We start from the raw sequence: 55863 nt of genomic DNA, 5'->3' as shown, positions 1-55863 counted from the left end.
GCATCGTCTCGACGACGATACGGATGCCGAGGTAGGTGGAGCCCCAGACGACGTACACGATGACGAGGGCCGCCCAGACGGCTCCGGAGAGCCGGCGGCGGCCGGGGGCGGACGGGCGCGCGGTGAGGTCGGGCGCGACGGACGCCGGCTCGGTGGCGGGGTTTGTCATGAGCAGGAGATTAGGGAGTCGGGAGCCCCGAATCCAACAATCCTGCCCGGAAGCGGGCAGGATCCGGCACGTTCGGCACTCCTTTTCGATCCCACCCGGGTTTCGGTGGGCTCATCGGGACGGCTGCGCACCGGGGACCGCTGATCGCCCGGGACCGCCGCCTAGCGGGACCCCTGGGGCTCGCCCGTCGCCTTGAGCGCCAGCCACAGCTCCATGCGCACGTCCGGGTCGTCGAGTGAGCGGCCGAGGATCTCCTCCACGCGGCGCATCCGGTAGCGCAGGGTGTGGCGGTGCACGCCGAGGTCGGCCGCGGCCGCGTCCCACTGGCCGTGGCGCGACAGCCAGGCCCGCAGCGATGCGACGAGGTCGCCCCGGCCGGTCGCGTCGTGCTCGTGGAGCGCGCGGAGCATGCCGTCCGCGAACGCGCGCACCGCGTCGTCGCCGAGCAGGGGCACGATGGATCCCGCCGCCAGCTCCTCGTGCTCGACAAGAGCGCGTCCGCGCCGCCGGGCGACCGAAAGCGCCTGCTCGGCCTGCTTGTACGCGCCGGCGGCCGCTGTCGGACCGGTGGGCGCGGAGAGCCCGACGTAGACCTCGGCCTCGTCGGCGTCCTTGTCCCCGTAGGCCGCCAGGCAGGCGGCGGCCACCGCACCGCCGTCCACGGCGAGCAGCACCGTGCGGCCCTCCGTCCCGTCGGGGACGGCGAGGAACGTCTCCCCCGCCCGGCCGGCTGCCGACTCGACCGACTCGGCGAACGCGCTCAGGGCCGCGGGCCGGTCGCCCGCGCCGGTGTCCTGCTCGCCGGCGGTCTCGGCGATGAGCAGCCGGAACGGGGCGTCGAGCAGTCCGCCGTACAGGTCACCGGCGACGGCTCTGGCATGGTCGGGCTGCCCGGACAGCAGCATCCGCAACACCGCCGCGCCGAGCCGCTGTTCGGCGGCCTGCAGCGACCGGGACTGCTCCGTCGCCAGGGTCAGCAGGGCGACAGCCGAGTGCACGGCGTAGCGCTCCGCGGTCCCCAGAGGTGCCCCGGTGCCGACGGCGAGGGCGCCGCGGACCCGGCGCCCGGTGCCGAGCGACTGGAGCTCGACGCGGTCGTCGTCCTCGGTGCCGCCGACCACGGCGCTCGCGGGCGCGGCCCGCTGGCGCAGCCGCTCGACGTCGGCCGTGAGGCGGGCCGCCCGCCGGGCCGCCCAGTCGGGCGCGGCGGCGACGACGGCGCCGGAGGTGTCGTACAGCGCCGCCCATCCGTCGATGTGCGCGGCGAGCCGCGCGACGACAGCGTCGGGCCCCTCGGTGAGCGCGGCCCGGGTCAGTTCGCGCTGTGCCTCGAACCCGGCGGTCACGGCCCTGTACTGGTCGGCGGCGATGGCCGCGGAGACGGCCTTGCTGATCGCGAGGAACGGGGTACGGCGCGGCACTTCGAGCAGCGGCAGCCCCTCTTCCCTGGCGGCCTCGACGAGCGCTTCGGGAATGTCCTCGTAGTAGACGCCGACCGCGAAACCCAGTCCGACGACTCCCGCGCCGACGAGCCTGCGCACATAGCGGCGCATGGCCTCGCGGTCCTCCGCGTCGAGGGTCATGGCGGTGACGAGCAGCAGCTCGCCGCCCTCCATGTACGGCACGGGGTCGGCGAGCTCGCTGACGTGTGCCCACCGCACCGGTGTCTCGAGCCGGTCCTCTCCGGCGCGCACGGTGAGTTTGAGCGCCGAGTGCTGGACGAGCGAGGCGAGGGTGGGCGGCATGGGACCTGGGGCCCTTCGAAAGGGGGACGGCGGTTCGGATTTCGCCGTCCCGTATGAACGGCGTACCCCGATTCTGCCAGGGCGTAGCAGTCACCGGCCGCCGGCCGTCCCCCGCTCAGGTCACCGGCTGCGCCCGCTCGGACCACCGCCGGTCCCCCGCTCAGGTCCGCAGGTCCACCAGCAGCGGCGGCGCGTGCTCCCCCCGTACGGACGTCAGCGACAGCACCGCGTGCCCGGCGGGCACCGAGTGGGCGAGGTCGGACGCCGACCAGCGGGCACGTTCGACCTCACGCACGGTGACCGCCTCCGCGGTGGCCGCCTTTCCGGTGACCAGGCGGCGCATCATGTGCAGCGCCTTGGTGAGGGGCTCGTCGGAGATGATCTGCCGGTTGGTGACGTCACGGGTCTGGACCCACTCGGTGCCCCAGGTCTCCGCGAACCGGCCGCCGTCCCAGGGGGCGAGGCCGGAGAAGGCCATCCGGCAGCCGACGGCGCCGAGCAGGGGGCCGCGCAGCGGCTCGGGCACGTCCTCGAGGGTCCGCAGCGCGAGGACGACGCCGGCGTTGGCGGAGCGCAGCCGTTGCAGCGCGCGCACCGAGTCGGTGGTGACGGTGCTGGTCGCGTCGTCCAGTACGAGACAGGCGAAGAGCGAGCGGTCGGAGCGGGTGAGCGCCGCCTCGGTGAACTGGGCGAGCACCAGCCGGGCGATGATCCGCGAGGCCTCGGCGTGGCCGCGCTCCGGCAGGTCGACGCGGACCCGCAGGGGGTGCTCGATGGCGCGCAGCGAGAACGTCCGTCCCTCGCCGTCGGTACGGAAGAACGAGGAGAACGCCGGCCGGTCGAGGAAGGCGATCCGTTCCGCGAGGAGCACCCCGATGTCGTCGCCACGGGCCGACTGGCGTTCGCGGGCGTCCAGTTCGCGCAGCTGCGACGCTTCCCCCGCCTGTTCGAGGGCCGTGCGCAGCGCGCCGAGGGCGGCCGGCGCACCGCCGAGCAGTTCCCGCAGTTCGGCGACGGCGGGGAAGTGTCCGTGCACGCACCGGTAGGGGCCGATGAGCTGGGCCAGCGCGGTCGCGGCGCGCCGGCTGTCGCCGCCGGGCAGTCCGGCGGCGAGGTCCCCGACGAGCGCCTCCGCGAGGATCCGGGCGGCCTCGTCCGGGTCCTCCGCGCCGCCGTAGAGGTCGAGGTCGTGGGTCGAGTCCGGGCGTCCGACGGAGACCACGAGGTCGAAGTCGCCGTCCGTGGCGACGGCGGCCCCGTGGGCGGTGACGGCCACGACGGCGGCGCGGTTGGCGAGCGCCAGCAGGCACAGGGACTCGACGACGGGCCGTACGAGCCGCACGCTCTTGCCGGACCCGGAGGGCCCGACGGCGAGCAAGGAGGTGCCGAGCAGGGCGGGCTCCAGGGCGACGCCGGTGGTGCGGCGGGCGTACGGGTTGCGTGCGTCGTCGACGACGGTGCCGATCTTGACCTGGCCGGTCGCCAGGTCGTGCGTCGCGGTGCGCACCGGCAGGTCCCGCAGGCCGGACGGGTGGGCGCAGGCTGCGGGGCCGTGCCTGCGCACGGTCTCGGCGAAGGCGGCGAGCCGCTCCGGGCGGGCGTGGACGCCTTGCCAGGCGCGCCGGATCCGCGCGTAGTCCACATCGCCGAGGGTGCCGGCCAGGGCCGCCTCGGTGAGGCGGTCGGCGGCCTCGGCCAGCCCGGCGCTGCGCAGCTCCGGCCACTCGGCGGGGTCCTGCGGCGGTGGCGGGGCGTCGGCCACGTGTCCCGCCGCCTTCGCGCGCCTGCGCTGCACGACCGGCCAGGTGCCGACCCGGCCGACGGCGGCGACGACCGCCGCGGCGAGGAGCACGTAATAGATGTTCGAGACCCAGGTGAGCCACGTGACGGTGCGTGGGATCTCCCGCCAGACGCCCGGCAGGAACACGAACAGCGGCCACAGCGGCACTCCGTACCGCTGCCAGATCTCCTGCCAGTTCCCGACCCGGCCGAAGCCGACGGCGAGCAGACCGAGGACGATGCCGTTGTAGAGATAGCTGGCCAGGACGTACATCTCGAAGTTGGGGTCGACGGGTGACCGCCAGGCGTCGGGCACGGCCCACAGCATGGGCAGCAGCCACCAGTCGTCGACGAAGAACCACCATCCCTCGAGGTAGCGGTTCCACAGCAGGGACCAGAGCAGCCAGCCGCACAGGTAGGCGACGAAGGCTCCGCCGAAGAGCTGCCGGGCGGGGACGAGGTCCGGTTCCTCTTCGGGGCGGTCACGGTGGCCCAGCCGCCAGATCCCTGGGGCCGCGGCGGGCCGGGGCACACGCAGCCACTCCGCGACCCGGGGCCGGGTGGCCGGGGCGTGGCCGGGCCGGGCGGGGGTGCCGGGCGGCACAGACGGTACCTCCGCCGGTGGACCGGCGGGGCGTGGCACGGGATTGGCGCGTGTGCCGCGTGCGTCGTATGTGCCTTCGGATTCCATGAACCGCTGCCCCCTGACCAGCCAGGCCCGCTCTCTGCACGGTCAATCTAGTGCGTGCGCCCCTGCGCGGACGGCACACCGGGCCATGATCCCGTGTCCCGCGGGGCCCCGTGGGCTCCGTGCCGCGCGGAACCGGCCGGATTTCGCCCTCTCCTGTCCGTCCCGCGCCTGCGGGACCGGGCACGCTCGCGCGCCTATGGCCGTGACGGACAACGACACACCCCCAACACTCCCGATCGGCGCATGCCCGCACCGGGGCGGCGCCCCTAGCCTGCGGAGAAAGACAACAAGCGTCCGGATACACCCCCAGGAGCCCCTCATGACCGCAATCCCGCAGGAGCGCCGCGTCGTCACCGCCATCCCCGGCCCGAAGTCGATCGAGCTGCAGGCCCGCCGTACCGCGACGGTCGCCGGCGGGGTGGGGTCCGTACTGCCCGTGTTCACGGCCCGTGCGGGTGGCGGGATCATCGAGGACGTCGACGGCAACCGCCTGATCGACTTCGGCTCCGGCATCGCCGTGACCTCGGTCGGCGCCTCCGCGGAGGCCGTCGTACGCCGGGCGAGCGCCCAGCTCCAGGACTTCACGCACACCTGCTTCATGGTGACGCCGTACGAGGGCTACGTGGAGGTCTGCGAGGCGCTCGCCGAGCTGACCCCGGGCGACCACGCCAAGAAGTCGGCGCTGTTCAACTCGGGCGCGGAGGCGGTCGAGAACGCCGTCAAGATCGCGCGTGCCCACACCAAGCGCCAGGCGGTCGTCGTCTTCGAGCACGGCTACCACGGCCGCACCAACCTCACGATGGCGCTGACCGCCAAGAACATGCCGTACAAGCACGGCTTCGGCCCGTTCGCGCCCGAGGTGTACCGCGTGCCGGTGGCGTACGGCTACCGCTGGCCGACCGGCCCGGAGAACTGCGGCCCCGAGGCCGCGGCGCAGGCCATCGACCAGATCACCAAGCAGATCGGCGCGGAGAACGTCGCCGCGATCATCATCGAGCCGGTGCTCGGTGAGGGCGGCTTCATCGAGCCGGCCAAGGGCTTCCTGCCCGCGATCGTGCAGTTCGCCAACGACAACGGCATCGTCTTCGTCGCCGACGAGATCCAGTCCGGCTTCTGCCGGACCGGCCAGTGGTTCGCCTGTGAGGACGAGGGCGTCGTCCCCGACCTGATCACCACGGCCAAGGGCATCGCCGGCGGTCTGCCGCTGGCCGCCGTCACCGGCCGCGCCGAGATCATGGACGCCGCGCACGCCGGCGGCCTCGGCGGCACCTACGGCGGCAACCCGGTGGCCTGCGCCGGTGCGCTGGGCTCGATCGAGACGATGAAGGAGCTGGACCTCAACGGCAAGGCGCAGCGGATCGAGGAGGTCATGAAGGGCCGCCTGACCGCGATGCAGGAGAAGTTCGACATCATCGGCGACATCCGCGGCCGCGGCGCGATGATCGCGATCGAGCTGGTGAAGGACCCCGCCACGAAGGAGCCGAACGCCGAGGCGGCCGGCGCGCTCGCCAAGGCGTGCCACGCGGAGGGCCTGCTCGTCCTCACCTGCGGCACCTACGGCAACGTGCTGCGCTTCCTGCCCCCGCTGGTGATCGGCGAGGACCTGCTGAACGAGGGTCTCGACATCCTCGAGCAGGCGTTCGCCCGCGTCTGACCGGCGGCGACGCAGGCACTCTGTGAAGAAGCTGTGGGGGGCCGATGGCGGGATGGAGATCCGGCTGTTGGTCCCCTTCCGCCTGACGTACGGTTTCTGCAGATGAGAGAAACACCCCGCTCGCAGGAGACTGCGGGCGACCCCAGGACGGAGCCTCCCCAGCCCCGACCTGGTCGTGCCCTCGCGCACACCACTGGAGCTGCAGGCTCCGGAACTCCTCACCGATCGGATGGCCGCCCGCCCCAAACCCCCCGGGGCGCGCGGCAAACCGGTCCGGCCGGCCACCTCGGAACCACCCCCCCTGTTCCGATGTGGCCGGCCTCTCGGCGTTCTCGGGCCGCCGTCCTCCTCTGCGTGACGCTCTTCGCGCTGATCACCTGGCAGGTGGCCGTCGAGGGGCCGCTGTTCTCCGCGGACGTGCGACTGGGCCGTGCCCTGTTCGGCGCCGGGCCCGCCGCCGTCACCGAACTCCTCGCCGATCTCGGCAGCATGGCCGTCGCGCTGCCCGTGCTCGCGGCGGCGGTCGGACATGCCCTGCTGCGTGAGAGGCGGCGGTGGGTGCCGGCGCTGGCCGCCGTGGCCGCGATGGCGGCGGTGCCCGCGCTGGTCGTCCCGCTGAAGCTCTGGATCGCCCGTCCCGCCCCGCTGGAGCCGGGCACCGGCTGGTATCCGTCGGGCCACACGGCGACCGCGATGGTCGCCTACTGCGGGGCCGCACTGCTCGTCACGCCGTATCTGCGCCGGAGGTGGGCGATGCCCGCCGCCGGGGTGCTCACCCTGGCGACGGGCATCGGTCTGGTGCTGCGCGGCTACCACTGGCCGCTGGACGTGCTCGGCAGCCTGTGCCTCTTCGGGGCGCTGCTGCCGTTCCTCAACTCCATCTGTAGGCGTCGAAGTTCCTCGAGAACTCGAACTGGTTGAAGCGGTCCCAGTTGATGGACCAGGTCATCAGGCCGCGCAGGGCCGGCCAGGTGCCGTGGGTCCGGTACGAGCCGCAGGCGGCGGCCACCTTCTTCGTCAGGCAGTCGAGCGCCTTGTTCACCTCGGCGGGCGAGGTGTGGCCGTTGCCCGCCTGGGTGGAGGCCGGGAGGCCGATCGCCACCTGCTCGGGCCGCAGGGCGGGGAAGAACTTCGCCTGGTCGCCGGCGACCGGGAAGCCGGTGAGGAGCATGTCGGTCATGGCGATGTGGAAGTCCGCGCCTCCCATGGAGTGGTACTGGTTGTCCAGGCCCATGATCGGGCCGGAGTTGTAGTCCTGGACGTGCAGCAGGGTCAGGTCGTCGCGCAGGGCGTGGATGACCGGGAGGTACGCCCCGGCGCGCGGGTCCTGGCCGCCCCAGGGGCCGGAGCCGTAGTACTGGTACCCGAGCTGGACGAAGAAGGTCTCCGGGGCCATGGTGAGCACGAAGTCCGGGCCGTACTTGGCCTTGAGGGTCTTGAGCGCCGAGATCAGGTTGACGATCACGGGCGAGGTGGGGCTGCGGAAGTCGGTGTCGCCGGTGTTCAGTGACAGGGAGTGGCCCTCGAAGTCGATGTCGAGGCCGTCGAGGCCGTAGTCGTCGATGATCTTCGAGACCGATGTGACGAAGGCGTCGCGAGCACCCGTCGTCGAGAGCTGCACCTGCCCGTTGGCGCCGCCGATCGAGATCAGCACCTTCTTGCCGGCGGCCTGCTTGGCCTTGACGGCGGCCTTGAACTCGGCCTCCGATTCCACGTTCGGGCATTCGGCGACCGGGCAGAGCCTGAAGCGGATGTCGCCGGAGGTGACTGAAGTCGGTTCACCGAAGGCGAGGTTGATGACGTCCCACGAGTCGGGGACATCGGCCATGCGGGTGTAGCCGGAGCCGTTGGCGAAGCTGGCGTGCAGATAGCCGACGAGGGCGTGGGCGGGCAGGCCGCCGCCGGTGTCACCGCCGCCGGAAGTGGTCGTGGCGCTGACGGCGGGGGACTTGGGCGACTCGCCCGCCTCGTTGGCGGCGGAGACCTGGAAGGTGTAGGTCGTGGCGGCGGTCAGCCCGGTGACGGTGGTGGACGTGCCGCCGACGGTGGCGACCCGCGCGCCGTCCCGGTAGACGTGGTAACTGGTCGCGCCGGACGAGGAGTTCCAGGTCAGCGGTACGGAGGTGGAGCCGGGGCTGCCTGCGCGCAGGCCTGCGGGCGCGGCCGGGACGGTGGCGGGGTCACCGCCGGGGCCGAAGAGGGAGATGTCGTCGGCGTGGTAGGCCGGGGTGCCGTACCAGCCGTGGGTGTAGAGCGTCACGGAGGTGGTCGACGGCCCGGTGCGGAACGAGGTCGTCAGCTTCTGCCAACCGGGGGCGGACGCCGTCCAGGTGGAGACGTCGGTGGTACCGGTGCCCGACGCGCCGAGGTAGACGTAGCTTCCCTGGACCCAGCCGCTGAGCGTGTAGGCGGAGTCGGGCTTCACGGTGACGGTCTGGGCGCACTTCGCGTTGTCGCTGCCGGCCGGGGTGGCCTTGAGGGCGGAGGTGCCGCCGTGGGTGGGCGAGGAGACGGCGACGCCGCTGCCCGCGGTGCAGGTCCAGCCTGTGAGCCCGGCTTCGAAGCCGCCGTTGCGGGCGAGTTCGGTGTCGGCCGCCGCCGCTGACCCCGTGGTGGCGACGAGTCCTGTGACGGCGAGGACGGCTGCCGCAACGGCAGCCGTAAGTCTTGTGCGGTCCACAACAGCCTCCGGGCATGGGGGATTCGAGTGCGGCGGCCACAACATGGTCCAGACCAATCAGGTTGTCAAGACCTCTGGCACTCCGGACGGCCACGCCGCGCTCAGTCCCTGCCGCCGCGCGCGATCCCCGCGGCGGCCTCGTGCATGGCGAGCTCCAGCAGTGAGGGATCGGTGAGCGTCCCGGAGCCGTCCGGAGGGATCAGCCAGCGCACCCGCCCCGCCGTCCTGCCCGGATACGGCACGACGATCCAAGTGCCCTGCCCCGCCGTCCGGATGCCCGAGCCCAGCCACCGTCCCGCGGTGCCGGGCGGTACGAAGAAGCCCATGCGGGACTCACCGAATCCGGAGAGGACCGGACCCGGCCGGTCGACCAGCCGGGTCAGCACATCCAGCGTGGGGTGTCCCAGCTCGGCCGGCAGGATCAGTACGTCCCAGCGCCGGCCGGCCGGCAGGAGGGCGATCCCGTGTTGGTTCCGCTCCCACTCCCACCGGCATGCCTCCGGATCCGGCGCCACCGCCGCCAGCCACTCCATCGCGATCCTGGCGCTCGTTCCGCTCATGGTCCGGTCTCCGTTCGTGTGCACGAGAGTGCTTGCACACACAGAGAGCGGAACGGGGCCCCTCTATTACGCGAGTTGGGAGATCAGCCGTCGGTCCCGCACCGCGCGTCCGGGACGTGGCGGGCAGCGGCGGCCGGGGCGGCGGGTCAGCTGTCGAAGCCGAGGCCGAACCGGTCCATCGTCCGCAGCCACAGATTGCGCCGGCCGCCGTTGGCGTCGGCCCTGGCCATGGCCCACTTGGTCAGGCCGATACCGGCCCACGCCACCGGCTCCGGCGGGAACGGGAGCGGCTTGCTGCGCACCATCTTCAGCTCGGTCCGTTCGGTCCGCTCCCCCGACAGCAGGTCGAGCATCACGTCGGCGCCGAACCGGGTCGCGCCGACGCCGAGGCCCGTGAAGCCGGCCGCGTAGGCGACCTTGCCGCCGTGCGCGGTGCCGAAGAAGGCGGAGAAGCGGGTGCAGGTGTCGATGGCGCCGCCCCAGGCGTGGCTGAAGCGGAGCCCTTCGAGCTGCGGGAAGCAGCGGAAGAAGTGCGACGCGAGCTTCAGATAGGTCTCCGGCCGGTGGTCCATCTCGGCGCGCACCTTGCCGCCGAAGGGATAGACGGCGTCGTAGCCGCCCCACAGGATGCGGTTGTCGGCGGTGATGCGGAAGTAGTGGAACTGGTTGGCGCTGTCGCCGAGCCCCTGCCGCCTCTTCCAGCCGACGGAGGCGAGCTGGGCGGCGCTGAGCGGCTCGGTCATCAGCGCGTAGTCGTACACCGGGACGGTGTAGGCGCGTACCCGCCGGATCAGCGAGGGGAAGACGTTCGTGCCGAGCGCCACCCGGTGCGCGAGGACGCGGCCGTAGGGGGTTCGGACGACGATCCCCGGGCCGGAGGGCGTGAGCCGCAGGCCGGGGGTGTTCTCGTAGATGCGCACCCCCAGCTCCAGACACGCCCGCCGAAGACCCCAGGCCAGCTTCGCCGGGTGCAGCATCGCCACCCCCCGGCGGTCCCACAGCCCGCCGAGGAAGGTCGGCGAGTCGACCTCCGCGCGCATCGCGTCCGCGTCGAGGAGTTCGAGACCGGTGAATCCGAGCCGGGCGGCCTCTTGGTGCATCTCGTGGAGCTCGGCGAGCTGGTAGGGCTCGGTGGCGACGTCGATCTCACCGGTGCGTTCGAAGTCGCAGTCGATGCGGTACCGGCCGACGGCCTCCTCGATGGCGTCGAGGTTGCGCCCGCCGAGCTCCTCCAGCTTGGCCAGCTCGTCCGGCCAGCGGGCCAGTCCGTTGCCGAGGCCGTGGGTGAGCGAGGCGGCGCAGAAGCCGCCGTTGCGGCCGGAGGCGGCCCAGCCCGCCTCCCGGCCCTCGATCAGGACGACGTCCCGTGCGGGGTCCCGCTCCTTGGCGAGCAGCGCCGTCCACAGTCCGCTGTACCCGCCGCCGACGACAAGGAGGTCGCACCTCTCGTCGCCGGCGAGGGCGGGCAGCGGCTCCGGCTTGCCGGGGTCTTCCAGCCAGAACGGCGCGGGCCGCGCGTCGGAGAGTGATCGTGCAGAGGTCATGGCGGCTGGGGCCATGGTTCCCACTCCTTCTGGGTGCTACCGGATCCGGTGCTGGTGCCGCCGGTCCGGGCTACCGGGTCAGGGCGCGCTTCTTCCGGCGGCTGCTGATGATCTGACCGCCGGCCACGATCAGTACGGCGACGGCGAACATGGCCGTACCGATGACGTTGATCTGGACGGGCGTACCGCGCTGGGCCGAACCCCACACGAACATGGGGAAGGTGACGGTGTTGCCGGAGTTGAAGTTGGTGATGATGAAGTCGTCGAAGGACAGGGCGAAGGCCAGCATCGCGCCGGCGGCGATGCCGGGTGCGGCGATCGGGAGCGTGACCCGCAGGAACGTCTGCACGGGCCCGGCGTAGAGGTCTCTCGCCGCTTCCTCCAGCTTCGGGTCCATCGACATGACCCGCGCCTTCACCGCCACCACGACGAAGCTCAGACAGAACATGGTGTGCGCGATGAGGATGGTCCAGAAGCCCAGCTCGGCGCCGAGGTTGAGGAAGAGCGTCAGCAGCGAGGCGGCCATGACCACTTCGGGCATCGCCATCGGCAGGAAGATCAGCGAGTTGATCGTGCCGCGGGCCCGGAACCGGTAGCGGACGAGCGCGAAGGCGATCATGGCGCCGAGCACGGTCGCACCGACCGTCGCCCACAACGCGATCTGCAGCGAGAGCGCGAGCGAGCCGCACAGGTCGGCGACGCCGCACGGGTCACGCCACGCGTCGGTGGAGAACTCCCGCCAGGCGTAGTTGAAGCGCCCGGCGGGCTTGTTGAACGAGAACACCATCACGACGATGTTCGGCAGGATCAGGTACGCGAGCGTGAGCAGTCCCGCGATGACGACGATGTTGCGCCTTGCCCAGCTCATCAGACCAGGTCCTCCGTTCCGGCCCGGCGGATGTAGACGGTGACCGTGATCAGCACGATCGCCATCAGGATGAACGACAGCGCGGCCGCCGTCGGGTAGTCCAGCACCCGCAGGAACTGCGACTGGATGACGTTTCCGATCATGCGGGTGTCGGTCGAGCCCAGCAGCTGGGCGTTGACGTAGTCACCGCTCGCCGGGATGAACGTCAGCAGCGTCCCGGAGACCACACCCGGCATGGACAGCGGGAGCGTCACCTTGCGGAAGGTCGTGGCGGGCCTGGCGTACAGGTCTCCGGCCGCCTCGTGGAGCCGCGGGTCGATCCGCTCCAGCGAGGTGTAGAGCGGAAGGATCATGAACGGCAGGAAGTTGTACGTCAGTCCGGTGACGACCGCCAGCGGTGTGGCGAGCACGCGGCTGCCTTCGGTGAGCCCGAGCCAGCTGGTGACGTCCAGGAAGCCGACGGCTCCCAGCGCCTCCACCACCGGTCCGCCGTCCGCGAGGATCGTCTTCCAGGCGAGGGTGCGGATCAGGAAGCTGGTGAAGAACGGTGCGATCACCAGCACGAGCAGCAGATTGCGCCAGCGGCCGGCCTTGAACGCGATGAGATACGCGAGCGGATAGCCGAGCAGCAGGCACAGGGCGGTGGCGGTGCCCGCGTACAGCAGCGAGCGCAGGAACTGCGGGTAGTACTCGCTCAGCGCGTCCCAGTAGGTCGCGAAGTGCCAGGTGACCTCGAAGCCCTCCTCCAGGGACCCCGTCTGCACGGAGGTCGACGCCTGGTAGACGAGGGGCAGCACGAAGAAGACGACCAGCCACAGGATGCCGGGGAGCAGCAGCCAGTAGGGGACCAGCCTGCGGCGCACCGGTGTCCTGTGGGCGGGCGGCCCGCCGGGGGCGGGCGACAGCGGCGGTGCCTGGGTGACGGTCATGGGCGCTCCCCCACCGTCTCCACGCCCGCGTCGATGGCCTGGGCGGCGTCGAGGCCGAAGGTGTGCTCCGGGTTCCAGTGCAGGACGACCTCGGCGCCCGGTTCCAGGCCGGCCCGGTGTTCGACGTTCTGTGCGTAGACCTCGAGGCCCTTGCCGGCCGGGCTCTCGACGACGTACTGCGTGGAGACGCCGATGAAGGAGGAGTCGAGGATCCGGCCCGTGACGGAGTTACGGCCTGCGGGCACGGTGTCCGCGTCGGCGACGGGAGTGAGGGAGATCTTCTCCGGCCGGACCCCGACGAGGAGCCGGCCGCCTGCGGCGGTGGCGTCCGGACAGCGCCCGGCGGGCAGCCGGAGCTTTCCGCCGCCCGCGGTGACGACGACCTCGTCGCCCGAGTGCTGAACCACCTCGGCCTCGATGAGGTTGGAGGTGCCGAGGAAGTTGGCGACGAAGGTGGTCCGCGGGTTCTCGTACAGCTCGGCGGGCGCTCCGAGCTGCTCGACCCTGCCCCCGTTCATCACCGCGACCGTGTCGGCCATGGTCATGGCCTCCTCCTGGTCGTGGGTGACGTGTACGAAGGTGATGCCGACCTCCGTCTGGATGCGCTTGAGCTCCAGCTGCATCTGGCGCCGCAGCTTGAGGTCGAGGGCGCCGAGCGGCTCGTCGAGCAGCAGGACCTGCGGGTGGTTGATGAGCGCGCGGGCGACGGCGACCCGCTGCTGCTGACCACCGGAGAGCTGGTGCGGCTTGCGCTGGGCGAAGTCGCCGAGCTGGACGAGCTCCAGCATGTCGTCGACCTGCTTCTTCACCGACTTGACGCCACGGCGGCGCAGGCCGAAGGCGACGTTCTCGTAGATGCTCAGGTGCGGGAAGAGCGCGTAGCTCTGGAAGACCGTGTTGACGGGGCGCTTGTGCGGCGGCAGGGCGGTGACGTCCTTGTCGCCGAGACGGACGGTGCCCGTCGTCGGGTCCTCGAGTCCGGCGATCATCCGCAGCGTGGTGGTCTTTCCGCAGCCGGAGGCGCCGAGCAGGGCGAAGAACGAGCCCTGGGGGACGGTCAGGTCCAGCGGGTGGACGGCCGTGAAGGAGCCGTAGGTCTTGCTGATCCCGGAGAGGCGGACATCGCCGCCCGCTTGCTTGTCAGTCATGGGTCGCGATCCCAGGTGTCGGGGGAAGGGGGGCGGGTCAGGCGCCGATGAGCTTGGCGAACTTCTCTTCGTACGCCGTCTCCTCCTCGGAGGAGAGCGAGCGGAACGAATGGGACTTGGCGGCCATGGCCTCGTCCGGGATGATCAGCGGGTTCTTCGCCAGCTCCGGGTCGATCTTCGCGAGTTCGGCGTCGACGCCGGCGACCGGGCACACGTAGTTGATGTACGCGGCGAGCTGCGCGGCGACGGGCAGCTCGTAGTAGTAGTCGATGAGCCGGGTGGCGTTCTTGCGGTGCCGTGCCTCGGCCGGGACGAGCAGGTTGTCGGTCGCCGTGACATAACCGGCGGCCGGGATCGCGTACTTGATGTCGGGGTTGTCGGCCTGGAGCTGGATCACGTCACCCGCCCAGGCGAGACAGGCGGCGATGTCGCCCTTGGCCAGGTCGGAGGTGTAGTCGTTGCCGGTGAAGCGGCGGATCTGCTTCTTGTCGACACCCTTCTGAAGGCGGCCGAGGGCGGCGTCGTAGTCGGCGTCGGTGAACTTGCCGGGGTCCTTGCCCATGTCGAGCAGGGTCATCCCGACGGTGTCGCGCATCTCGGTGAGGAAGCCGACGCGGCCCTTGAGCGCCGGGTCGTCGAGCAGCTGGGTGACGGAGTCGACCTTCCGGCCGCGGGTCGCCTTCGAGTTGTAGGCGATGACGCACGGGATGCCGGTCCACGGGTAGGAGTAGGCACGGCCCGGGTCCCAGTCCACGGTGCGGAACTGGGAGGAGAGGTTGGCGTAGGCGTGCGGCAGCAGCGACGGGTCGAGCTTCTGGGCCCAGCCGAGCCGGATGATCCGGGCCGCAAGCCAGTCGGTGACGTTGATCAGGTCGCGGCCGGTGTCCTGGCCGGCCGCGAGCTGCGGCTGGATCTTGCCGAAGAACTCGACGTTGTCGTTGATGTCCTCGGTGTACTTGACCTTGATCCCGGTCCGCTTCGTGAACGCATCGAGGGTCGGGCGGCTCTTCCCGTCCTCGCTGGTGTCCATGTACTCGGTCCAGTTGGAGAAGGTGAGCTGTTTCTCCTTGTCCGAGTGGTCGTCGGCGTCGGCTGCTCCGCTCTCCCGCTTGGCGGGCGGGATGCCGCAGCCGCTCAGGATGCCCGCGCCGCCGACGGCGAGCGCGCCGGCGCCCGACACCCGCAGCAGCGAACGGCGGGAGAGGGCCCCTCGCCCGTTCGTCAGGCTGCGCCGCATGGCCGCCAGCTGGGCCGCGGAGAGGCGCTCGGTCTCGTACTGCTCCATGACGCTCTGCCCTTTCGGGTGGATATGGCCGCGACGAGCGCGGCCCGGCGGCTATCGGCCTGTGAAGATCGTGCGGTGCCAGTCCTTGCGGACCACGGCGGTGTTGTCGTACATCACATGCTTGACCTGCGTGTACTCCTCGAAGGAGTACACCGACATGTCCTTCCCGAAGCCGCTGGCGCGGTATCCGCCGTGCGGCATCTCGCTGATGATCGGGATGTGGTCGTTGACCCACACACAGCCGGCCCTGATCTCCCGGGTGGCACGGCCGGCGCGGTACACGTCCCGGGTCCAGGCGGAGGCCGCCAGCCCGTAGGGCGTGTCGTTCGCGAGAGCGAGGCCCTCGTCGTCGGTGTCGAAGGGCAGCACGACCAGGACGGGTCCGAAGATCTCGTGTCGGACGATCTCGCTGTCCTGGGCGGCACCGATGACCAGGGTGGGCAGATAGTAGGCGCCGTCGCGCAGTTCCCCCTGCGGCGCTTCGCCGCCGGTCACCACGGTGGCGTAACCGCGGGCCCGGTCGACGACCGCGGCGACGCGGTCGCGCTGCACATGGGAGACGAGCGGACCGAGGTCCGTGGCCGGGTCGAACGGGTCACCGAGCCGGACCGTCGCCATCAGATCGGCGACCGCGGCGACGAAGGCGTCGTACAGGGGCCGCTGGACATAGGCGCGAGTGGCGGCGGTGCAGTCCTGGCCGGTGTTGATGAGCGACCCGGCGACCGCCCCGTGCGCGGCGGCCTCGAGGTCGGCGTCGTCGAAGACCACGAAGGGGGCCTTCCCGCCGAGTTCGAGGTGGAGGCGCTTGACGGTGTCGGTGGCGATGCGGGCGACGCGTTTGCCGACCGCCGTCGAGCCGGTGAAGGAGGTCATGTCGATGTCCGGATGGCCGACGAGGTACTCGCCGGCGTCCCTGCCCGCGCCGCTGACGATGTTGACGACGCCGTCGGGGACGCCTGCCTCGGTGGCCGCCTGGGCGAACATCAGCGAGGTGAGCGGGGTGATCTCGGCGGGCTTCAGGACGATGGTGTTGCCCGCGGCGATGGCCGGCAGAACCTTCCAGGCCGCCATCTGCAGCGGATAGTTCCAGGGGGCGATGGAACCGACCGTGCCGATCGGTTCACGCCGTACGTACGAGGTGTGGTCGCCGCTGTACTCGCCCGCGGACTGCCCCTCGAGGTGACGGGCGGCGCCGGCGAAGAACGCGGTGTTGTCGATGGTGCCGGGGACGTCGAACCCCGTACTCAGTCTGATGGGCTTGCCGCACTGGAGCGACTCGGCCCCCGCCAGGTCCTCCGCCTGGTCGGCGAGCACGGCCGCGAAGCGGTGCATCGCCTCGGAGCGCTCGCCGGGGGTGGCGCCGGCCCAGCCGGGCCGGGCGTCGCGGGCGGCGGCGACGGCCGCGTCCACGTCCGCTGGGCCGGCCAGTTCGTACGTGTGGATCGTCCGGCCCGTGGCCGGGTCGACGATGTCCTGCGTACGCCCCGAAGTTCCGGGGCGCAGCTTTCCGCCGATGAATTGCGCGCCGGCAGCGAAGCGGTCCTGCGTCTGGAAGCGGTTGCCCATAGCGCTCTCCGTAGTCCCAGCTCGATTTGAGTGCCGATCCTGACAGAGGGTGACCCACGCAACAAGGGATTCCGTTGTTGCCATTTGATTACGCGACGGAATCGGTCGACCATGTGTCGCGTCACCGGCGTCCGCGCGGGACGGGATGTCAGTGGCGGCTGCCAGACTCCTGTGCATGGGGACGATCGATGAGCTGATGAAGAGCACGGCGGCCGGTCAGCGGGTGAAGTTTCTGCACTTCTGGGGGCACACACCGCGCAAGGACGGCACCATCTCAAGCAGTTGCTTGAGTCAGTGGTGGCCGTCACCGTTCGAGGTCGACGGCGTGCGGTACGCGACGGCGGAGCACTGGATGATGGCGTCCAAGGCCCGGCTGTTCGGCGACGCGGAGGCGGAGCGGAAGGCGCTGGCCGCGAAGTCACCGGCGGAGGCCAAGAAGGTGGGGCGGCTGGTGCGCGGCTTCGACGACGCCCTATGGAAGCGCGAGCGGTTCAAGATCGTGCGCTCGGGCAGCGTGCACAAGTTCGGGCAGGACGCGGCGCTGCGCGACTTCCTGCTGGCCACGGGGGACCGGGTGCTCGTCGAGGCCAGCCCGATGGACCGCATCTGGGGCATCGGACTGGCCGCGGACGACGAGCGGGCGCAGGACCCCACGCGCTGGCGCGGGCTCAATCTGCTGGGGTTCGCGCTGATGGAGGCACGCGAGGAACTGCGGAGCGGCATCAGCTGACAGCGGCCGGACCAGGGCCTCTCGCCTGATCCAGGACGACAGATCTAGCGGGTGACGTCGACGACCAGGTGGTTCGAGTAGCTGTCGTAGTCGTAGTCGTCCTGCTTGTTCTCCTCGTTGATCGCCGTGGTGATGCCCCAGGCGATCAGCGCGATGACGACGGCCCCGATGACGATGCCGCACACGCCGAGGATGATGCCGGCCAGCGCCATACCGCCGTTGGTGGCCTCGCCCCGCTGGGCACGCTTGCGGCCCAGGATGCCGAAGATCAGCGCGAGGATGCCGAGGACGATGGCGACGACGCCGTACAGGCAGAAGAGGCAGACGGAGAGGATGCCGAGCACCATCGCGGTGATGCCCATGCCGTTGGCCGGCTGCTGCTGCCAGCCCGCGGCCTGGCCGTATCCGGGATAGCCCGGGTACCCGGCGCCGTACGGGTCGGGGGCGCCGAAGCCGGCGGCCGGGGGCTGCGGCAGGCTGGGGGCGGCCGGGTAGCCGTAGGCTCCCGCGGCGGGCTGGGCGGGTGCGGGCCCGCCGGGCGCGACGGGCGGCGGCGGGACGGACCCGGTGTCCTCGGGGCCGGCGCCGGGCATCGCGATGACGGTGGGCTGGTCGTGCACGCCGGGCGGAGCCGCTGCCGGCTTGTCCAGGGGCACCTTGCCGGCGGCACTGCTGCTCTCCGGCGGAGCCCACGGGTCGTGCGGCTGAGGCCCGCCGGGCGGCTGAGCCTGATTGTCGGACATCGTTCTCCCCCATCGGTGGTCCGGCCATGTTACGGCCTCGGTTCCCGGCGCCGGAGGCCGCCTACCATGATCCCGGAGCACAACCACCGCCCGGCGAACAGGACCTGTCCCCGGCCCCGCAGGAGCGGCCCGTCCCACCTGGAGGAATCCGATGACCGATCTGCGCCCCTTCATCGCAGGGCTGCCCAAGGCAGAGTTGCATGTGCACCATGTCGGTTCCGCCTCTCCGCGGATCGTCGCGGAACTGGCCGCGAACCACCCGGACTCGAAGGTGCCCACGGACCCCGAGGCACTCGCCGACTACTTCACCTTCACCGACTTCGCGCACTTCGTCGAGGTCTACCTCTCGGTGGTCGACCTGATCCGCACCCCGGAGGACGTGCGGCTGCTCACCTTCGAGGTCGCCCGTGACATGGCGCGGCAGAACATCCGCTACGCGGAGCTGACCATCACGCCGTTCAGCTCCACCCGCCGCGGCATCGACGAGAAGGCCTTCATGGCCGCCATCGAGGACGCCCGCGTCGCCGCGGAGCGGGAGCTCGGGGTGGTGCTGCGCTGGTGCTTCGACATCCCCGGTGAAGCAGGGCTCGAGGCCGCGGAGGAGACCGCCCGGCTCGCGGTCGACCTGCGGCCGGAGGGCCTGGTCTCCTTCGGTCTCGGCGGACCCGAGATCGGCGTCCCGCGCCCGCAGTTCAAGCCGTACTTCGACCGCGCGATCGCCGCCGGTCTGCGTTCCGTGCCGCACGCCGGCGAGACGACCGGGCCGCAGACGATCTGGGACGCGCTGAACGACCTGCGCGCCGAGCGCATCGGACACGGCACCAGTTCGGTGCGGGACCCGAAGCTGCTGGCGCACCTCGCCGAGCACCGGATCCCGCTGGAGGTGTGCCCCACGTCCAACATCGCCACCCGGGCGGTCACCGACCTCGAGCAGCACCCGGTCAAGGAGATGGTCGCCGCCGGTGTCCTGGTCACGGTCAACAGCGACGACCCGCCGATGTTCGGCACCGACCTCAACAACGAGTACACGGTCACCGCCCGGCTGCTGGACCTGGACGAACGCGGTATCGCCGGTCTCGCCAAGAACGCGGTGCAGGCGTCGTTCCTCGACCCGGCCGGCAAGGCCCGGATCGTCTCGGAGATCGACACGTACACCGCCGAGTGGCTCGCCCGCTGACATGCGCGCGGTGACGGTGGTCGCCCACCGCGGCGACCCCTACCGGTTCCGTGAGAACACCCTGCCCTCGCTGCGCTCGGCCCTGGAGCGCGGCGCGGACGCGGTCGAGATCGACGTACGGCTCACCAGGGACGGCGTCCCGGTGCTGCTGCACGACGCGACGCTGAAGCGGCTGTGGGGTCATGACCGGCCGCTGGCGAGGCTCACGAAGGCGGAGGTCGACGGCCTCACCCATGGCGGTGTGCCCACCCTCCACGAGGCGCTGACCGGACTCGGCCCGCACCGGCTGATGATCGATCTGCCCGGCGCGACACCGGAGTCGGTGCGGTGCGTGGTGGACACCGTCCGCGACTGCGGTGCGGCGGAGCACGTCTACTACTGCGCCGGCCCTGCGACGATGCTCGCGGTCCGCGCGGCCGACGCCGCCGCGGAGATCGCGATGACCTGGACGACACTGGCCCCGCCGCGGCCCGCGCTGCTGGACGCCGTGAAGCCGCGCTGGCTCAACTACCGTTTCGGCCTGGTCGGGCGGGAGTTGACGGACCGTGCGCACCGGGACGGTCTGCTCGTCTCCGCGTGGACGGCGGACACCCGCCGTACGATGCGGCGACTGATCGGCTGCGGCATCGACTCGATCACCACGAACCGGGTCGACGCCCTGCGGGCCGTCCTCGAAGACCCACGCTCTTTGAAGGGACCTCACAGGTGACAGACCCGATCCGCACCGACACGGCCCACAACTCCCGTGTCTGGAACTACTGGCTGGGAGGCAAGGACAACTACGCGGTGGACCAGGAGGTCGGCGAGCGGATCGCCGGCATGTTCCCGAGCATCGCCGAAGTGGCCCGCGCGGACCGGGCGTTCCTCGGCCGGTCCGTGTCGTATCTGGCGGGCGAGGCGGGGATCCGTCAGTTCCTCGACATCGGCACGGGACTGCCGACCGCCGACAACACGCACGAGGTGGCGCAGCGCATCGCCCCCGACGCCCGGATCGTCTACGTGGACAACGACCCGATCGTGCTGACCCACGCACGCGCCCTGCTGGCGGGCACCCCGGAGGGCGTCACCGCGTACGTGGACGCCGACGCCCACGATCCCGGCGCCGTCCTCCGGTCCGCCTCGGCGACGCTCGATCTGCGCCGCCCTGTCGCCGTGATGATGCTCGGCATCCTCAACTTCGTGCTCGACACCGACAAGGCGCGGTCGATCGTGCGGACCCTGATGGACGCACTGCCGTCCGGCAGCCACCTGGTCCTCACCCACCCCACCCTGGAGCTCGGCGGCGAGGGCAACGCACAGGCGATGGCGTTCTGGAACGAGAACGCCACCCCGCCCATCACCGCGCGCAGCCGGGCGGAGTTCGCCTCCTTCCTCGACGGCCTGGAGATCGTCGAACCGGGCATCGTCTCGTGCGCGCGCTGGGGAGCCCCGCGGGCGGCCGAGGTGCCGCAGTTCGGCGCGGTGGGCCGCAAGCCCTAGTGGACGCGCGGCGGACGGCCGCCAGGGCGCGGGCCCTGGCGCGGGCCAATCCCTGGTACGTCGACATCGGTGTCGCGCTGCTCGTGCAGGCGGCGATGACCATGCCGTTCGTGATGCCGCGCCCCGTCGGCACGCCGCCGGCGACCTGGGCGGCGTACGGGCTCACCACCTTGACGGTGCTGCCTCTCGTCTGGCGGCGGCGCGCGCCGGTGGCCGTGCTGCTGGCCGTGCTGGCGGCCGGCGGCCTGTACCAGGTGGCGCTGGACGGGCCGGGCCAGCCGCTGCCGTACACGGGGCTGGTCGTGGTGCACACCGTCGCCGCGCTGTCACCGCCGGCCAAGCGCCTGGGCGTCCTGCTCTCGCTGCCGCTGATCGTGGCGGCCTCCGTGTGGCTGAACAGCCGGTCGCTGCGGGAGCTGACGTTCTCCCTGTTCGTCCTCGGCGCTGCCTACGCCTTCGGGCGGCTCGCCGACACGAAGCAGGCGTACATCGCGGCGGTGGAGGACCGGGCGGCTCAGCTGGAGCGGGCGAACCGGATCGAGGCGGAGCAGTCGGCCGCGCGGGAACGGGCCCGGATCGCCAGGGAGATGCACGACATCCTCTCCCACGCGGTGAGCCTGATGATCGTGCAGGCGGAAGCGGGGCCGGTCACGGTCCGCACGGACCCGCGGAAGGCTGAAGCGGCGTTCGACGCGATCTCCGAGGCGGGGCGGGACGCCATGGCGCAGTTGCGCGGCATGCTGGGGGTGTTGCGGGAGAACGAGGCGCACGGGGCGCCCCGTGCGCCGCAGCCGGACATCGGCGACCTGCCCGCCCTGATCGACCGGGTCAGGGCCGGAGGTCTGGAGGTCTCCTGCCGTACGGAGGGAGCGGCCGGGGCACTGCCGCCGGCGACCGGCGCCACCGTGTTCCGGGTGGTGCAGGAGGCACTGACGAACGTGGTCAAGCACGCCGGAGCCGCCCGGGCGTCCGTCCGGCTCCGCCACGGCCCTGGCGCCCTGGAGATCACGGTCACCGACGACGGCCGGGGGGCGGCCCCGGCCGGCGGCCCGGGGAGGACGGGAGGCCACGGACTGACGGGCATACGGGAAAGGGTGGCGGCGCACGGCGGTACGGCGAGCACCGGTGCGGGGCCCGGCGGGAGGGGCTTCGAGGTCAGGGTCGTGCTGCCGCTCCCGGCCGGCACGTCCGGATCCGCGTGGGAGCCGTAAACTCCGGCCGGGAGGTGGGACGTTGCCGATCCGTGTGGTGGTCGCGGACGACCAGGAACTGGTCTGCAGCGGCTTCGCGATGATCCTTGACGCGCAGCCGGACATCGAGGTGGTCGCGGAGGCTGGCGACGGAGCGCAGGCCGTGGAGGCCGTGCGTCGCCACTGTCCCGATGTGGCGCTGCTCGACATCCGTATGCCGCGCATGGACGGTATCGAGGCCTGCCGGGGGATCAGCACCGTCTCGGCCTGCCGGACCGTCATGCTGACCACGTTCGACTCCGACGAGTACGTGTACGAGGCGCTGCACGCGGGAGCCAGTGGCTTTCTGCTGAAGGATGTCCGGCGGGACGACCTGGTCCACGCGGTACGGGTGGTGGCCCAGGGTGACTCGCTGCTGGCGCCGTCCGTCGCCCGCCGGCTGATCGAGCAGTACACACGCGCCGTTCCTCGCGTCCGGCGGCCCGACGGCAGGCTGGAGTCACTGACCTCGCGGGAGCGCGAGACTCTGCTGCTGCTGGGGCGTGGCCTTTCGAACGCCGAGATCGCCGCGGAGCTGGTGGTGAGCGAGCACACGGTCAAGACCCATGTGGGCAACGTGCTGGCCAAGCTGGGGCTGCGGGACCGGATCCAGGCGGTGATCTGCGCCTACGAGAGCGGACTCATCGCGGCCGGCTCTCCCCCGCGCGAGGGAGACGGCGTCTGCGACTCCCCCGCACCGGCGAGCGGCTGAGGGCTCGAAGACCGCCCGCTCCGGCGATCCGCGCGGCTGCTCCGGTCAGCAGGATGAGTCAGGTCCGTCACTCGACGTCACCACATCCTGGAGCACCCATCATGAAGGCCCGTACCCGAACCGTCCTCGCCGCCGCGCTCGTCCTGGGTCTCGCCGGGGGCCCCACCGTTCTCCCCGCCGCGGCCGGCACTCCTGTCGCCGACGCACCTGCCGCCGCTCGACCTTCGGGGCCGGACGCGGCCGCACTTCGCGCCGCGATCGACGCGGTGCGCGACCCGGCGACGGCCCGGGCGACGGCGGCCCTGGTCCGCGTCGGCGGCGACGGGCAGTGGCGGGGCAGTGCCGGCGTGCACGATCTGCGGACGGGACGTCCGGCCGACCCTGCCGGACGGTTCCGGGCCGGGTCCGTGACGAAGGTCTTCACCGCGGCGACGGTTCTGCACCTGGCCGCGGAGCAGCGGATCGACCTGGACCGGACGGCCCGTTCCTACCTTCCGGAGCTGATCCCCATGGCCTACGCGGACGTGACCGTGCGCCAGTTGCTGAACCACACCAGCGGGATACCGGCCCCGGACTTCGAGGGGAACGACGTCGAGGACTGGTACGAGAACCGCTTCGACCTGCACGATCCGCGTGACATGGTGCGCTCGGCGACGTCGAAGCCGCGGGAGTTCGCACCCGGCGAGCAGCAGCACTACCTCAACATCGGTTACACGATCGCGGGTCTCCTGATCGAGCGGGTCACCGGTGACACGTACGAGAACCAGGTCGCACGGCGGATCCTGCGGCCGCTCGGACTGCGGGACACCTACCACCCGGGCGCCGATCCGCGCATCCACGGCCGGCACAACCACGGGTACCAGGTCTTCGCGTCCGCGGACGGCGGTGAGGAACTGCGCGACGTCAGCGTCTGGGGCACCACGGACGGCTGGGCCGCGGGCGACATCATCTCCACCACGGCCGATCTGGAGCGTTTCACCCGGGCGCTGTTCGGCGGGCGGGTGGTGCGCGGGCCGCTGCTGGAGGAGATGTTCACCCTGCCGCGGCTGAGGAAGGGAACCGCGAACCACAGCGTGGGGATGAGCCGTTGGCGGCTGGGCGGCCACGAGGTCTGGGGCAAGACCGGGGGCCGCTGGGGCTACAACGCGGGTATCGGCGGTACCCGCGACCTGTCGCGCACCCTCGTGTACAGCATCAACTCCACGGACGCGAAGGGGCGGGACGCCAACCCGGTCGTGACGAACGTCGTCCTCACCACGTTCGGCACGCCGGACGACCAGTGACCTCAGGCCGCTGACGGCACCGGTCCGGCCACGGACGCCGGCGCCGTCAGCGCCTCGAGTCGCTTGATCCTGCGGCGGACGAGGTACAGCGGGATCACACCGAAGACGCCGAAGGACATGTCGACGACCGACCACCAGAAGGGGATGCCGCGGATCGGGCCGCAGATCAGGGCGAGCGGAATGATTCCGGCGCAGGCGATCATGCCGAACTCGACGACCCAGACGTTGCGCACGGGGTCACGGTAGGGCCCGTAGAAGGCGACGGCGATCACGAGGTGGGCGAAGGCGAGCCAGTCGGTGCCGTAGAGGACGAACGGGTACTTCGCCTCGGTCGCGTCGAGTCCTTCCCGTACCCGCCCGATCCATTCCATGAGGCCGGGCAGCTGTTCGGGGACGGGCGAGGCGGCGGAGCCCAGCAGATCCTCGAGCAGGCGCACTTCCGTCACCAGGGGAAACGCGGTCACCCCACTGAGCACGAGACACACGACGAAGAAGGCCAACCACACGCGTATCCCCCGCAAGAGGGCTGCTCGCTCGCTCATACGGGCACCCTACGGCAGAAGTGAACGCGTTCAAAACCCTTTCCCGGGGGCCGCGCGCACGACAGCGCGCCCGGTGCACGAGTGCACCGGGCGCGCTGTGTTCAGAAACAGGGACTCAGCCGTCGAGCGACGTCATCACGTGCTTGATGCGCGTGTAGTCGTCGAAGCCGTACGCCGACAGGTCCTTGCCGTAGCCGGACTTCTTGAAGCCGCCGTGGGGCATCTCGGCGACCAGCGGGATGTGGGTGTTGATCCACACACAACCGAAGTCCAGCGCCTTGGACATCCGCATCGCCCGCGCGTGGTCCTTGGTCCACACCGAGGAGGCCAGTGCGTACTCCACACCGTTCGCCCACTCGAGGGCCTGCGCCTCGTCCGAGAAGGACTGCACGGTGATGACCGGGCCGAAGACCTCGTTCTGGATGATCTCGTCGTCCTGCTTGAGGCCGGAGACGACGGTGGCGGCGTAGAAGTAGCCCTTGTCACCGACCCGTCGGCCACCCGACTCGACCTTGGCGTGCGCCGGGAGGCGGTCGATGAAGCCGGTGACCTGGTCCAGCTGGTTCGCGTTGTTCAGCGGACCGTAGAGCACGTCCTCGTCGTCCGGGGCGCCGGTCTTCGTCTCGGCCGCCGCCTTGGCGAGCGCGGAGACGAACTCGTCGTGGATGGACTCGTGCACGAGCACGCGGGTGGCCGCCGTGCAGTCCTGGCCGGCGTTGAAGAAGCCCGCCACCGAGATGTCCTCGACGGCCTTGTCGATGTCGGTGTCCTCGAAGACCACGACCGGCGCCTTGCCGCCGAGCTCGAGGTGGACCCGCTTGACGTCCTTGGCCGCGGAGGCCGCGACCTGGATGCCGGCCCGCACGGAGCCGGTGATGGACGCCATGGCGGGGACCGGGTGCTCGACCATCGCACGGCCGGTGTCGCGGTCACCGCACACCACGTTGAAGACGCCCTTGGGCGCGATCGCACCGATGATCTCGGCCATCAGCACGGTCGAGGCGGGCGTGGTGTCGGACGGCTTCAGCACGACGGTGTTGCCCGCCGCGAGAGCCGGCGCGAACTTCCAGACGGCCATCATCATCGGGTAGTTCCACGGGGCGACCTGCGCGCAGACGCCGACCGGCTCGCGCCGGATGATGGAGGTCATGCCCTCCATGTACTCACCGGCGGAGCGGCCCTCGAGCATGCGGGCGGCGCCGGCGAAGAAGCGGATCTGGTCCACCATCGGCGGGATCTCTTCGGTGCGGGTCAGCCCGAGGGGCTTGCCGGTGTTCTCCGACTCGGCCGCGATCAGGTCCTCGGCCCGCTCCTCGAACGCGTCGGCGATCTTCAGCAGCACCTTCTGGCGCTCCGCGGGCGTGGTGTCGCGCCAGGCGGGGAAGGCGGCCGCGGCTGCGTCCATGGCGGCGTCGACGTCGGCCTGGCCGGAGAGAGGCGACGTGGCGTACACCTCGCCGGTGGCGGGGTTGACGATGTCGATCGTCCGGCCGTCGGCGGCGTCCTTGAACTCCCCGTTGATGTAGTTGCGCAGTCGACGCAGCTCGGTGGTCACTGTTGCCACCCCTCCTGTCATGTCCGATGGGTGAGACACCCCACCCTAATCGCTTCGCGGACGTTTTCAACAGGCCCGCCACCCTCCAACTTCGGATTCAGTGAAGTTTGACCCTCACGACAACGAATTTCATCGCTCAGGGCTTGCCAGACAGACGAGTCGCGGTGCAGAGTGAGGTTGTGGCCAGTCGTAGCGCAGACTCCAGGAACGGGACCGCAGGTGGTTCGTCGACCCCGACGATCGACGCGGTCTCCCTCGCGATCATCGAACAGCTCCAGGAGGACGGTCGCCGTCCCTACGCCGCGATCGGCAAGGCCGTGGGCCTTTCCGAAGCGGCCGTGCGGCAGCGCGTCCAGAAGCTGCTCGACCAGGGCGTGATGCAGATCGTCGCCGTCACCGACCCGCTCACCGTGGGCCTGCGACGCCAGGCGATGGTCGGCATCAAGGTCGAGGGCGACCTCGACCCCGTCGCGGACGCGGTGACGGCCATGGCCGAGTGCGAGTACGTGGTGATGACCGCGGGCTCCTTCGACCTCATGGTGGAGATCGTCTGCGAGGACGACGACCACCTGCTCGAAGTGATCAACAAGCGGATCCGTGCGCTCCCCGGCGTGCGCTCCACCGAGAGCTTCGTCTACCTCAAGCTCAAGAAGCAGACCTATATGTGGGGAACCCGATAGCCGTGAGCAAGGACCTCTCCAAGACCGCCTACGACCACCTGTGGATGCACTTCACCCGCATGTCGTCGTACGAGCACGCACCCGTGCCCACCATCGTGCGTGGCGAGGGCACCTACATCTACGACGACAAGGGCAAGCGCTACCTCGACGGCCTCTCCGGCCTCTTCGTGGTCAACGCGGGCCACGGCCGGCACGAGCTCGCTGAGACCGCCTACAAGCAGGCCCAGGAGCTCGCCTTCTTCCCCGTCTGGTCCTACGCGCACCCCAAGGCGGTCGAGCTCGCGGAGCGCCTCGCCCACCACGCGCCGGGCGACCTCAACAAGGTCTTCTTCACCACCGGCGGCGGTGAGGCCGTCGAGACCGCCTGGAAGCTCGCCAAGCAGTACTTCAAGCTCCAGGGCAAGCCCACCAAGTACAAGGTCATCTCGCGCGCGGTCGCCTACCACGGCACCCCGCAGGGCGCCCTGTCGATCACCGGCCTGCCGGCCCTCAAGGCCCCGTTCGAGCCGCTGGTCCCCGGCGCGCACAAGGTGCCGAACACCAACATCTACCGCGCCCCGATCCACGGCGACGACCCCGAGGCCTTCGGCCGCTGGGCCGCCGACCAGATCGAGCAGCAGATCCTCTTCGAGGGCCCGGAGACCGTCGCCGCGGTCTTCCTCGAGCCGGTGCAGAACGCCGGCGGCTGCTTCCCGCCGCCGCCCGGGTACTTCCGGCGGGTCCGCGAGATCTGCGACCAGTACGACGTGCTGCTCGTCTCCGACGAGGTCATCTGCGCCTTCGGCCGGCTCGGCACGATGTTCGCCTGCGACAAGTTCGACTACGTGCCGGACATGATCACCTGCGCCAAGGGCATGACCTCGGGCTACTCCCCGATCGGTGCCTGCATCGTCTCCGACCGCCTGGCCGAGCCGTTCTACCAGGGTGACAACACCTTCCTGCACGGTTACACCTTCGGCGGCCACCCGGTCTCCGCGGCCGTGGGCATCGCCAACCTCGACATCTTCGAGCGCGAGGGCCTCAACCAGCACGTCCTCGACAACGAGGGCAACTTCCTCTCCACGCTGCAGAAGCTGCACGACCTGCCGATCGTCGGTGACGTCCGCGGCAACGGCTTCTTCTACGGCATCGAGCTGGTGAAGGACAAGGCCACCAAGGAGTCCTTCAACGACGAGGAGACCGAGCGCGTCCTGTACGGCTTCCTCTCCAAGGCGCTGTACGACAACGGTCTGTACTGCCGGGCCGACGACCGCGGCGACCCGGTGGTCCAGCTGGCGCCGCCGCTGATCTCCGACCAGTCGACGTTCGACGAGATCGAGCAGATCCTGCGTGGCGTCCTCGCCGAGGCGTGGACCAAGCTCTGATCCCACCCCGCCCTCCCCGCACGCGGCCCGGGTACCTCCATCCGAGTGAGATGGACGGTGCCCGGGCCGCGTGCTTCCCGGTACCCCGGCAGTGACTCCCTAGCGTGCCCAGTGACCGATCGGCCCTGCCTTCGTTCCCCCGTACGGGGGGCCGGAAATCTGATCAGAACCGAGGTGTACGTCATGGTGGCCCCGCCCGACAACGATGTGATCTGGGCTCGCTCCCTGCACCACGCCCACCGCGGCTCCCCGGCCCTCGTGGGCGTGTCGCTCGGTGTGCGGGAGGGCGAGATCCTCGCCGTGCTCGGTGCGCGCGGCAGCGGCAAGACCACACTGCTGAAGTGCCTGTCCGGACAGCTCGTCGCCCAGCAGGGCGAGGTGTGGTTCAACAGCTCGCCCGTGCACACCATGCCCGCCCTGGTGCGCGAGCGGCTGCGGCGCGACCGCTTCGGCTGGATCGACCCCGAGCCGACCCTCGTGCCGGAGCTCAACGCCTGGGAGAACACCGCCCTGCCGCTGCTGCTCGCCGGCGTCTCCCGCCGGGCGGCGCGGTCCACGGCGATGGAGTGGATGGAACGTCTGGACGTCGGCACGTGCGCGGGCAAGCACCCCTACGCGCTGCTTCGGGCCGAGCAGCAGCGCGTCACCGTCGCACGGTCCCTGGTCACCACCCCGTCCGTGCTCTTCGCGGACGAGCCGACCGCCTCGCTGCACAGCCAGGACCGCGCCCAGGTACTGCGCACGCTGACGGCCGCCGTCCGCTCGCACCGGATCACCATGGTGCTCGCCACGCACGACGCGGACGTCGCGGCGGTCGCCGACCGCACGATCACGCTCGCCGACGGGCGGCGGGTGGGATCCCAGGCGACCGCCGACGCGGAAGGGCGGGCCGCGTGCTCGCTCTCCGTCTGACGCGCGGGTCGCATCCACTGGTACTGCTGCGCCGGCTCACGGTGGCGGCGGCATCGGCGGGTGTCGGCTTCCTGCTGCTGTGCACACTGATGTACGCGCTGTCGCATCCCGACGACCGGTCCTCCGTGGGTCGCCTGCTGTGGTGCGCGCTGCCGCTCGCCGCCACGGTGTACCTCGCGGTGGCCGTGGCCCGCACGGACCCCGGCACCCGGCCGCGCTCCGGCCTCTCCGCGGTCGGACTCGGGCCTGTACGCCTCGCCGTCCTCGCCGCGGCCTCCACCGCGCTCTCCTGCGCGCTCGGCAGCGTGCTCGCGCTGCTGTTCTTCCTGCACCTGCGGGGCGACCTGACGGGGCTGCCGTTCGACGGGGCCGCGGCCGAACTGCTCTCCGCCGGGACGCCGCTGCCGCTGCCCGCCGCGCTCACCCTGCTGTCGCTCGTGCCGCTCATCGCCACCGCGTCGGCCGCCGTCGCCCTGCGACCGCGCCCCGCGGCGCCCGACGCCGAGGAACCCGGCGCCCCGGCCGGGCTGCCCTGGGGTGTCGCGCTGGTCGCGGTGGGCCTGGCCGTCGAGACCTACGTGAGCGGGACAGAGGCCGACAGCCGCCCGCCCGGCGTGCTGGTGGGCTGGGCCCTCACGGCGGTCGGCCTGTGGTTCGCGGGACCCGCCCTCACGTACCTGTGCGGCCGTCTGCTCCAGTCGGCCGGGCCGAACGCGATGCGGCTGCTGTCCGGCCGCATCCTCATGGCGGAGTCCCGGCGCATCGGCCGCCCCCTCGGCGTGGTCTGCGCGGTGTCCTCCGGAGTGGTGGCGGCCGTCGCCGCGTACGGCTCCGCCCCGCGCCCGTGGGGCCCGATGACGGCGCTGGGCGCGTCCCTGGTCGTCGTGTGCACGACGGCGGCGCTACTGACGGCGGCGCTGGAGTCCAGGCAGTCCCGCACGGAGGCGACCGCGGACCTGGTCCGGCTGGGCACCCCGGCGACGGTCCTGCGGCAGGCGGCGGCCCTGCGTGCCGGGGTCCTGTTCATGGTCTTCGTCCCGCTGACCCTGACGGTGGGCGCCCTGGCGGCCGCCCCGCTGACCCGCTGAACCGTTACGCCGGGGCGTTGAGGCACTGAGGCACCGAGGCGGGCGGTGCCGCACCGCCGAGCCGGCGGCGACGAGCTGTCCGGTCCCGGCGGCGGTGCGGCCCTTCGGTGACGGGCGGGCCGGGGAAGCGCAGCCCGGCCCGCCTATCGTGGGCGCATGACCGCCACCCCGCACGACCGTGAGATCGAGTCCCTCGCAGAGTTCGACGACGTCGTCGCCCGCGGCTCGCTCGCCGGACACCGGGTCCAGTCCGTGGATCTCACCGGGCGCACCGCCGACCTCCTGCGCGTCGACACGGCCTCCGCCGTGTTCCTCGGCTGCCCCATGGAGCCGGACGCCGCCGCCAAGGTCCGCGTGGACGGCGCCCTCGTCTTCCCGCCTGTGCCCGACCTGCCCTTCGACCCGTACCGCGGCCTGCTCTACTCCCCCGACGACCTGTTCGAGGGCCTCGCGGACGGCGGTTACGAGTCGACGCCCGACGCCCTGGCCTACGCGTGGTTCCAGCGGACGAAGGCGGACAACGACATCTTCGCCTCGATGCTCCGCGCCGTCCACGACGACTCGATCTCCGACGCCTTGGACGAACACCTCGCCGGCGAGCGGGTCGTGGGCGTGATGGGCGGCCACGCGATGGGCCGCGGCACCGACGCGTACGCCGGCGCCGCACGGCTGGGCCGGGAACTGGCCCGTGCCGGCTTCACGGTCGCCACCGGCGGTGGGCCGGGCGCGATGGAGGCCGCCAACCTGGGCGCGTACGCGGCACCTCACCCGGACGAGATGCTGGACGACGCGCTGCTGCTGCTCGCCAAGGCCCCGTCGTTCGTGCCGTCCGTCTCCGACTGGGCGCAGGCCGCCTTCGAGGTCCGTCACCGCTGGCCGCGGGGCGGCGACTCCGTCGGCATCCCCACCTGGTTCTACGGCCACGAGCCGCCGAACGCCTTCGCCGGGCACGTCGCCAAGTACTTCGCCAACGCCACCCGTGAGGACGGCCTGCTGGCCAGGTCGAACGCGGGTGTGATCTTCCTTCCGGGCGCCGCCGGGACCCTCCAGGAGATCTTCGACAACGCCACGCCGAACTACTACGAGTCGCGCGGCGAACCGACTCCCATGGTGCTCGTCGACCGGCACCACTGGACGGAGCATCTGCCGGCGTGGCCGCTGCTGCGATCACTCGCGCGCGGCCGGTCGATGGAGGCGCGGATCGCCCTCGTCGACTCGGTCGAGGAGGCGCCGGGCGCGCTGCGGCGGCTACTGGCGGACGCCCACTGAAGGGTCGTCCGGTCCGAGCACCACCACCTCGTCGGCGGCGAACACCACGCCCACCGCCGCGCCCGGCGCCGGAGCCTGTCCGAGGGAGCACTCCGCCTCCAGCGCGGGTCCGTCGTCGGGGCGCAGTCGCACAGCGACGTGGCTGCCGCGGAAGGTGCGGGACTCGACCGTGCACCGCAGGCCCTCCGACGGGTCGGTGAGCCGCACCCCGTCGGGCCGCACGAGCACCGTCCGCGCTCCCTGGGGGGACCCGTCCGGTACCGGCACCTTGCCCCATTCGGTGTTCGCGGCCGCGCCCTCGACGGTCGCCGCCACGACGTTGTCGAAACCGAGGAAGCGGGCGACGAACGCGGATGCGGGCCGCTGCCAGACCTCCAGCGGTGTCCCCGCCTGCGCGATCCGGCCGTCCCGCATGACGACGACGCGGTCGGCCAGCGCGAAGGCCTCACCCTGGTCGTGGGTGACGGCGAGCACCGTCGTGCCCAGCCGTCCGAACAGGTCGCGCAGTTCGACGACGAGCCGCTCCCGCAGGCCACGGTCCAGCTGGCCGAGCGGCTCGTCGAGCATCAGCAGTCTCGGCTCCGGTGCCAGCGCCCTGGCGAGGGCGACACGCTGCTGCTCGCCGCCGGACAGGGCGGCGACGGACCTCTGCTGCGCACCGGGCAGCCCCACCAGCCGCAGCAACTCGTCGGTCCGGCGGGCCCGTTCCCCGCGGTCCGCGCCGTGCATCCGCAGTCCGAAGGCGACATTGCCGCCGACATCCCGCTGCGGGAACAGCTGGTGGTCCTGGAACATGAGCCCCACCCCGCGCCGATGCACCGGTACCCGCACCTGGTCGGCGCCGCCGAGCAACACCCGCCCCGCGTCGGCCTCCTGGAGCCCGGCGACCACGCGTAGCAACGTCGACTTGCCGCTGCCGCTCGGTCCGAGCAGGCACACGATCTCGTGCTCGGCGACCTCGAGGTCCACCGAGTCCAGCGCGGTACGCGGCCCGAACCGTACGGTCACGCCCGCCAGTTCCAGCAGCGCCATCAGAACTCCTCGGTGGTGGACTCGGTACGGATGCGTTCGAGCAGCAGCAGCGCCACCGCGCACACCACCATCAAGATGGTGCTCAGTGCCATGGCCTGCCCGTAGTTGAGCTCCCCGGGCCGTCCCAGCAGCCGTGCGACGGCCACGGGCAGCGTCGGGTTGTCGGGCCGGGCGATGAAGACGGTCGCGCCGAACTCGCCGAGGGAGACGGCGAACGCGAAACCGGCGGCCACCGCCAGCGCCCTGCGCACCAGCGGCAGATCGACCTCCCGCCATGCCCGCAGCGGGGAGGCGCCGAGGACCGCGGCCGCCTCCCGCAGGCGTTCGTCCACGGCGCGCAGCACGGGCAGCATCGTGCGCACGACGAAGGGCACGCCGACCAGCGCCTGGGCGAGGGGCACGAGGATCCACGAGGCCCGCAGGTCCAGCGGCGGTTCGTCGAGGGTGATGAGGAAGCCGAAGCCGACGGTCACGGCGGAGACGCCGAGCGGCAGCATGAGCAGTGCGTCGAAGCCCCGGACGAGCCTGCCCGCCCGGCGGGTGAGAGCGGCGGCGGCGAGACCGCCGACGGCGACAGAGATGGCGGTCGCGGCCAGGGCGTAGCGGAGGGAGTTCCACACGGCGTCGATCGGCGGCACGAGGAACGCTCCGCCGGAGGGGTCCACGGTGCCGAGTTCCCGGTAGTAGCCGAACCCGTAGCCGGCCGGGGTGTCGAAGGAGCGCTCGACCAGCACCGCGAGCGGCACCAGGAGCAGCACCACCACCGTGGTCAGGACGCCGCCGAGCAGCAGCCACTGAACAGTGCCGCGCGGCCGTCGCGCGGTGCGCGACGGATCGACGAGCCGCAGCGCGCTCTCCCGCCGCCGCACCGTCCAGGCGTGCACGGCCAGGACCGCGCCGACCGCCAGGAACTGCACCAGCGTCAGCACGGCCGCCGTCGGCAGGTCCAGGAACTCGGCGGTCTGCCGGTAGATCTCCACCTCGAGGGTGGAGAAGGCGGGGCCGCCGAGGATCTGCACGACACCGAAGGAGGTGAAGGTGAAGAGGAAGACCATGAGGGCGGCCGCGGCGAGCGAGGGCACCAGCGCGGGCAGCGTCACCCGCCGCCAGGCGGCGAAGCGCCCCGCGCCCAGCACCCGGGCCGCTTCCTCCTGGCGGGGGTCGAGCTGCGACCACAGGCCGCCGACGGTGCGTACGACGACGGCGTAGTTGAAGAAGACGTGCGCGAGGAGGATCGCCCACACCGTGGTGTCCAGCCGGATCCCCCACAGCTCGTCGACGAGTCCGCCGCGCCCCAGCAGCGCCAGGAACGCCGTACCGACGACGACGGTCGGCAGCACGAACGGCACGGTGACCACCGCGCGCAGCAGCCGCTTCCCGGGAAAGTCGAGCCGGGCGAACACGTACGCGCCGGGCAGCGCGATCAGCAGGGTCAACGCCGTGGACGCCAGCGCCTGCCAGGTGGTGAACCACAGGACCTCGCGGATGTCCGGCCGGCCGAGCACCTCGCCGAACCGGCCGAACTGCCAGGCCCCCTCGGCGTGGAGGCCGCGTCCGACGATCGCCGCGACGGGGTAGGCGAAGAAAAGCGCGAAGAACGCGACCGGACCGGCCATCAGGCCGAGCCGGGCCGCGTTCCCCCGCAGGGACCTGCCTACTTCACGACGAGCGAGGACCACGACCGGACCCACTGCTCACGGTTCTTCGCGATGGTGTCCGCGGCGACGGTCTCGGGCTTCTCGACCACCGCGCCGTGCTCGGTGAACAGCTCGGGCAGCTTCGCGTCCTTGACCACCGGGTTGACGAACATGTTGAGCGGCATGTCCTCCTGGAACTTCTTGCTGATCATGAAGTCCAGCAGCGCCTTGCCGCCCGCCTCGTTCTTCGCGCCCGTCAGCAGGCCCGCGAACTCGATCTGCCGGAAGCAGGTGCCGGTGGCCACGCCGGTGGGCGCCTCCGCCGGCTGCGGGTCGGAGTAGAGGACCTCGACCGGCGGGCTGGAGGCGTACGAGACGACGAGCGGGCGGTCGGCCTTGGCCTTCTTGCCGCCGGCGGAGCCGGAGAACTCCTCGTTGTACGCCTGCTCCCAGCCGTCGACGACCTTGACGCCGTTGTCCTTGAGCTTGGTCCAGTAGCCCTGCCAGCCCGACTCGCCGTACTCGCCGATGCTGCCGAGGAGGAACCCGAGGCCGGGCGAGGAGGTGGCGGCGTTCTCGACGACCAGCATGTTCTTGTACTCGGGCTTCGCGAGGTCGGCGAAGGTCCGCGGCGGCGCGAGCTTCTTGTCGGCGAAGAACTTCTTGTCGTAGTTGACGCAGATGTCGCCGGTGTCCACGGGCGTCACGCGGTGCTTGCCTGCGTCGAGCTGGACCTCCTGCGCGACCTGGTCGAGGCCCTTGGCCTCGTACGGCGTGAAGAGGTCGTTGTCGAGGGCGCGGGACAGCAGGGTGTTGTCCACACCGAAGAAGACGTCGCCCTGCGGGGAGCCCTTGGTGAGGATCTCCTTGTTGAGCGCGGTGCCCGCGTCGCCGCTCTTGAGCACCTTGACCGTGTATCCGGTCTGCGCGGTGAACTCCTTCAGCACGGCGTCGGACGCCGCGAAGGAATCATGGCTGACGAGCGTCACGGTCTTCGGGCCGCTCGCCCCGCCGGACGGGTCCTTGTCCTTGGACTCCCCGCCGCACGCCGCGAGTACGCAGACGCCGAGGGCGCCGACGAGTGCCGTACGGACGGCACGCCGAAGCTGGCTGTTCATGATGCTGCTGACTCCCTACGCCGGTATGACCCGGATCAGGTCCGAGGGTCTGCGGCCCGTGGCCGTGAAGGCCTCGCCGCACTCTCAGCGCTGTGGTGCGCTCCCCTGTCGGAATGTTTCGTTGTTCATTTGTGCGAATGCACAGGGCACAGTATCAGCCACGGCCGACGGCCCCGCGGGTCACCGCTCCTGCGCAGCCAGCTGCCCGCAGGCTCCGTCGATCTCCTGACCGCGGGTGTCCCGGACGGTGACGGGCACACCGTGGGCGGCGATGGCCTCCACGAACGCCTTCTCGTCCTCGGGGCGCGAGGCCGTCCACTTCGAACCGGGCGTCGGGTTGAGCGGGATCAGGTTCACATGGACCCGCTTGCCCTTCAGCAGCCGGCCGAGGAGGTCACCGCGCCAGGCCTGGTCGTTGATGTCGCGGATCAGCGCGTACTCGATCGAGATCCGGCGGCCCGACTTCTCTGCGTACTCCCACGCGGCGTCGAGGACCTCGCGGACCTTCCAGCGCGTGTTGACCGGGACCAGGGTGTCGCGCAGTTCGTCGTCGGGGGCGTGCAGCGACACCGCGAGACGGCACTTGAAACCCTCGTCCGCGAAGCGGAGCATCGCCGGCACCAGGCCGACGGTCGAGACCGTGATCCCGCGCTGCGAGAGACCGAGGCCGTCCGGCTCGGGGTCGGTGAGACGCCGGACGGCTCCGACGACCCTCTTGTAGTTGGCGAGCGGCTCGCCCATGCCCATGAAGACGATGTTGGACAGCCGGGCCGGCCCTCCGGGCACCTCGCCGTCGCGCAGGGCGCGCATTCCGTCGACGATCTGGTGCACGATCTCGGCGGTCGACAGGTTCCGGTCGAGACCGGCCTGCCCGGTGGCGCAGAACGGGCAGTTCATGCCGCACCCGGCCTGCGACGAGATGCACATGGTGACCCGGTCGGGGTAGCGCATCAGCACCGACTCGACCAGCGTGCCGTCGTGCAGACGCCACAGCGTCTTGCGGGTGGTGTCGTCGTCGCACGAGATGTGCCGCACTACGGACATCAGATCCGGCAGCAGCTCGGTGGCGAGCTTCTCCCGTGCGGCCGCCGGGATGTCGGTCCACTGGGCGGGGTCGTGCGCGTACCGCGCGAAGTAGTGCTGGGACAGCTGCTTGGCGCGGAACGGCTTCTCGCCGATCGCGGCGACGGCGTCCTTGCGCTCGGCGGGCGTGAGGTCGGCGAGGTGCCGCGGGGGCTTCTTGGCTCCGCGGGGCGCGACGAAGGTGAGTTCTCCTGGCTTGGGCATGGTGAATCCAGTGTCGCAGACCCCGGCCGGTGACCCTGCGGCCGATGATTCGACGGGTGGTCGTCGCAGGTGGTCGTCGGTCACACCCGTGATGCGAAGGGACGCCGGTCGAGGGTCGAGAATGACCCCATGGACCCTCTGCTGCATCTCGACCGCACGCTCGACGACCTGGATCCGCCCCGCTGGACGCCTCCTGCCGCCGACGCGACCCACCTGGTCCGGAAGGTGCACGGGCTGCGGCGCGTCCCGCTGGGCCGACTCGCTCCGGCGGATCTGCACACGCTCGTCTCGCAGCAGGTGGCCCTGCCTTACGTTCTTCCGCTCGTGGTGCGCCTGCTGCTCGAGGAGCCGCTGCTGGACGCGTACTACTACGAGGGAGACCTGCTGCTCGCCGCCGTCGAGGCCCCGGCCTCCGCCTGGGACCTGCTGCCGGACCTCGCCGACCGGCTGCGCACCGTGATCACGACACTGCCTCAGACGGCGGTCGCCGACCTGCCTCGCGGCGCCGCCGAGGAGCTCGCCCGCTTCGCGGCGCGGCCGGGGTCACCTCGCTGACCTGACGAAGAGGGCCCGCCGTCCTGGTGGACGACGGGCCCTCACACACACAGATCCAACGGGTCAGCCCGACCCTACGAAGACCACCAGCAGCAGCCACACCACCGGCGCCGTCGGCAACAGCGAGTCGAGGCGGTCCATGATGCCGCCGTGTCCGGGAAGCAGCGTGCCCATGTCCTTGATGCCGAGGTCGCGCTTGATCATCGACTCGCCGAGGTCGCCCAGCGTGGCGCTGACGGCGACCGCGAGGCCGAGGAGGAGGCCCTGCCACCACGCCCCGTCGTCGATGAGGAACTGCATGCACAGCGCCCCCGCGGCCATCGCGAACGAGACCGCGCCGAGGAGCCCTTCGCGGGTCTTGCCGGGGCTGATGCGCGGCGCGAGCTTGTGCTTGCCGAAGCGCCAGCCCACCGCGTACGCGCCGGTGTCGCTGACCACGGTGAGCAGCAGGAAGGTGAGCACCCGCTCCGGACCGTCGTCCGCCGTCAGCATCAGCGCGACGAAGGTCGCCAGGAAGGGGACGTAGAAGGCGGCGAACACGCCGGCCGTGACGTCCCTCAGATAGCCCTCCGGCCGCTCCGTCATGCGCCAGACGAGCACCGCGAGCGCCGTGAGCGCCATCGCCACCCATGCGCCCTCCGCCCCGCGGACGTAGCCGGCGACGACCATCGCCGCGCCGCCCACCGCGAGGGGGACGAGCGGAGCCTTGATCTGCTTGCGCTCCTCGAGACGGGAGGTCAGCTCCCACAGACCGACGACGACGGCGACGGCGATCACCCCGACGAAGACGGCCTTGACGAGGAACAGGGAGACGACGATCACCGCGCCGAGCCCGACGCCGACCCCTATCGCCGCGCGCAGGTCCCGGCCGGCCCGCTTCTTCTGCGGCGGTCCGGGCCGGGCTGAGGGCTGCGGAGTGGGATCGCCCGACGGCGGCGGGGTGGGCATGGGCTCCTGCGGCATCTCGTCGCGGAACAGGGGGCCGCCCGGCCGAGCGGCCCCCTGGTCACGGTCCTCGCGGTGTTCGCCGCCGCTGTGGTCCTCGGCGTCTCTACCTGCGTCGGGAAGGTCCGGCACGATGGGCATGGGGCGAGTCTGCTGCGCGTCGTGCCCATCGTATACGGGACCCACCGGGAGGGGCCCCTGGTCGGGCGGTGGCCATGCTCCGGCGTATCCGGCGCCGTGCGGGGCCCCCCAGGAAGAGTCGTTCATCAGACCTCGAGCAGCTCGGCTTCCTTGTGCTTGAGCAGCTCGTCCACCTGCGCGACGTACTTCGCGGTGGTGTCGTCGAGCTCCTTCTCCGCACGGCGGCCCTCGTCCTCGCCGACCTCGCCGTCCTTGATCAGCTTGTCGATCGTCTCCTTGGCCTTGCGGCGCACGGAGCGGATCGAGATCTTGGCGTCCTCCGCCTTGGTCTTGGCGACCTTGATGTACTCCTTGCGGCGGTCCTGGGTGAGCTCCGGGAACACCACACGGATGATGTTGCCGTCGTTGCTCGGGTTGACGCCCAGGTCGGAGTCGCGGATCGCCTGCTCGATGTTGCGCAGAGCGGTCTTGTCGAACGGCGTGACGACGGCCATCCGCGGCTCGGGAACCGAGAACGAGGCCAGCTGGTTGATCGGGGTCAGGGCACCGTAGTAGTCCGCCACGATCTTGTTGAACATCGCCGGGTGCGCACGTCCGGTGCGGATCGCGGCGAAGTCATCCTTGGCGACCAGGACGGCCTTCTCCATCTTCTCCTCGGCCTCGAGGAGGGTCTCTTCGATCACCACTTGCTCCTGCGTGTCTTGAGGTTGGCCCGGCTCGTACCGCTGGGCCGGCGGGACCTGCGTCGCGTATTGCCTGCACGGTGTCCGACCGGCAGGACTTTGTCCATCCCTCGAGGGAGGGCCCCCGGATCAGGCTCGGGTGCCCCGGTCGCTCACGAGCGTGCCGATCTTCTCACCCTTGACGGCCCGGGCGATATTGCCCTCGGCGAGGAGCTCGAAGACGAGGATCGGCAGGGCGTTGTCACGGCAGAGCGTGATCGCCGTGGCGTCGGCGACCTTGAGGTTGCGCGACAGCACCTCGCCGTACTCCAGAGCGTCGAACTTGACCGCGTCCGCATTGGTCTTGGGGTCGGAGTCGTAGACCCCGTCGACACCGTTCTTGCCCATGAGGAGCGCTTCCGCGTCGATCTCGAGGGCCCGCTGGGCAGCGGTGGTGTCGGTGGAGAAGTAGGGCATGCCCATACCGGCGCCGAAGATGACCACGCGGCCCTTCTCCAGGTGGCGCACGGCGCGCAGCGGGATGTACGGCTCCGCGACCTGGCCCATCGTGATGGCGGTCTGGACACGCGAGTCGATGCCTTCCTTCTCCAGGAAGTCCTGGAGGGCGAGGCAGTTCATGACCGTGCCGAGCATGCCCATGTAGTCGGAGCGGGCCCGGTCCATGCCGCGCTGCTGGAGCTCGGCCCCGCGGAAGAAGTTGCCTCCGCCGATGACGACCGCGATCTCTGCCCCGTCGCGTACGACCGCGGCGATCTCGCGGGCGATTGCGTGTACGACGTCGGGGTCGACGCCCAGACCCCCTCCTCCGGCGAAGGCCTCGCCGGACAGCTTCAGCATGAAGCGTCCGGACTTCTTGCCGTGGTTGTCGTCGCTTTGTGCGGCGCCCTGATTCATGGAGATCTCCTCGTGCACATGCGAAGAAGGCCATTGCCAGTGGGTCCTTGCGGTTTCCCGTACGGCAATGGCCTCCTCGTCAGATCTGCGATCGTCCGGCGCGAACACCGACGACGACTGCTTCAGACCCTACCGGGGTCCGGTGTCCGTAGCGTACGGACTCAGATGCCGACCTTGATGCGCGTGAAGCGCTTCAGGGCGACACCGGCCTCGTCCAGAATCTGCTGGACGGACTTCTTGTTGTCGAGCGCGTACGGCTGGCCGAGGAGGGTGGCCTCCTTGAAGAAGCCGTTGACGCGACCCTCGACGATCTTCGGGAGCGCGGCCTCCGGCTTGCCCTCGGCGCGGGTGGTCTCCTCGGCGACGCGGCGCTCGGCCTCGACGACCTCGGCCGGGACGTCCTCGCGGGAGAGGTACTTCGGCGCGAAGGCGGCGATGTGCTGCGCGACGCCCTTGGCGAGCTCGGCGTTCGGCTTGTCCAGCTCGACCAGGACACCGATCTGCGGGGGCAGGTCAGGCATGGTGCGGTGCATGTAGGCGGCGACGTACGCGCCGGAGAACTGCGCGAAGCGGTCCAGGACGATCTTCTCGCCGAGGTTGGCGTTGGCCTCGTCGACGTACGCCTGCACGGTCTTGCCGGGCTCGATCTCGGAGGCGAGCAGCGCCTCGAGGTCGGCCGGGGAGGTCTTGGCGACGTGCGCGGCGAGCGCGCCGGCGACGGCCTGGAACTTGTCACCCTTGGCGACGAAGTCCGTCTCGCACTTCAGCTCGACGAGGACACCGGAGGTGTTGTCCTCGGCGATGAGGGAGACGACGGCGCCGTTCTCGGCGGAGCGGCCCTCGCGCTTGGCGACGCCCTTCTGGCCCTTGATGCGCAGGGCCTCGACGGCCTTGTCGACGTTGCCCTCGGCCTCGTCCAGCGCCTTCTTGCAGTCCATCATGCCGGCGCCGGTGAGCTCGCGGAGCTTCTTGACGTCAGCGGCGGTGTAGTTCGCCATGTCCTTGAATCTCTCTCGAAGTCGAAAGTCGAAGATCTACGGGTGATCGGCGGGGCCGGTGCCCACTGGCACCGTCCCCGCCGTCAACAACCGAACCTGTGAGGTCAGGCCTGCTCGGCGTCCGCCGGCTTCTCCGCCTCGGCGGCCGGAGCCTCCGCAGCGTCGGCGGCCGGAGCCTCGGCGGCCGGGGCCTCGGCAGCGTCCTCGGCCGGCTTGGCCTCGGCAGCGTCCTCGGAGTCAGCCTTCTTCTCGCCCTCGAGGAGGTCCCGCTCCCACTCGGCGAGCGGCTCGCCAGCGGCCTTCTCGCCCGGCTTGGAGTCGCCGGTGGCGACGCCGGAGCGGGCGATGAGGCCCTCGGCGACGGCGTCGGCGATCACGCGGGTGAGCAGGGTGACGGAGCGGATCGCGTCGTCGTTGCCCGGGATCTTGTAGTCGACCTCGTCGGGGTCGCAGTTGGTGTCGAGGATCGCGACGACCGGGATGTGGAGCTTGCGCGCCTCACCGACGGCGATGTGCTCCTTCTTGGTGTCGACGATCCAGACGGCGCTGGGCACCTTCTGCATCTCGCGGATACCACCAAGGGTCTTCTCCAGCTTGGCCTTCTCACGCGAGAGGACCAGGAGCTCCTTCTTGGTGAGGCCGGAGGCGGCCACGTCCTCGAAGTCGATCTGCTCGAGCTCCTTGAGGCGCTGCAGACGCTTGTAGACGGTGGAGAAGTTGGTGAGCATGCCACCCAGCCAGCGCTGGTTGACGTACGGCATGCCGACGCGCGTCGCCTGCTCGGCGATGGCCTCCTGGGCCTGCTTCTTGGTGCCCACGAACATGATGGAGCCGCCGTGCGCGACGGTCTCCTTGACGAACTCGTAGGCGCGGTCGATGTACGACAGCGACTGGAGCAGGTCGATGATGTAGATGCCGTTGCGCTCCGTGAAGATGAATCGCTTCATCTTCGGGTTCCAACGACGGGTCTGGTGACCGAAGTGGACGCCGCTCTCCAGCAGCTCCCGCATCGTGACGACGGCCATGGCCGTATCTCCTTGGGTTCTCGGTTATGTCCTGACGCCCCGACGCGCCGTGCCACAAGGGACCGAGGAGCGCGGCCACCGACCGATGAGGGTCTGGTGGCGGGGCGTGCGAAGTCGACCCGGTGACCCGGATCGCCAGAAGAAGTGTACGGGACCGCGGACGCACCGGGTGACGGCGCTCTCCACAACGGACCGGTTGTCCACAGATCCTGACCATGATCAGCGGGGGCAGCGGCTTCCGAGGCACGGTTCCGCCCATGAACTGTGCGTCTCCAGCGTCCCTGATCTGCCGGATCTCCGCCGTGCCGGTGCTCGTCGCGCTGGCCGTGGCGGGCTGCCTGACACCGGCCGCGCCCGTCCCGGCCCGTGCGGGGCCGGTGGTCACGGCCGGCGCCCCGGAGCTTCGTGCCGGCACCGGCACCGGCCCTTCGCCGCGCGAGCTCGACCCGCGCCTCGTCACGGTCGGTGCGCCGGGCACCGGTGGCCGCACGTCGTTCGCGCGGGACGCCTCGCCGCCCGGCACCCCGGCAGGACCTGCGGTCGGCGGTGACGGCCTGACCGCGGACGCCGGGCAAGGGCGCGCGGCGCCGGTCCCGGACGCGTCACGGGCCGCCGGCATCGGGGACGGCGTGACCGCAAAGGTGCCGGAGCCGGACGCGTCACGCGGCTGGCCGGTCGGTGCGCCACGGCCGCTCGTCGTCCGGGGGTGGGAGCCGCCCTCGTCCCCTTACGGCCCGGGACACCGCGGCGTGGACCTGGCCGCGGCCGCCGGCACGCCCGTGCGGGCGGCGGCGTCCGGCACGGTCTCCTTCGCCGGATCCGTCGCCGGCCGGGGCGTCCTCACCATCACTCTCACCGGTACGGGTGACCCGCCGTTGCGTACCACCTACGAACCGGTCCGCCCGCTGGTCGAGGAAGGCACGGCCGTGACGGCCGGGCAGGTCGTGGCGACCGTCGAGCCGGGGGCCTCCCACTGCCGGGGCTGTCTGCACTGGGGGCTGCGACGCGGCACGACGTACCTGGACCCGCTGACCCTGCTGCCGCCCTGGATGCTGCGCCGCGGCCCGTCGCGCCTGCTGCCGGTGTTCGAAGTTCCCGGTCCCCGGGGGACGGTCACGGCGCTCTCGCCGACGGCCACCGCAGGGGCGGCGGACCTGCTCCACGCGGCCTTACTGCTGGCCGGTGGCGTTGTGGCGCACCGCGCCCTGCGCAGTCGGCCACGCTGCGCCGGTGCCGGCACACAATTCGGCGGCCGGGGACACCGCGACACGGAACGCACGCCCGCGACCGACACCCGTCGCGGCGGCCACGCTCAGCCCCGCACGCCTCGCAGCACCATGGCGACGGCCGCTTCCGCGATGGCGTCCGGCTCCTCGGCCGCGCCGAGTTCGATACGGCGGACCGCCGCGTCGACCACGCCCTGAAGCAGCATGGCGGTCAGCCGGGGCCGGTCCTGGCCCAGCTCACCGAGCGCCTCGACGATCATGGCGATCAGAGCACCGTGCGCTGCGCGGATCTTCTCCCGGGCCCCGGCCTCCAGCTCGCTCGCCGAGATGGCGACGACGGCCCGGTGCCGCCGGTCACCGACCAGCTCGAGCTGCCTGCGCACATACGCCTCGACCTTGCCCTCCGGGGTGTCCGCGCTGTCCATCGCGGTCTCCACCTCGGCCGCCCAGACGGGGAAGTCCACCGCGCAGAGCTCCTCGACGACCGCGGCACGCGAGCGGAAGTACTCGTAGACGGAGGACCTCGCCAAGCCGGTGCGCTCGGCGAGGGCGGGGAAGGTCAGGGCCTCCGTACCGCCTTCGGACAGGAGGGAACGCGCGGCGTCCAGCAGGGCGCCTCGCTGCATCGTCCGGTGCTCGGCCACGGAGGCCGCTCGAATCCTGGGCACGCCTCCACTTTACGGATCCCGCCCGGGCGATCCCAGAGTCACCGTCCCACGTCGGCCAGCTTCGCCCGCAGCTGCAGCACCGACTTGGTGTGGATCTGGCTGACCCTGCTCTCCGTGACGCCGAGGACATGCCCGATCTCGGCCAGCGTGAGCCCCTCGTAGTAGTAGAGCGTGACGACGGTCTTCTCACGGTCCGGCAGGGTGTTGATGGCCCGTGCGAGGAGTCTGCGCAGCTCCCGGTCCTCTGCCACCTCGACCGGGTTGTCGGCGGCGGTGTCCTCGAGCGTGTCCATGAGGCTGAGGCGCTCGCCGCCCTCCCCTCCGACGTGCAGCAACTCCTCCAGCGCCACCACGTTCGCGAGCGACAACTGGCTGAAGACCGAGTGCAGTTCGTCGACCGTGATGTCCATCTCCGCGGCGACCTCGGACTCCGAAGGCGTGCGCCGCAGCTGGGCCTCGAGCGTGGCGTACGCGCGCTCCACGGCCCGGGCCTTCTGCCGCACGGACCGGGGGATCCAGTCCAGGGCGCGCAGTTCGTCGATCATCGCGCCGCGGATCCGGGTGATGGCGTACGTCTCGAACTTGATCGACCGCTCGATGTCGAACTTCTCGATGGCGTCGATCAGCCCGAAGACTCCGGAGGAGACGAAGTCCGCCTGCTCGACGTTGGACGGCAGGCCGACGCTCACCCGGCCTGCGACGTACTTGACCAGCGGCGAGTAGTGCAGGATCAGCTGTTCCCGCAGCCGGCCGTCACCCGTGGCCTTGTACGACCGCCACAACTCCTCGAGAGACGAGGGTGCGGCGGGCCGCACGGTGCCACGGGCAGCGGGTGGCGCTGCCGCGCGGTCAGACCCGGAGGTGTGCTGGGGCATGCGTTGCCTTGAGCCGTTCTGCTGTGAAGGGAGCGGGAGGCCGCCTGGGCCGGGAACCCGGTGAGCGTAGCGTGACTGCACGGTTGCGGTGGGCGAAGGTCAGGCTTACGAACCGGTGTGGTTATTCGCCTTCGTCCACACCTTCGAACCGGGGCGGGCATTCGCCTTCGTCCACACCTTCGAACCGGGGCCGATGCCCCACGCACCGGCCCCTCAGGTCCCGCCGACTGGACTGCAGAGGTCATCGGCGTCACCTTTTCACCCGAATGCCCGAGGTCAAGTAACGCCTCGCCGCGCGTTCGAACCATGACGGCGTCTACGCGTCAACTTCCATCCCTCTCCGTCCCGTTCCACGAATCCGAGTGAATGAAGTTCGTACAGCTTGCCGCGGGCCTCGTCCACCGTCGTACCGCCTTCGCGGGCGACTTGATGCACGGCGCACGCACCCCGCGCGGGCAGCGCCTCGAGCACCCGCCTGCCGAGCGGGTCCAGCAGATCCCTCGGCACCACGGGACCGCTGTGCGCCGGCGCCAGTTCCCCTATCCGGCCCACCAGTTCGACGACCTCCGCCGCGCCGGTGACCAGCACGCTCTCGCCGCGCAGCAGTTCGTGGACGCCTGCCGACAGCCCGCTGGTGACCGGTCCAGGCACTCCTATCGTGTGACGACCGAGCCGCTGGGCGCTGCGCGCGGTGACCAATGAGCCGCTGCGGTACTCGGCCTCGACCACGACAGTGCCTCTCGTCAGCGCGGCGATGACGCGGTTGCGCTGGACGAACCTGCTCGGGGTCGGATGATCGCCCGGCGGCAACTCGCCGATGACGAGCCCCTGTTCGACGATGCGTCCGATCAATTTGCCGTGGCCGCGGGGGTAGGCGACATCGACCCCGCAGGCGAGGACGGCCACCGTGGCACCGCCGGCGGCCAGCGCCCCACGATGTGCCGAGCCGTCCACGCCGAAGGCCGCCCCTGACACCACGACCCAGCCGCGCTCCGCGAGTCCGGCCCCGAGACCGGTGGCCATGTGTGCCCCGTACGGTGTGCAGGCCCGCGCTCCGACCACCGCGACGGAGCGCAGCGCCCATTTCCTCAGGTCGGGCCTGCCCCGCACCCACAGCCCGACGGGTGAGGCGTCCTGGAGGTCGTCGAGCTGGCTCGGCCACTCGGCGTCGCCCGGGACGACGAACCGGCCGCCGACCGCGTGCACGGCGTCCAGGTCGCGCTCCGGGCACACTCCCACGGCCCGGTCCCGCAGTCCCCGCACCCGCTGCTCGGAAAGGCCGGTGAGTGCCCCTGCGGCGCAGTCCTCCGATGTCAGCAGGGCCAGCAGTCCCTCGGCGCCGAACTCGCGGAGCCACCGTCCGCCGTGCTCGTCACCCGGTTCGAGGATGCGCGTCAACGCGGCGCGCGCCGTCCGCTCCCGGTCGTCGGCCGCGCGTTCCGGTGTCCGCGGTGTCATGGCCGACCCCCGATCCCCGCGACGGCCCCTGCCGGTACGCCCCTCGCGATCCCGGTCCGCAGCTCGAGGGCCAGTGCGACGTCGGACGCCTCCGGCCGGTCCCGGCCGGCGAGATCCGCGATGGTCCAGGCGACTCTCAGCACCCGGTCCAGACCGCGTGCCGTGAGCAGCCCCCTGTCCACGTCCCGCTCCGCCGCCGCCAGCGCCCCGGGCGAGACCGTCCAGCGGGTCCGCAGTTCGTGGCCGGGGACCTCGCTGTTGACGGACCACGGTGTGCCGTCCAGTCGGGCCGCCGCACGGGCCCTGGCCTCGCGCACCCGGTCGGCCACCACCGCTGTGGAGTCTCCGCGACCGCCCTGGCCGAGGAGGTCGGACCGGCTCACCGGCTCGACCTCGATGCGCAGGTCGACACGGTCGAGCAGCGGGCCCGACAACCGGGCCTGGTACCGCCGGATCGCCGAGGCGGGGCAGTCGCATCCGGCGCCGTGCAGGGTGTGCCGCCCGCAGGGGCACGGGTTGGCGGCCAGCATCATCAGGAATCTGGCCGGCAGACGCACCACTCCCCCGCTCCTGGCCACGACGACATGGCCCGACTCCAGGGGCTGCCGCAGGGCGTCCAGCGCCTTGCCGGAGAACTCAGGCGCCTCGTCGAGGAAGAGCAGTCCACGGTGCGCGAGGGAGACGGCGCCCGGCTTCGGCAGGCCGTTCCCACCACCGACCAGCGACTGCATGGTCGCCGAATGGTGCGGTGCGCAGTACGGCGGTGTCCGCACAAGCGGCTGGCCCGGCGGCAGCAGGCCTGCCACCGAGTGCACCGCCGTGACTTCGAGCGATTCCCGCCGGGTCAGCGGCGGCAGCACACCGGGCAGCCGCTCGGCGAGCATGGTCTTTCCCGCTCCCGGCGGGCCGGAGAGCAGCAGATGGTGCCCACCGGCCGCCGCGACCTCGAGGCCCGTGCGTGCCGTGTGCTGACCGGCGACATCGGCCAGGTCCGGTCCCCCGGCCGGGTCCGTGGCGAGACCCGTGCCGACGCCCGCGCCCGGCACCAGCAGCCCGGCGAGCATGGGATCGGGTCTGCCGTCTTCGACGGCCTCCTCGTCGGGCACCGGCTCGTCGGCGAGCACCGCGATCAGCTGTCGCAGGCTCCGCACGCCGAGGACCGAGATCCCCGGTACGAGTGACGCCTCACCGGCTGTCTGCTCGGGCACGACGACCTGTTCGTACCCTGCCTCGGCCGCGGCGAGCACTGAGGGGAGCACTCCTCTCACCGGTCTCACCCGGCCGTCGAGCCCCAGCTCCCCGATGAGCACCAGGTCGGCGATCTGGCGCGGGTCGATCCGCTCGCAGGCTCCGAGCACGGCGACGGCCACGGCCAGATCGAAGCCGCTCCCGCCCTTGGGCACCGACGCCGGGCTGAGCCCCACGGTGAGCTTCTTCTGCGGCCACTCGGCGCCCGAGTTCACCACGGCGGCCCGCACCCGGTCCCTGCTCTCCACCAGGCTCTTGTCCGGGAGCCCGACGAGCGTGAACGCGGCGACCCCCGGCTCCAGATCCGCCTGGACCTCGACCACCACGCCCTCGACGCCGACCAGGGCCACGGAACACGCGCGTGCGAATCCCATCAGGCCACCCCGCGGGCGTGCTCGACGACCGCGGCGCCGCGCCTGGGCAGCAGTACGCCGACGAGGTCGATGCGCACGCCGCCCGGCGGTGCGCCGCCGTGCCGCTCCAGCCAGCACTCGGCGAGCCGCCGCAGCCGTACGGCCTTGACCGGTGTGATGGCGGCCATCGGATGCTCGTACCCGCCGACCCTGCGGGTCTTGACCTCACAGACGACGACCGTGTCGCCGTCGCGGGCGACGATGTCGATCTCCCCGGCCCGCCCGCAGCGCCAGTTCCTTGCCAGCAGCCGCATGCCGGACCTGGTCAGCAGCCTCGCCGCCAGGTCCTCTCCGTACCGTCCCAGTGCCCCCGTCGCGTTCATTTCGGCACCACCTCCGGCACCGACTCTGACGCCTGGGACCCCTCAATGTGGATCTTGGTCGAGAGCTGTGGAAAACACTCGGAGTGTGGGCAACCGCGTCACCCGTGGGAGTGGCTTCAGCTGCCGGGAAGCTCGAGGTCGCTCTTGTTCAGCTCCTCGATGTTCACGTCCTTGAAGGTGAGCACCCGGACCTGCTTGACGAACCTGGCCGGGCGGTACATGTCCCACACCCAGGCGTCCGCCATCGAAACCTCGAAGAAGACCTCGCCCTGGACCGAGTGCACCTGCATCTCGTAGTCGTTGGTGAGGTAGAAGCGACGCTCGGTCTCGATCACGTATTTGAACAGCCCGACGACGTCTCGGTACTCCCGGTAGAGCTTCAGCTCCATCTCGGTCTCGTACTTCTCGAGGTCCTCGGCGCTCATGGCATGTTCCCCTTCAGCCTTGCGTCCCCCTATTGTGCGCCAGCCGCACTGGGGTCCTGGACCGTTTCCGTGTCCAGGACCACCGGCGCACCCGGGGGTCCCTCGTCGAGCAGCGTGCGCAGCAGCTCGGCGAGCCTGGTCGGATACACCGTCTCACGCGCCGCCGACAGTTCGGCGGAGGTCCACCACCTGAGGCCCGCGACGCTCCGCTGCTCGAGCTCCGTCAGCCCGCCCGGGGCGGTCTCGGTCTGTGTCGTACGCGCCAGGAAATACCATTCGTCCTGGTCCCAGCGGCGGCCGTCGAACGGGAACGAGCACTGGCGCTGCCACAGCACCGGCCCCAGTTCCACCTCGGTGATCCCGGTTTCCTCGGCCAGTTCCCGCAGCGCCGCCTCTTCCCGCGTCTCGTCGCCCTCCAGGCCGCCGCCCGGGGTGAACCACCAGTCGTCGGACGGGTCTCCCGGCTCGTACCCGTGCATGAGCAGGATCCGGTCCTGCGGGTCGAGCAGCACGACCCGGGAGACCTTGCGGAGCAGGGGCACGGCGCCCGGCCCGTCATGCGACACCGGAGACCTCCCTGCCGGCGCGCCGACTGCGGCCGAGACGCCCCGCCACCGGCCCGTAGGCGGCCCCGCCGAAGATCAGCACAGCGCCCGCGATCACCGCGCCGAGCATGAGTTTCACCGGGCCGGGCTGCGACACTCCGCCGGGCAGTGCCGCGAACCCAGCGGGCCGTTCGACCAGGCCGCCGTCGAGCGGCCACGCCACGGCGTCCACCCGGGCGGAGACGGCGGAACGCGGGACCGAGCCGTGGCCGGGGTCCTGGAGATGGGACCGCGAGTCGAGCGAACCCATCCGCTCGTCGCCGAGCAGGAACAGCTGCCCCTCGGGCACGCTCGCGGTGAACTTCTGCGACGCGGGCCCGTCGTCCTGGAGCAGATACGGTTCCTCGATGGCCTTGCCGTTCACGGTCAGCCGGCCGTTGTCGGCGCAGCAGGCGATCTCGTCGCCACCGACGCCCACCACACGCTTGATCATGGGCATGTCGCCCCAGAGCTTGTCGCGGAAGACCACGACGTCACCGCGGCGCACGTCCGCGCCGTCCATGCGCTCCGCGAGCACCCGATCGCCCGCCTCCACGGTCGGCGCCATCGAAGCGGTCGGCACCGTGTACGGCTGGTAGACGAGGGCGCCCCAGACGAAGCCGCCGAGGAAGAGCACACAGCCGACGGCCACGGCCAGCCCCGACAGCGCATTGCCGAGCCGGCCGCGGCCGTCGTCGTCACGTCCCGTTCCGCCCATCCCGGCGCTCCCCACCTCGGAGATACGACCCCCGGGACGTTCCCCGGGGATCGGCGATCTGGGCGGCACCCTACCCGGCGGTACGCCTGCCGGTCAGCCTCCTGCGCCACAGCACGACCGGCAGCGCCCCGGCCAGCCCGAGCGCCGCGGGAGCGGCGGCGGGCAGCGCGGCGGCGGCCGCGTCGATCCCGGGCTGGTCGAAGGTGCCCGGCACGGGGAGGGTGGACCAGCGGTCGAGCGGCCAGGCGACGACCACAGCGCGTCCCACGACCTTCTCGACCGGGACGAAGCCGCGGTTCACGTCTTCCATGTGGTAGCGGGAGTCCTGGGAGTTCTGGCGGTTGTCGCCCATCACCCAGATCTTGTCGTCCGGCACCTTGAACGGCCCGAACGGCATGTCGTCGCAGGCGGTGCTGCCCGGGAAGATGTAGTCCCGCTCGTCGAGGGCCTTGCCGTTGACCTTGACCGGGCCGCCCTTCTTGCACTCCACCGTGTCGCCGCCGACCGCGATCGTCCGCTTGATGAGGTCCTTGTCCTCCGCGGACGGCATCAGCCCGATGAAGCTCAGGAACCTCTGCACGACGTTCGGCTCCGGCGTGGGCTCGCCCTCGAGCCAGCCGCCCGGATCGTGGAAGACCACGACCTCGCCGCGCTCGGGCTCCGACCCGAACCACGGGGTGAGCTTGTCCACCAGGACACGGTCGCCGCGCTGGAGGGTGTTCATCATCGAGTCCGACGGGATGGAGAACGCCTGCACCAGAAACGTCTTGATCAGCAGCGCCAGCAGAAGCGCGATACCGACCAGGAGCGGCAGTTCCTTCCAGAAGGACTTCTGCTTCTTCCGATCCGTACCGCTGCCCTCCGAGGAATCGCCGCCGTCGCCGGTCGCCGACACCGAGTCGTCCGTCATGTCCGAGGGCGTCTCAGGAGACCCTTTCCGCTCCTCGGGATCGTCGTGCCCGGACCGTGCGCCGACCGCCACGTCCCCCACATCCACTCCTCACGCCGTGCGAACCGCCTGTGCCACAGCAGGTACAGGCCCACCACTCCCATAACGAGCGGGAGTTCCGCAGGGGTCGGGAGCAGGACCATCTGGTTCTGGTCCTGGGAGGACACACTATTCGACGGTGGCTGTGCCGCCGTCGCCCCGGCGCGCCTGTCGGGCACGGACGCATAGGTCTCCGGCTCCTCCAGTCGCCGCCAGTGGTCCAGCGGCCAGGCGATCACGACGGCCTGTCCGACGACCTGGTCCTGAGCCACCGTGCCGCTTCCCTCCTCATCGAGATGGAAACGCGAGTCGGCCGAATCCGACCGGTGGTCCCCCATCACGAAGAACCGTCCCTCTGGCACCTGGACGTCGAACGTCATCGTCGAGGGCACGTCCCCGGGGTTCAGATACGGTTCGTTCAGCGGCACGCCGTTGACCGTGACCCGGCCGTCCTTGTCGCAGCACTTCACCTGGTCGCCGCCGACGGCGACGACCCTCTTGATGAGGTCCCGCTCGTCGTCCGACGGCAGCAGCCCGATGAACGTCAGGGCCTGCTTGACCTGCTTGACCACGATCGGGTCGTCCTGCTTCGGCTTCTCCTCCGGCGGCAGCCAGCCACCGGGGTCCTTGAAGACGACGACGTCACCCCGCTGCGGCTTCGCGCCGAACCACGGGGTGAGCTTGTCCACCAGGACGCGGTCCTGGATCCTGATCGTCTGTTCCATCGAGCCGGACGGGATGACGAACGCCTGCACCAGGAACGTCTTCAGTACCAGGGCTATGAGCAGCGCCACCATGATCAGGAGAGGTATCTCCTTCACCGCGGAGCGGCGGCGCTTGCGTTTGACCTTCTGCGCCAGCCGGCGCCGTTCCGCACGGCCGGGCAGCGGCCTCGCGCCGTTCGTCGGCCGGGTCCCGGTCGGCAGCCGGGTGTCCGCCCGGTGGCTGGGACTACGCCCGCGGTTACCCATGGGCGCCGCCGGGAGGCGCGTCGGGCACGCCGGAGAACGCACCCGTCGGGTCGATTCCCGACCAGCGGCCGACCGGCCAGCCGATCCAGTCCGCTCTGCCGATGACCATGTCGACGGGCACCATGCCGCCGCCGGGCTGCCCCAGGTGGTCCCGGGAGTCGCGTGAGTTGCTGCGGTGGTCCCCCATGACCCAGAGCGTCGCCTCGGGAACGACGATGTCGAAGGCCACCTCGGAGGGCCCGCCGTCGGAGTGCAGATATCTCTCGTCGACCGGCACGCCGTTCACCTCGACCCTGCCCCCCTTGTCGCAGCAGACCACCCGGTCACCGCCCACGCCCACCACCCGCTTGACGAAATCCGTCTCGGCGGGCTCGGCCAGTCCGAGTGCGGCGAGCCCCTCTCGTACTACGGAACTGACCGGGTTTTCAGTCACTCCCTCCGGTACGAACGAGCCCGTGCCGTCGAAGACGATCACGTCTCCACGTCGGGGCTCCGCACCGAAACGGTACGCCAGCTTGTTCACCATCACCCGGTCGCCGACCTGAAGGGTGGGCTCCATGGAGCCGCTGGGGATCTGGAAGGGCTGCACCACGAAGTGGCTCAGCAGCAGCACGAAGACGGCGCAGGCCCCTCCGATCACTCCCGCCGTGCGCAGGGACATCGGCGAGCGGCGGCGCCCGCCGTAACGACGCGCGGAGCGCGACCCCTCTTCCTCGACCCCGTCCGCGGGGGTGGAAGAGCGGTCGCGCTCCGTGTGCTGTGCTTCGGTGTCCATCGAGGGCAGAGCCTATCCGGCCGCCCTGTGACCGGTTGAACCGAAGCGTCGTCGCGGCGGTGAGCTCAGGCTCAGTTGTCGCGCTTCTCCTTGATCTTCGCGGCCTTGCCGCGCAGCTCACGGAGGTAGTACAGCTTGGCGCGACGGACGTCACCGCGGGTGACGAGCTCGATCTTCTCGAAGATCGGGCTGTGCACCGGGAAGGTGCGCTCGACGCCGACGGAGAAGGAGACCTTGCGGACCGTGAAGGTCTCGCTCACGCCCGCGCCCTGGCGGCGGATGACGACGCCCTTGAACTGCTGGATACGGGAGCGGTTGCCCTCGATGACGCGAACGTGGACGTTCACGGTGTCACCGGGACGGAAGGCCGGTACGTCGCTGCGCAGCGAAGCCGAGTTGACGCTGTCGAGCAGGTGAGCCATGTTGGTCTGCTTCCTCGCCGATGCCACAGGTCATCAGCGGAATATCGGTATGAGATCCGGGGTGCCGGGTCGGGCGGGCGTCGTTCCCCCTGTGGCAGGGGCGCCGGCCGGACGTACAGCAGCGGCCTATTCTTCCACGGCCTCGGGCCTGCGCCAAAATCGGCCGCCGGGCTCGGGAGCCCAGCCGAGGATGGAGAGGGTCTCGCGGTCCTTCTTGTCGAACGCCGCGGGGTCGCAACGCTCGATCAGATCGGGCCTGTTGAGGGCAGTGCGGCAGAGTGCCTGGTCCCGCCGCCAGCGTGCGATCTTCCCGTGGTGGCCGCTGACCAGCACGTCGGGAATCGCGCGTCCGCGCCAGGTGGGGGGCTTGGTGTAGACGGGGCCCTCGAGCAGGTTCGCCATCGCGCCGGGCGCGAAGGAGTCGTCCCGGTGGGATTCGGCGTTGCCGAGGACACCGGGAAGCAGCCGGGCGACGGCCTCGGTGATCACCAGCACGGCCGCCTCACCGCCGGCCAGTACGTAGTCGCCGATGGACACCTCGTGGACCGGCATCCGGGTCGCGTACTCGTCGATGACCCGGCGGTCGATGCCCTCGTAGCGGGCGGGGGTGAAGATCAGCCACGGACGCTCGGAGAGCTCGACGGCGACCTCTTGCGTGAAGGGCCGGCCGCTCGGGGTGGGCACCACGAGTACCGGGCCGTGGGCGCCGGCCTCGTAGCCGCTCGCCACGATGTCGTCGAGGGCGTCGCCCCAGGGGTCGGTCTTCATGACCATGCCGGGGCCGCCGCCGTACGGGGTGTCGTCGACGGTGTTGTGCCGGTCGTACGTCCAGTCGCGCAGATCATGGACGTGGACGCCGAGCTGCCCGCGGGCGCGGGCCTTGCCGACCAGGGAGACGTTCAGCGGTTCGAGGTACTCGGGAAAGATCGTGACGACGTCGAGCCGCATCAGGACCCGTCCTCCGAGGCGTCACGCCCGGAAGCGACCTCGGCCTCGCTGTCGTCGATCAGTCCGCGCGGCGGGGTGATCACCGCCCGCTGCTCCTCCAGGTCGATCTCGGCGACGATCTCCTGGACGAACGGGATCATCACCTCGCTGCCGTCGGGCCGTTCGACGATGAACAGGTCCTGCGAGGGCAGATGGCTGATCTCGGTGATCCGGCCGATCTCCGTGCCGTCCTCGAGCACCACGTCCAGATCCATCAACTGGTGGTCGTAGTACTCGTCGGGCTCCTCGGGGAGTTCCTCCGGGTCCACCTCGGCGATCAGCAGCGTGTTGCGCAGCGCCTCCGCGGCGTTGCGGTCCTTCACGCCCTCGAAGCGCAGCAGCAGCCGGCCGCTGTGCACCCTGCCGGTCTCGATGGTCAGCGGTCCGGCGGTCGCCGGGTCCGTGGCCAGCACGGCGCCCGGTCCGAGCCGCAGTTCCGGCTCGTCCGTGCGCACCTCGACGGTGACCTCGCCCTTGATGCCGTGGGCCCGGCCGATCCGTCCGACTACCAGCTGCACGCTCACCCCTCTTTGCGGCCGGACCGCCGCCGCTCTCGCGGGGTGGTCGCTTGCCGCCGTGGTTCCTCGGTTACTCAATTATCGGTTTGCGGACTTCGACAGCGACACGACAAGGGCCGGGAAGAGCCGGAGCCCTCCCCGGCCCGAGCCGGTGTTCAACTGTTCAGCGGACCTGGTCCACGTCGACGAGGTCGACGCGGATGCCACGGCCGCCGATGGCGCCCACGACGGTGCGCAGGGCGCGCGCGGTGCGGCCGTTGCGGCCGATCACCTTACCGAGGTCGTCGGGGTGGACCCGAACCTCGAGCACGCGCCCGCGGCGCAGGTTGCGGGAAGCCACCTGCACATCGTCCGGGTTGTCGACGATGCCCTTCACGAGGTGCTCGAGAGCCTCCTCGAGCATCCTCAGGCCTCGGTGGACTCGGCGGGCGCGGCCTCGGCCTCGTCCGCCTTCTTGTCGGCCTTCTTCGCCTTCGGGGTGATGGCCTCACCCTTGGCGTCGTCACCCTCGATGGCCTTGGCGAAGGCGTCGAAGGAGGCGCGCTTGTCTTCCTTCGTCGCCGGGGCCAGCAGCGGCTTCTCCGGGGCCGGCAGACCCTTGACCTTCTGCCAGTCACCGGTGAGCTTCAGGATGGCCAGGACCGGCTCGGTCGGCTGGGCGCCGACGGACAGCCAGTACTGGGCACGCTCGGAGTCGACCTCGATGCGCGACGGGTTGTACGTCGGGTGGTACAGCCCGATCTCCTCGATGGCCCGGCCGTCACGGCGGGTACGGGAGTCGGCGACGACGATGCGGTAGTGGGGCTGGCGAATCTTGCCGAGACGCTTCAGCTTGATCTTGACTGCCACGGGAGTGGTGTCTCCTGGTCTTGACGTGGTTGGGCACAACGAGATGCCACGTGGGGTTGCGGTACTCGGGTGCCCGATGGACGCGTCAGCCGGAGGCGAGAGGGTTCCTGTGCGGCTGTCGAGTACAGCTAGCCATTGTGCCACATGCCGGCGAGGGCTGTTCACCCGCCCGGGCATCCCGGCGGGCCCGTCGGCGCACGGCCCGCCGGCCGACGAGCTCGTCGGCAGTCTGCCCCCGTGGGCGCGGACGATCAGTTCGCCGCGCCCACGGCCTCCGGGATACGGAAGGGCTTTCCGCACCCCCCGCAGACGATCGGCGCCTGCGCGAGGACGGACGGGACGACTCTGACGTTGCGGCCGCAGTCACAGACGGCCTTGACCCGCACGCCGCCGCCCGAGGAACCGTGCCGTGCGGCAGGTCCGCGGAAGGTGCGCTTGGTGTCGGAGGCCGTCGCGACGGTGTGCGCCTTGAGGGCGCGCTGCAGCCGTTCGATCGTGGGGCGGTACCGCCGCTTGGCCTCGGGGTTGAGCGCGACCAGCGAGAAGCCGCTGCTGGGGTGCGGCTCGTCCACATGGTCGAGGCCCATCTCCTCGGCAATGGCCAGGAAACGGCGGTTGTGGTAGCGGCCGGGGGGGGGGGGGGGGGGGGGCCCCCGCCCCCCCCCGGGGCGGGGGGGGGGGGGGGGCGGGGGGCGGGGGGCGGCGGGCGCGGGGGGGGC

54 protein-coding genes, 2 pseudogenes and 1 riboswitch (1 of these 57 only partly in view) are annotated in these 55863 nt (G+C 71.0%); of the genes and pseudogenes, 16 read left to right on the top strand and 40 right to left on the bottom strand.

Going from position 1 to position 55863, the window contains the following annotated elements; genetic code table 11:
• From ACIPJI_RS34575 to ACIPJI_RS34565, 3 genes are all read right to left on the bottom strand, one after another.
• Positions 1-169 carry the beginning of an EamA family transporter gene (locus ACIPJI_RS34575; RefSeq protein WP_307708553.1) on the bottom strand. The gene continues 791 nt to the left of window position 1, outside the view, so the window shows 169 of its 960 coding nt (coding positions 1-169); its start codon is at positions 167-169; its stop codon lies off the left edge, out of view.
• Between the two features lie 161 nt (positions 170-330).
• Complete coding sequence (locus ACIPJI_RS34570) at positions 331-1914, bottom strand: PucR family transcriptional regulator (RefSeq protein WP_402250842.1); 1584 nt, start codon at positions 1912-1914, stop codon at positions 331-333.
• A gap of 160 nt (positions 1915-2074) precedes the next feature.
• Entirely contained in the window at positions 2075-4297 is a 2223-nt protein-coding gene (locus ACIPJI_RS34565; protein ID WP_402250840.1) for an ATP/GTP-binding protein, read from the bottom strand.
• A 406-nt stretch (positions 4298-4703) separates the two neighbouring features.
• Here ACIPJI_RS34565 and gabT point away from each other — a divergent pair, with 406 nt between their 5' ends.
• Both gabT and ACIPJI_RS34555 read left to right on the top strand, forming a co-directional pair.
• Entirely contained in the window at positions 4704-6038 is a 1335-nt protein-coding gene (gene gabT / locus ACIPJI_RS34560) for a 4-aminobutyrate--2-oxoglutarate transaminase (protein ID WP_307708550.1), read from the top strand.
• A gap of 102 nt (positions 6039-6140) precedes the next feature.
• Entirely contained in the window at positions 6141-6959 is an 819-nt protein-coding gene (locus tag ACIPJI_RS34555; protein WP_356622211.1) for a phosphatase PAP2 family protein, read from the top strand.
• Here the strand turns inward: ACIPJI_RS34555 and ACIPJI_RS34550 are convergent.
• From ACIPJI_RS34550 to ACIPJI_RS34515, 8 genes are all read right to left on the bottom strand, one after another.
• Positions 6910-8763, bottom strand: coding sequence for a chitinase (locus ACIPJI_RS34550; protein ID WP_402250838.1), 1854 nt, complete (start codon positions 8761-8763; stop codon positions 6910-6912). The two genes, ACIPJI_RS34555 and ACIPJI_RS34550, sit on opposite strands and share 50 nt — an antisense overlap.
• A gap of 56 nt (positions 8764-8819) precedes the next feature.
• On the bottom strand, positions 8820-9278 hold the full coding sequence (locus ACIPJI_RS34545) for a hypothetical protein (protein WP_402250836.1): 459 nt from the start codon (positions 9276-9278) through the stop codon (positions 8820-8822).
• A gap of 146 nt (positions 9279-9424) precedes the next feature.
• Positions 9425-10837: an FAD-binding oxidoreductase gene (locus ACIPJI_RS34540; protein WP_307708546.1), complete on the bottom strand. Its 1413-nt coding sequence runs from the start codon at positions 10835-10837 to the stop codon at positions 9425-9427.
• 55 nt (positions 10838-10892) lie between these two features.
• Complete coding sequence (locus ACIPJI_RS34535; RefSeq protein ID WP_307708545.1) at positions 10893-11690, bottom strand: ABC transporter permease; 798 nt, start codon at positions 11688-11690, stop codon at positions 10893-10895.
• Positions 11690-12619, bottom strand: coding sequence for an ABC transporter permease (locus tag ACIPJI_RS34530; RefSeq protein ID WP_356622214.1), 930 nt, complete (start codon positions 12617-12619; stop codon positions 11690-11692). The genes ACIPJI_RS34535 and ACIPJI_RS34530 overlap by 1 nt, the downstream gene beginning before the upstream one ends.
• Positions 12616-13767, bottom strand: coding sequence for an ABC transporter ATP-binding protein (locus ACIPJI_RS34525; protein WP_307708543.1), 1152 nt, complete (start codon positions 13765-13767; stop codon positions 12616-12618). The genes ACIPJI_RS34530 and ACIPJI_RS34525 overlap by 4 nt, the downstream gene beginning before the upstream one ends.
• A 37-nt stretch (positions 13768-13804) precedes the next feature.
• Positions 13805-15052 carry a spermidine/putrescine ABC transporter substrate-binding protein gene (locus ACIPJI_RS34520; protein ID WP_402250832.1) on the bottom strand — a complete coding sequence of 416 codons (1248 nt, stop codon included), beginning with the start codon at positions 15050-15052 and terminating at the stop codon, positions 13805-13807.
• 51 nt (positions 15053-15103) lie between these two features.
• The gene (locus ACIPJI_RS34515; protein WP_402250830.1) at positions 15104-16618 is read right to left on the bottom strand and encodes a gamma-aminobutyraldehyde dehydrogenase; all 1515 of its coding nucleotides are present in this window, start codon (positions 16616-16618) and stop codon (positions 15104-15106) included.
• Positions 16619-16793: 175 nt separating this feature from the next.
• Here ACIPJI_RS34515 and ACIPJI_RS34510 point away from each other — a divergent pair, with 175 nt between their 5' ends.
• Complete coding sequence (locus tag ACIPJI_RS34510; protein ID WP_402250828.1) at positions 16794-17348, top strand: NADAR family protein; 555 nt, start codon at positions 16794-16796, stop codon at positions 17346-17348.
• A gap of 44 nt (positions 17349-17392) precedes the next feature.
• Here the strand turns inward: ACIPJI_RS34510 and ACIPJI_RS34505 are convergent, their stop codons facing one another.
• A complete protein-coding gene (locus ACIPJI_RS34505; RefSeq protein WP_402250826.1) occupies positions 17393-18091 on the bottom strand; it encodes a DUF4190 domain-containing protein in 699 nt (232 codons plus the stop codon).
• Positions 18092-18242: 151 nt separating this feature from the next.
• Here ACIPJI_RS34505 and ACIPJI_RS34500 point away from each other — a divergent pair, with 151 nt between their 5' ends.
• The 6 genes from ACIPJI_RS34500 (at position 18243) to ACIPJI_RS34475 (ending at position 23971) form a co-directional block, all read left to right on the top strand.
• Entirely contained in the window at positions 18243-19268 is a 1026-nt protein-coding gene (locus tag ACIPJI_RS34500; RefSeq protein WP_356622219.1) for an adenosine deaminase, read from the top strand.
• Position 19269: 1 nt separating this feature from the next.
• On the top strand, positions 19270-19977 hold the full coding sequence (locus ACIPJI_RS34495) for a glycerophosphodiester phosphodiesterase (protein WP_402250825.1): 708 nt from the start codon (positions 19270-19272) through the stop codon (positions 19975-19977).
• Positions 19974-20747, top strand: a complete 774-nt coding sequence (locus tag ACIPJI_RS34490) for an SAM-dependent methyltransferase (RefSeq protein WP_402250823.1) — start codon at positions 19974-19976, stop codon at positions 20745-20747. Before ACIPJI_RS34495 ends, ACIPJI_RS34490 begins: the two co-directional genes overlap by 4 nt.
• Positions 20747-21958, top strand: a complete 1212-nt coding sequence (locus ACIPJI_RS34485; protein ID WP_402250821.1) for a sensor histidine kinase — start codon at positions 20747-20749, stop codon at positions 21956-21958. The genes ACIPJI_RS34490 and ACIPJI_RS34485 overlap by 1 nt, the downstream gene beginning before the upstream one ends.
• 22 nt (positions 21959-21980) lie before the next feature.
• On the top strand, positions 21981-22688 hold the full coding sequence (locus tag ACIPJI_RS34480) for a response regulator (protein ID WP_402250819.1): 708 nt from the start codon (positions 21981-21983) through the stop codon (positions 22686-22688).
• A 101-nt stretch (positions 22689-22789) separates the two neighbouring features.
• Positions 22790-23971, top strand: coding sequence for a serine hydrolase domain-containing protein (locus tag ACIPJI_RS34475; protein ID WP_402250817.1), 1182 nt, complete (start codon positions 22790-22792; stop codon positions 23969-23971).
• Between the two features lie 2 nt (positions 23972-23973).
• Here ACIPJI_RS34475 and ACIPJI_RS34470 read toward each other — a convergent pair whose 3' ends face one another.
• Together ACIPJI_RS34470 and ACIPJI_RS34465 are read right to left on the bottom strand one after the other, a co-directional pair.
• Complete coding sequence (locus ACIPJI_RS34470; RefSeq protein ID WP_356622223.1) at positions 23974-24513, bottom strand: hypothetical protein; 540 nt, start codon at positions 24511-24513, stop codon at positions 23974-23976.
• A 115-nt stretch (positions 24514-24628) separates the two neighbouring features.
• On the bottom strand, positions 24629-26068 hold the full coding sequence (locus ACIPJI_RS34465) for a gamma-aminobutyraldehyde dehydrogenase (protein ID WP_356622269.1): 1440 nt from the start codon (positions 26066-26068) through the stop codon (positions 24629-24631).
• 164 nt (positions 26069-26232) lie between these two features.
• On the opposite strand from ACIPJI_RS34465, the gene ACIPJI_RS34460 reads away from it, so the two are divergent.
• The 5 genes from ACIPJI_RS34460 (at position 26233) to ACIPJI_RS34440 (ending at position 31381) form a co-directional block, all read left to right on the top strand.
• Entirely contained in the window at positions 26233-26748 is a 516-nt protein-coding gene (locus ACIPJI_RS34460) for an Lrp/AsnC family transcriptional regulator (RefSeq protein WP_307708535.1), read from the top strand.
• Positions 26733-28112, top strand: a complete 1380-nt coding sequence (locus ACIPJI_RS34455) for an aspartate aminotransferase family protein (RefSeq protein WP_307708534.1) — start codon at positions 26733-26735, stop codon at positions 28110-28112. Before ACIPJI_RS34460 ends, ACIPJI_RS34455 begins: the two co-directional genes overlap by 16 nt.
• 183 nt (positions 28113-28295) lie before the next feature.
• The gene (locus ACIPJI_RS34450; protein WP_402250814.1) at positions 28296-29024 is read left to right on the top strand and encodes an ABC transporter ATP-binding protein; all 729 of its coding nucleotides are present in this window, start codon (positions 28296-28298) and stop codon (positions 29022-29024) included.
• Positions 29006-30112, top strand: coding sequence for a hypothetical protein (locus tag ACIPJI_RS34445; RefSeq protein WP_402250813.1), 1107 nt, complete (start codon positions 29006-29008; stop codon positions 30110-30112). Before ACIPJI_RS34450 ends, ACIPJI_RS34445 begins: the two co-directional genes overlap by 19 nt.
• Before the next feature lie 156 nt (positions 30113-30268).
• Complete coding sequence (locus ACIPJI_RS34440) at positions 30269-31381, top strand: LOG family protein (RefSeq protein WP_402250811.1); 1113 nt, start codon at positions 30269-30271, stop codon at positions 31379-31381.
• Here ACIPJI_RS34440 and ACIPJI_RS34435 read toward each other — a convergent pair.
• From ACIPJI_RS34435 to rlmN, 4 genes are all read right to left on the bottom strand, one after another.
• Positions 31361-32413: an ABC transporter ATP-binding protein gene (locus tag ACIPJI_RS34435; RefSeq protein ID WP_307708530.1), complete on the bottom strand. Its 1053-nt coding sequence runs from the start codon at positions 32411-32413 to the stop codon at positions 31361-31363. The genes ACIPJI_RS34440 and ACIPJI_RS34435 overlap by 21 nt on opposite strands.
• Positions 32413-34029, bottom strand: a complete 1617-nt coding sequence (locus tag ACIPJI_RS34430) for an ABC transporter permease (protein WP_402250853.1) — start codon at positions 34027-34029, stop codon at positions 32413-32415. Before ACIPJI_RS34430 ends, ACIPJI_RS34435 begins: the two co-directional genes overlap by 1 nt.
• Before the next feature lie 38 nt (positions 34030-34067).
• Entirely contained in the window at positions 34068-35168 is a 1101-nt protein-coding gene (locus ACIPJI_RS34425) for a thiamine ABC transporter substrate-binding protein (RefSeq protein WP_356622228.1), read from the bottom strand.
• A riboswitch (TPP riboswitch) is annotated at positions 35164-35285 on the bottom strand. Its footprint overlaps the gene before it by 5 nt.
• A gap of 63 nt (positions 35286-35348) precedes the next feature.
• A complete protein-coding gene (gene rlmN / locus ACIPJI_RS34420) occupies positions 35349-36455 on the bottom strand; it encodes a 23S rRNA (adenine(2503)-C(2))-methyltransferase RlmN (protein WP_189473355.1) in 1107 nt (368 codons plus the stop codon).
• Between the two features lie 129 nt (positions 36456-36584).
• On the opposite strand from rlmN, the gene ACIPJI_RS34415 reads away from it, so the two are divergent.
• Positions 36585-37010, top strand: coding sequence for a contact-dependent growth inhibition system immunity protein (locus ACIPJI_RS34415; RefSeq protein WP_402250808.1), 426 nt, complete (start codon positions 36585-36587; stop codon positions 37008-37010).
• Between the two features lie 63 nt (positions 37011-37073).
• Here the strand turns inward: ACIPJI_RS34415 and ACIPJI_RS34410 are convergent, their stop codons facing one another.
• The 5 genes from ACIPJI_RS34410 to rpsB form a co-directional block, all read right to left on the bottom strand.
• Positions 37074-38222, bottom strand: coding sequence for a phosphatidate cytidylyltransferase (locus ACIPJI_RS34410; RefSeq protein ID WP_402250806.1), 1149 nt, complete (start codon positions 38220-38222; stop codon positions 37074-37076).
• On the bottom strand, positions 38222-38779 hold the full coding sequence (gene frr, locus ACIPJI_RS34405) for a ribosome recycling factor (RefSeq protein ID WP_005311329.1): 558 nt from the start codon (positions 38777-38779) through the stop codon (positions 38222-38224). The genes ACIPJI_RS34410 and frr overlap by 1 nt, the downstream gene beginning before the upstream one ends.
• Before the next feature lie 129 nt (positions 38780-38908).
• Positions 38909-39673 carry a UMP kinase gene (gene pyrH, locus ACIPJI_RS34400; RefSeq protein WP_037776247.1) on the bottom strand — a complete coding sequence of 255 codons (765 nt, stop codon included), beginning with the start codon at positions 39671-39673 and terminating at the stop codon, positions 38909-38911.
• A 161-nt stretch (positions 39674-39834) separates the two neighbouring features.
• A complete protein-coding gene (gene tsf, locus ACIPJI_RS34395) occupies positions 39835-40671 on the bottom strand; it encodes a translation elongation factor Ts (protein WP_307708525.1) in 837 nt (278 codons plus the stop codon).
• A 104-nt stretch (positions 40672-40775) separates the two neighbouring features.
• Positions 40776-41696: a 30S ribosomal protein S2 gene (gene rpsB, locus ACIPJI_RS34390; RefSeq protein ID WP_356622231.1), complete on the bottom strand. Its 921-nt coding sequence runs from the start codon at positions 41694-41696 to the stop codon at positions 40776-40778.
• Positions 41697-41953: 257 nt separating this feature from the next.
• Here rpsB and ACIPJI_RS34385 point away from each other — a divergent pair, with 257 nt between their 5' ends.
• Positions 41954-43120, top strand: a complete 1167-nt coding sequence (locus tag ACIPJI_RS34385; protein ID WP_402250803.1) for a peptidoglycan DD-metalloendopeptidase family protein — start codon at positions 41954-41956, stop codon at positions 43118-43120.
• Here the strand turns inward: ACIPJI_RS34385 and ACIPJI_RS34380 are convergent.
• The 17 genes and pseudogenes from ACIPJI_RS34380 to ACIPJI_RS34300 form a co-directional block, all read right to left on the bottom strand.
• Positions 43009-43566, bottom strand: coding sequence for a TetR/AcrR family transcriptional regulator (locus ACIPJI_RS34380; protein ID WP_356622271.1), 558 nt, complete (start codon positions 43564-43566; stop codon positions 43009-43011). The two genes, ACIPJI_RS34385 and ACIPJI_RS34380, sit on opposite strands and share 112 nt — an antisense overlap.
• Positions 43567-43628: 62 nt before the next feature.
• Complete coding sequence (whiG, locus tag ACIPJI_RS34375; protein ID WP_307708523.1) at positions 43629-44465, bottom strand: RNA polymerase sigma factor WhiG; 837 nt, start codon at positions 44463-44465, stop codon at positions 43629-43631.
• A 276-nt stretch (positions 44466-44741) separates the two neighbouring features.
• Positions 44742-45923, bottom strand: coding sequence for a DNA-processing protein DprA (gene dprA / locus ACIPJI_RS34370; RefSeq protein WP_402250801.1), 1182 nt, complete (start codon positions 45921-45923; stop codon positions 44742-44744).
• Positions 45920-47545, bottom strand: a complete 1626-nt coding sequence (locus ACIPJI_RS34365) for a YifB family Mg chelatase-like AAA ATPase (RefSeq protein WP_356622233.1) — start codon at positions 47543-47545, stop codon at positions 45920-45922. The genes dprA and ACIPJI_RS34365 overlap by 4 nt, the downstream gene beginning before the upstream one ends.
• Positions 47545-47907 (bottom strand): YraN family protein, encoded by a 363-nt coding sequence (locus ACIPJI_RS34360; protein ID WP_159686499.1) that lies wholly within the window; start codon positions 47905-47907, stop codon positions 47545-47547. Before ACIPJI_RS34360 ends, ACIPJI_RS34365 begins: the two co-directional genes overlap by 1 nt.
• A gap of 116 nt (positions 47908-48023) precedes the next feature.
• Positions 48024-48332, bottom strand: coding sequence for a DUF2469 domain-containing protein (locus ACIPJI_RS34355; RefSeq protein ID WP_005311352.1), 309 nt, complete (start codon positions 48330-48332; stop codon positions 48024-48026).
• Positions 48333-48361: 29 nt separating this feature from the next.
• The gene (locus ACIPJI_RS34350; protein WP_402250798.1) at positions 48362-48898 is read right to left on the bottom strand and encodes an NUDIX hydrolase; all 537 of its coding nucleotides are present in this window, start codon (positions 48896-48898) and stop codon (positions 48362-48364) included.
• Positions 48888-49634: a signal peptidase I gene (gene lepB, locus ACIPJI_RS34345; protein ID WP_402250796.1), complete on the bottom strand. Its 747-nt coding sequence runs from the start codon at positions 49632-49634 to the stop codon at positions 48888-48890. The genes ACIPJI_RS34350 and lepB (ACIPJI_RS34345) overlap by 11 nt, the downstream gene beginning before the upstream one ends.
• Positions 49635-49704: 70 nt before the next feature.
• A complete protein-coding gene (gene lepB / locus ACIPJI_RS34340; protein WP_307710499.1) occupies positions 49705-50616 on the bottom strand; it encodes a signal peptidase I in 912 nt (303 codons plus the stop codon).
• Positions 50558-51593 (bottom strand): annotated as a pseudogene (lepB, locus tag ACIPJI_RS34335) (signal peptidase I). Before lepB (ACIPJI_RS34335) ends, lepB (ACIPJI_RS34340) begins: the two are co-directional and overlap by 59 nt.
• Positions 51586-52368, bottom strand: coding sequence for a signal peptidase I (gene lepB / locus ACIPJI_RS34330; protein WP_402250794.1), 783 nt, complete (start codon positions 52366-52368; stop codon positions 51586-51588). Before lepB (ACIPJI_RS34330) ends, lepB (ACIPJI_RS34335) begins: the two are co-directional and overlap by 8 nt.
• A gap of 71 nt (positions 52369-52439) precedes the next feature.
• On the bottom strand, positions 52440-52790 hold the full coding sequence (rplS, locus tag ACIPJI_RS34325) for a 50S ribosomal protein L19 (protein ID WP_159686518.1): 351 nt from the start codon (positions 52788-52790) through the stop codon (positions 52440-52442).
• A gap of 126 nt (positions 52791-52916) precedes the next feature.
• On the bottom strand, positions 52917-53738 hold the full coding sequence (trmD, locus tag ACIPJI_RS34320) for a tRNA (guanosine(37)-N1)-methyltransferase TrmD (RefSeq protein ID WP_356622237.1): 822 nt from the start codon (positions 53736-53738) through the stop codon (positions 52917-52919).
• Positions 53738-54295: a ribosome maturation factor RimM gene (gene rimM / locus ACIPJI_RS34315; RefSeq protein WP_356622238.1), complete on the bottom strand. Its 558-nt coding sequence runs from the start codon at positions 54293-54295 to the stop codon at positions 53738-53740. Before rimM ends, trmD begins: the two co-directional genes overlap by 1 nt.
• 163 nt (positions 54296-54458) lie before the next feature.
• Positions 54459-54698 carry an RNA-binding protein gene (locus ACIPJI_RS34310; protein WP_005311361.1) on the bottom strand — a complete coding sequence of 80 codons (240 nt, stop codon included), beginning with the start codon at positions 54696-54698 and terminating at the stop codon, positions 54459-54461.
• A gap of 2 nt (positions 54699-54700) precedes the next feature.
• Positions 54701-55144 carry a 30S ribosomal protein S16 gene (gene rpsP, locus ACIPJI_RS34305; RefSeq protein ID WP_005311362.1) on the bottom strand — a complete coding sequence of 148 codons (444 nt, stop codon included), beginning with the start codon at positions 55142-55144 and terminating at the stop codon, positions 54701-54703.
• Positions 55145-55395: 251 nt separating this feature from the next.
• Positions 55396-55776, bottom strand: a pseudogene (locus tag ACIPJI_RS34300) (hypothetical protein); the annotation flags it as partial.
• Between the last annotated feature and the right edge of the window lie 87 nt (positions 55777-55863).

The organism is Streptomyces sp. NPDC086835, from assembly GCF_044745705.1.
Taxonomy (GTDB): domain Bacteria; phylum Actinomycetota; class Actinomycetes; order Streptomycetales; family Streptomycetaceae; genus Streptomyces.
Note: the sequence above shows the minus strand (reverse complement) of the source record. Positions and strands in the feature narration are given on the sequence as shown.

What these genes read in the sequence shown, in the direction of transcription:
- ACIPJI_RS34570 (WP_402250842.1), bottom strand. Translation starts at nt 1,914, where the DNA reads ATGCCGCCCACCCTCGCCTCGCTCGTCCAGCACTCGGCGCTCAAACTC.
- gabT (WP_307708550.1), top strand. Translation starts at nt 4,704, where the DNA reads ATGACCGCAATCCCGCAGGAGCGCCGCGTCGTCACCGCCATCCCCGGC.
- ACIPJI_RS34555 (WP_356622211.1), top strand. Translation starts at nt 6,141, where the DNA reads ATGAGAGAAACACCCCGCTCGCAGGAGACTGCGGGCGACCCCAGGACG.
- ACIPJI_RS34550 (WP_402250838.1), bottom strand. Translation starts at nt 8,763, where the DNA reads ATGTTGTGGCCGCCGCACTCGAATCCCCCATGCCCGGAGGCTGTTGTG.
- ACIPJI_RS34545 (WP_402250836.1), bottom strand. Translation starts at nt 9,278, where the DNA reads ATGAGCGGAACGAGCGCCAGGATCGCGATGGAGTGGCTGGCGGCGGTG.
- ACIPJI_RS34540 (WP_307708546.1), bottom strand. Translation starts at nt 10,837, where the DNA reads ATGGCCCCAGCCGCCATGACCTCTGCACGATCACTCTCCGACGCGCGG.
- ACIPJI_RS34535 (WP_307708545.1), bottom strand. Translation starts at nt 11,690, where the DNA reads ATGAGCTGGGCAAGGCGCAACATCGTCGTCATCGCGGGACTGCTCACG.
- ACIPJI_RS34530 (WP_356622214.1), bottom strand. Translation starts at nt 12,619, where the DNA reads ATGACCGTCACCCAGGCACCGCCGCTGTCGCCCGCCCCCGGCGGGCCG.
- ACIPJI_RS34525 (WP_307708543.1), bottom strand. Translation starts at nt 13,767, where the DNA reads ATGACTGACAAGCAAGCGGGCGGCGATGTCCGCCTCTCCGGGATCAGC.
- ACIPJI_RS34520 (WP_402250832.1), bottom strand. Translation starts at nt 15,052, where the DNA reads ATGGAGCAGTACGAGACCGAGCGCCTCTCCGCGGCCCAGCTGGCGGCC.
- ACIPJI_RS34515 (WP_402250830.1), bottom strand. Translation starts at nt 16,618, where the DNA reads ATGGGCAACCGCTTCCAGACGCAGGACCGCTTCGCTGCCGGCGCGCAA.
- ACIPJI_RS34510 (WP_402250828.1), top strand. Translation starts at nt 16,794, where the DNA reads ATGGGGACGATCGATGAGCTGATGAAGAGCACGGCGGCCGGTCAGCGG.
- ACIPJI_RS34505 (WP_402250826.1), bottom strand. Translation starts at nt 18,091, where the DNA reads ATGTCCGACAATCAGGCTCAGCCGCCCGGCGGGCCTCAGCCGCACGAC.
- ACIPJI_RS34500 (WP_356622219.1), top strand. Translation starts at nt 18,243, where the DNA reads ATGACCGATCTGCGCCCCTTCATCGCAGGGCTGCCCAAGGCAGAGTTG.
- ACIPJI_RS34495 (WP_402250825.1), top strand. Translation starts at nt 19,270, where the DNA reads ATGCGCGCGGTGACGGTGGTCGCCCACCGCGGCGACCCCTACCGGTTC.
- ACIPJI_RS34475 (WP_402250817.1), top strand. Translation starts at nt 22,790, where the DNA reads ATGAAGGCCCGTACCCGAACCGTCCTCGCCGCCGCGCTCGTCCTGGGT.
- ACIPJI_RS34470 (WP_356622223.1), bottom strand. Translation starts at nt 24,513, where the DNA reads ATGAGCGAGCGAGCAGCCCTCTTGCGGGGGATACGCGTGTGGTTGGCC.
- ACIPJI_RS34450 (WP_402250814.1), top strand. Translation starts at nt 28,296, where the DNA reads ATGGTGGCCCCGCCCGACAACGATGTGATCTGGGCTCGCTCCCTGCAC.
- ACIPJI_RS34440 (WP_402250811.1), top strand. Translation starts at nt 30,269, where the DNA reads ATGACCGCCACCCCGCACGACCGTGAGATCGAGTCCCTCGCAGAGTTC.
- ACIPJI_RS34435 (WP_307708530.1), bottom strand. Translation starts at nt 32,413, where the DNA reads ATGGCGCTGCTGGAACTGGCGGGCGTGACCGTACGGTTCGGGCCGCGT.
- ACIPJI_RS34430 (WP_402250853.1), bottom strand. Translation starts at nt 34,029, where the DNA reads ATGGCCGGTCCGGTCGCGTTCTTCGCGCTTTTCTTCGCCTACCCCGTC.
- ACIPJI_RS34425 (WP_356622228.1), bottom strand. Translation starts at nt 35,168, where the DNA reads ATGAACAGCCAGCTTCGGCGTGCCGTCCGTACGGCACTCGTCGGCGCC.
- rlmN (WP_189473355.1), bottom strand. Translation starts at nt 36,455, where the DNA reads ATGCCCAAGCCAGGAGAACTCACCTTCGTCGCGCCCCGCGGAGCCAAG.
- ACIPJI_RS34415 (WP_402250808.1), top strand. Translation starts at nt 36,585, where the DNA reads ATGGACCCTCTGCTGCATCTCGACCGCACGCTCGACGACCTGGATCCG.
- ACIPJI_RS34410 (WP_402250806.1), bottom strand. Translation starts at nt 38,222, where the DNA reads ATGAACGACTCTTCCTGGGGGGCCCCGCACGGCGCCGGATACGCCGGA.
- pyrH (WP_037776247.1), bottom strand. Translation starts at nt 39,673, where the DNA reads ATGAATCAGGGCGCCGCACAAAGCGACGACAACCACGGCAAGAAGTCC.
- tsf (WP_307708525.1), bottom strand. Translation starts at nt 40,671, where the DNA reads ATGGCGAACTACACCGCCGCTGACGTCAAGAAGCTCCGCGAGCTCACC.
- rpsB (WP_356622231.1), bottom strand. Translation starts at nt 41,696, where the DNA reads ATGGCCGTCGTCACGATGCGGGAGCTGCTGGAGAGCGGCGTCCACTTC.
- ACIPJI_RS34385 (WP_402250803.1), top strand. Translation starts at nt 41,954, where the DNA reads ATGAACTGTGCGTCTCCAGCGTCCCTGATCTGCCGGATCTCCGCCGTG.
- whiG (WP_307708523.1), bottom strand. Translation starts at nt 44,465, where the DNA reads ATGCCCCAGCACACCTCCGGGTCTGACCGCGCGGCAGCGCCACCCGCT.
- dprA (WP_402250801.1), bottom strand. Translation starts at nt 45,923, where the DNA reads ATGACACCGCGGACACCGGAACGCGCGGCCGACGACCGGGAGCGGACG.
- ACIPJI_RS34365 (WP_356622233.1), bottom strand. Translation starts at nt 47,545, where the DNA reads ATGGGATTCGCACGCGCGTGTTCCGTGGCCCTGGTCGGCGTCGAGGGC.
- ACIPJI_RS34360 (WP_159686499.1), bottom strand. Translation starts at nt 47,907, where the DNA reads ATGAACGCGACGGGGGCACTGGGACGGTACGGAGAGGACCTGGCGGCG.
- ACIPJI_RS34355 (WP_005311352.1), bottom strand. Translation starts at nt 48,332, where the DNA reads ATGAGCGCCGAGGACCTCGAGAAGTACGAGACCGAGATGGAGCTGAAG.
- lepB (WP_402250796.1), bottom strand. Translation starts at nt 49,634, where the DNA reads ATGGGCGGAACGGGACGTGACGACGACGGCCGCGGCCGGCTCGGCAAT.
- lepB (WP_402250794.1), bottom strand. Translation starts at nt 52,368, where the DNA reads ATGGACACCGAAGCACAGCACACGGAGCGCGACCGCTCTTCCACCCCC.
- rplS (WP_159686518.1), bottom strand. Translation starts at nt 52,790, where the DNA reads ATGGCTCACCTGCTCGACAGCGTCAACTCGGCTTCGCTGCGCAGCGAC.
- trmD (WP_356622237.1), bottom strand. Translation starts at nt 53,738, where the DNA reads ATGCGGCTCGACGTCGTCACGATCTTTCCCGAGTACCTCGAACCGCTG.
- ACIPJI_RS34310 (WP_005311361.1), bottom strand. Translation starts at nt 54,698, where the DNA reads ATGCTCGAGGAGGCTCTCGAGCACCTCGTGAAGGGCATCGTCGACAAC.